Here is a 57499-nt window from a genome sequence, read left to right as displayed (position 1 = left end):
GCCCTGCCGCACGCTGTACGGCGAAGCGCTGGGGCCCGACGGCGGGGCGGGCGACCGCGGCGGCGCGACCGGGCGCGGCATCGACGGCGGCATCGGGGGCGGCGCGGCGGTCGGGGTGGACGCCGCGGCGGCGGAGGACGGCGGCGGGCCGCGCCTGCTGAACGGCACCGAGTTGGGGGGCGCCGAGGCGGCGCTGGTCGAGGAGGGCACCGGCGAGACCATCGGCGGCCGGTACGCGGGCCGGCCGGCGTCGCCGCTGCTGTACGGGCCGACGGAGCTCGGGCGCGGGGTGCTCCACGGCTCGAGCTGGTCGGGCAGGCTGAGCGGCCCGCCCGGGCTCACGCGCCGGACCGAGACCGGCGAGTAGGAGCGCGCGGCGCGGGAGGGCGGCGCGCTCGCCTCGGGGGCGGGCGGCGACGGCAGCGACGCCTGCGCCGGCGGGCGCTCGCTCGGGCGGGTCGGCGCGACGAGGCGCGCGGCGATCGCGACCGCGGCGCGGGCGGCGGCGTCGCGCACCGGCGGGGTGTTCCACCAGCGCGGCTTGGTGGCCTCCTTGACCGCGCGGAGCGCCTCGTAGCTCCGCGCCTGGCAGAGGAAGTGCGCGGCCAGCTCGCGGGTCTGCTCGATCGCCTCGGACGGGATGAGCTGGCGCTTCTCGAGCAGCTCGATCGCGAGCTTCTCGGCCCGCGCGGGGTTCAGCTGCGCGACGGTCTCGAGCCACTGCCGCCGCTCCGAGCCCGGCAGGTCGTGGAACGACGGCGCGACGATCCGCCGCACGAGCGTCGGGCCCGCGGCGAGGACGCCGAGCTTGCCGATGAGGCGCAGCGCCTCGCGGCGCACCGGCGGCGCGGGATCGTCGAGCAGCTTCTGGAGCTCCTCCCGGACGCGCTCGGCGGCGGAGCCCGGGCCGTTCGCGCCGTCGCTGCCCGCGGCGTCGGGGAGCTCGGCGAGCGCGCTGATGCGCACCTCGACGTGCGGGCTCGCGAAGCCGGCCTCCAGCGCGGCGAGCGCCTCGGGGGTCTTGAGCTGCGCGAGCAGCTGGATGGTCGTGAGGGCGAGGGGGGCCGGCGCGCGCGAGAGCAGGTCGCCGAGCTCGGCCTCTCGGCCCGGCGCCCACCGCCGCATGTACGCGAACAGGACCTCGCGCAGGCGCTCGGACTGCGCGGCGCCGTGGCACTGGCACGCCGCGCTGAAGAGCGCGCCGTCGTCGAGCGCGTCGAGCGCGTGGGCCAGCCCCTCGACGATCGCCGGGTCGAGGGGCACGAGGCTCCGGCCCGCGCCGGGCTGCGCCGCGCCCCGCCCCGCGCCCGGCTGCGCCGCGCCTCGCCCCGCGCCCGGCTGCGCCGGGACGCTGGCGCCGCCGTGGACCGCGCCGGCGCCCGCGGCCGCGCCGTAGACCGCGCCGACGCCCGCGGCCGCGCCGTAGACCGCGCCGGCGCCCGCGCCGCCGTGGCTGGCGCCGGCGCGGAGGGCCGCCGGCGCCAGCGTCGCGGGGCCGATCGCCGCCGGCTCCTCCGGGTGGGTCGTCGCGAGGTCGTCGAGGATCGCCTTCAGCGCCTCGACCGGGAACATCGACTGCGCGAGCGCCCGGTCGATCGCGCGCGGCGAGAGCTGCGGCATGGCGGCGAGCTGCCGGCTGCTCGCCGCGCCGGCCGCGCCGCGCTGGACGCCCTCGAGCCGCGTGGAGAACGCGCGCCGGAGCATCGTCTGCACCTCGAAGGCGAGCTCGTAGCTGTGCAGGACGATCTGGTCGGCGGTCCACGCGGTGAGCGCCCCGGTCATGCGATCGGCGTCGCCGTGCCTCACCGCGTCGACGTAGCCGTCGACGAACGCCTCCATGTACCGCTCGGTCCACTGCTCCGACGGCAGCGCGATCTGGGCGCCGAGCGTGCTCCGGGTGAGCGGGTCGACGGCGAGCGCCGAGGCCGCCGCGCCCGTCTCGGCGAGCGCGGCCTCGACGTTCCGCTGGAGCGCCCTGCCCGCGAGCGAGCTCTCGTCCCAGAGGCTCTCGATCTGCGCGAGCGCGCGCGCCCCGATCGCGATCTCGCGGCACTGGTCCTCGAAATCCTCGGGGTCGACGTCGCCCTCGGCGAACTGATCGATCGCCATGTAGGCGATGTGCTCGAAGCGGCGGTCCCAGAGCGCCGTCACCGCGTCGTCGTCCTCGCCGATGCCGAAGCTCTGGTCGCGGAGCAGGATGGCGGCGAAGTCGCGGAGCTCGGCCTCGGTGATGCCGGCCTTGATCTGGATCTTCCGGACGCCGTCGGCGAAGAGCTGGTAAGGGATGCGATCGAACGGCGGCCTGTCGGGCTGCCAGATCGGCTGGCCGCCCGAGGTGAACGCGTTCGGCGTGACCTCCCAGCGGACGCCGAGCGGGTTCTGCGACAGCGTGCGCGTGATCTCGTCGAACGCGAAGTGGAGCCCCTTGTTCACATGCGGGTGGTTCCACCCGTACTGGCGGATGTTGCTGAGCACCAGCGCGAGCTGCTTCCAGACGCCGACGAGCCGCTGGCAGGTCTGCTCGACGAGGGACGAAGGCTGCGGATCCGAGTCCTCGTCGATGGTGTCGTTGCCGCGGACGAGCACGCGCGGCGCCTTCTTCTCGCGCGAGGGGGTCAGCTGGCCGGCGGCGTTCGCGGCGGTCAGCCGGCGGAGCTCGGCGCGCATCGCGCCGGCGCTCTGGAAGCGGCTCCCGCGCTCGAACGCGAGCGCCTTGTCGACGAACGCCACGATCTCGACCGGCAGGTCGGGGACCTCGGTCGCGATCGACGGCGCGGTCTGCGTCGCCGCGAGGAAATACGACTCGGACTCGCTCCGGCCGCGGTTGAGCCGCTTGCCCGACAGCAGGGTGAACAGGCACGCGCCGACCGACCAGAGATCCGACCGGCCGTCGATGCCGGACACCCCCATCGCCTGCTCGGGCGACATGAACGCCGGCGTGCCGAACGTGAGCCCCGCGCGCGTCGCCTGCCGCTCGGGGTCGCGCATGCGGGCGATGCCGAAGTCGAGGACCTTCACGTGGCCGGCGCTCGTGACGAAGATGTTCGCCGGCTTGATGTCGCGGTGGACGATGCCGATCGAGTGGCACTTGTCGAGCAGGTCGAGCACGACGTCGAACACGGGCAGCACCTGCGCGAGGGCCAGGGTGCCGCCGTGGTTGCTCGCGAGCCGCTGGAGGGTGGTGCCCGCGAGCAGCTCCATGACGAGGAACGGCTCCCCGCGATCGCTGAGGTCGTCCTCGATCACGGCCACGCGCGCGGGGTGGTCGACCCGGTTCGCGATCTTGCCCTCGCGCAGGAAGCGGTCGCGCAGCTCTGCGTTGCGGGCGAACTCGATGTGAAGGACCTTCACCGCGGCGCGCGAGCCCCGGCGGTGGGTCGCCGCGAACACCGCGCCCATGCCGCCGACCCCGAGCAGGTCGTCGAGCCGCCACTTGGCGTTCAGGGCCGTCCCGATCCGCGCAGCGGCGGTATCTACGAGGTTCGGCTCCTCGGCGTGCGGGTCGAGCGGGGCCATAGACCGGGCGGCGGACAGAGGCCGCGCCGTGCGCGGCAGAGGGCGAGTAAACCAGGGCGAGCATACATGGTTCCCGGTGAAGCGCGAACCAGGACAAGCTCGTCCGCCCCCACCGAACAAAGGTGGGAGAGGCGTTCGTAAGGTGGCAGCGAGGCTGCGTGTGACGCACGCGCGCGACCCACGACGGACGATATCGGCCGACGCCGGACAGCGCCGGACAGCGCCGGACAGCGCCGGACAGCCACTGACGGTCGCGCGCTTCAGCGCACCGTCTCTCTCGGTCGCGGCGCGGCGCTGCGCCGGCGTCCGGCGCGGGCGATCGCCGCTTCAGCGCACTGGCTATCGGTCGCGGCGCGGCGCTGCGCCGGCGTCCGGCTCGGGCGCGCCCGGCCACTCGGGGCAGGTGACGCGGTAGGCGATGTCGGGCATGAGCAGCGCCCACTCCTCGCGCGTGAAATTGCGCCCGGCGTAGGCGCACGCGCGCGTCATCAGCGGCTCGGCCGCGATCGTGAAGACGCGCGCCGCGCCGTCGTTGGCGGCGGTCACCACGCGGGTCGCGTCGGGGCTGAACACCGCGTCCGTCAGCGTGACCCCCTCGGCCCGGAGCGTGATCGGCTCGCCCTGCCCGTCGACGGGGAGCACCCGCGCGATGCCGTCGCTCGACACGGCCACCACGCGCGCGCTGTCGCTGCTGAACGACACGGTCCGGACGGAGGTGCCAAGGCCGCTCAGGACGAGCGGCTGGCCCTGGCCGTCGGCGCGGAGCAGCCGCACGGCGTCGTCGAGGGCCGCGATCGCGATGTGGCTGCCGTCCGGGCTCACCGCCAGCGCCGCGATCGCGCGGTCCTCGTACCCCGAGGCGAGGACGCGCGGGGCCCCGCGGCCGTCCGCGGGCCACACCTTCACGTTGGGCCCCGACGTCGCCACGATGCTCTTGCCGTCCGGGCTGAACGCCGCCTTGAGCAGCCCCGCGCGCTCGTCGCGCAGCACCACCGGCTCGCCCGGGACCCCGGCCTCGAACACGCGCAGGATGCCGTTCCACGAGGTCGTCACGATCCTCGTGCCGTCCGGGCTGAACGCGACGCCCACCACCCGATCGTCGTGGGCGCCGAGCACGACCGGCTCGCCTTTGCCGTCGGTGCGCCACACCCGCGCCGTCCGATCGGCCGAGCCGGTGACCAGGCGGCTGCCGTCGGGGCTGAAGTCGACGCTGAGCAGGTGCTCCTCGTGCCCGCGCAGCACGACGGGCTCGCCAGAGCCGTCGGCGCGGAAGATGCGAACCGTCTTGTCCGTCCCGGCGGTAGCGATCTTGCTGCCGTCGTGGCTTACCGCGATGCTGGTCAGCGGCCCTGTGTGGCCGTGGAGGAGCAGCGGCTCGCCCGGCGCCTCGAGGCGCCAAACCCGCGCGGTGCCGTCCTCCGAGGCGGTGACGACGCTCCTGCCGTCGCGGCTGAAGGCGGCGCTGTTCACCGCCCCCTCGTGGCCCACGAGGACCGTCGACGTGCCCTTGCCGTCGCAGCGGAAGATGCGGGCCGTCCCGTCCGCGGAGGCGGTGACGACCGACGTGCCGTCGGCGCTGAAGGCGGCGCTGCGCACGGAGCCCTGGTGCCCGCGGAGGACGACGGGCTCGCGGCGGCCGGGCTCGAGGATGCGCGCCGTCCCGTCGCCCGCGGCGAGGGCGACGCGGGCGTCCACGGGGCTGTAGCTCGCGCCCTCGACGCCCTGCCCGAGCCCCTTCAGCGCCTCGGGGGCGCCGTGCCCGTCGGCGCGGACGACGTAGACCGTCCCGCTGATGGCCGTGGCCAGGATCCAGGTGCCGTCGTGGTTGAACACCGCGCGCCGGATGAGCCGCTCGCCCAGCGGGACGACGAGCGGCGGCTCGTCCCCCATGCCGGGGCGCCACACGTAGATCGCGCCGTTCGTGGTCCCCGCGACGACGCGGCTGCCGTCCGGGCTGAACGCCACGCTGGACGGCGCGGCGTCCCGCGTGGGGAGCGCCCCGTCCTCGCGGCCGTCGGGGCGCCACAGGCGCACCGTGCCGTCGGTCGATGCGGTCGCCAGGCGGCTGCCGTCGTGGTTGAAGGCGACGGCGACCACCCCGCCGGGATCGTGGGCGCGCAGCAGGACCGGCGCGTCGCGCCCGCCGAGGCGGAACAGCCGCGCGGCCCCGTCGGCCGAGGCGGTGGCCACGAAGCGGCCGTCGGGGCTGAAGGCCGCGTCGTGGACGGCGCCGCCGTGGCCGGTGAGCACCTCCTGGCCGACGGCGGGGCCCCGGACGGCGTCGCCGAGCGCCTGCACCACGGTGGCGGCCGCGGGGCGGCCGCTCGCCCTGGCGGCGAGGCCCGCCTCCACGGCGAGGAGGCGCGCGCGCGGCAGCAGGCCGTCGGACAGCTCCTTCGCCGACTGGGCCGCGAGCCGCCGGGCGTCCTTCTCGCGCGCCTCCTGCTGCGCCCGGACGAGCGCCTGCTCCTCCTTGCCCATCTGCCAGAGGAGCACGAGGACCATGCCGCCGAGCAGCGTGACGGCGACGGCGAGCACGGTGAGGAGCCGCCGCATCGACCGCTTCTGGCCCTCGGCCCGCGCGCAGGCGGTCAGAAACGCCCGCTCCTCGGCCGAGAGGTCGCCCCGCCCGTCGCACCACGACGTGAGCTCCGCGAGCGCCGCGCCGACCACGAGGAAGTCGTCCTTCCGCCCGTTCGAGAGCCACCGCAGGAGCGGCTCCGTGACGGCGCGCTCCACCTCGCGCGACCCGGCCCACGCCCGGTCGAAGGCGCGGCGGAAGATGCGGTTTCGCACGTCGAGGCACGGCGCGCCCGCGGCCGTCGCCCGCTCGGCGCAGAGCCCCGAGAGCCGCAGCAAGAGCTGGATCGGATCGCCGCTGTCGACCGACACCGGGTGGCCGTCGAGCAGGCGCGCGTACAGCCGGAGCAGCTTCGGCGCGTGGGCGCGGTGGGGCCCGTGCGGCTCCAGGCACCGCTCGGCGTAGCGCAGGTTCGGGTCCTCGGCCCGCCCCTGGCCCAGGAAGCGCCGCTCCACGGCCTCGTCGACGCTGAGGCCGCGCCGCTCTCCGACGAGATCCGCGCAGAGCCGCTGGGTCATGTAGGGGTGCCCCGAGGTCCACGCGAAGATCGCGTCGAGCGCCGCGTCGGGGTCGGCCACGAGCCCCTCCAGGCCCTCGCGGAACCCCCGCACCTCGGCGCGGGTGAAGTCGTCGAGCCGGATCGCGCGGCCGATGTTGAACGGCGTCCGCGTCGGATCGGAGACGAGCTCCGACGGCGCCGCCACCCCGAGCAGGCAGAAGGTCAGCCGGGCGTTGGCCGGGCGCTCGGCGCGCCGGTTCACGAAGGCGCGGATGGCCGCGAAGAAGTCGTCCCGCGAGAACGGCAGAGACAGGGTGGCGTCGACCTCGTCGATGAACAGGACGATCCCGGAGGAGATCTCCACGAGCACGACGTCCTCGAGCCAGCGCAGCCAGCAGTGCACCGGCCCGAGGTGCCAGTGCGCGTCCCAGAACTCGTCCGGCGGCTCCAGGCCGAGCTGCTCGGCGATCTCGGACGCGATCCCGAGGTACCAGCCCACGGGCGTGGCGGTGTCGGTGCCGAGCGCCCCGAGATCGACGCTCGCGCACTCGATCTGCTCGGCGCGGAGCCGCATCGAGACCCGGAGTCGCAGGCTGGACTTGCCGATCTGCCGGGTCGACAGCACATAGCAGAGCTCACCGCCGAGCAGCGCCTCGAAGAGCTCCGTGTCCGCGGAGCGCTCGATATAGATGGCGCCGTCGCCCACGGTCCCGCCCGCCTGGAACCGGCGCCTGTGATCACCGGCGCTGGCCTTCGCCTGATCGAGGTCGGGAGGCGCCGAGAAGGTCACGAATCAGACGGTGCCATGCAGCGCCGGGACCGTCAACGGAACGACATCCCGCGTCGCTAGCGTCCGCGGTGGAACAACAGGTCTCGCGACGGGGCGTGAACTTCACGAGAGCGTCACGCGGGGAGGGGCGGGGGGAGGGGCGGAGCGGGGCAGGAGCGGGGTTGGAGCGGCGCTGGAGCAGGGCAGGAGCGCACCCTCGCGCGCGGCCGCCGGCTTCTGTCGGCGCCGCGTCGCGCGGCTCGGCCGCGGCCGCGCGCCTCCGCTCCTCCCTTCCTTCGCCGTGCGGCGATCACGGTTGCGCCCGTTGCGCTGCGCCCCAAAACCCACTTGCCACGTCCAGAAATCGTGGACCGGGCCACTCTGGCTGGTGTAGCGTTCGCGCCGTGCGAGGGGCGTTGAAGGCGATGGGGCATGGCGTCGTGGCCGCGCTGGCGGCCCTGTCGCCGCTCGGCTTCGCTTGGCGCTCTGCGGCTCAGCAGATTCCTGCGGATACTACGGCTTTGCCCGATACTCCTGAAGCACCTTCCGGAGAGATGCAGAGTCCGCCGTCGACTGCAGGGGCGGCCCTCCTGCCGGCGGCCGCCCGGCCCGAGCTGCGCGGCGGGGCCGCGGCCGCCTCGTCGCGCGGGGCGGCGCGCTGCCGGGCGGCCGGGGCGGCCCTCCTCGCGCTCTCCGCGGCGGGGTGCATGCAGCTCGACGACGGGCTCGCGCAGCGGGCCGCGCTCGCGGCGCACGCGAGCGACTGGCGGGAGGAGATCGTCTATCAGGTGCTGATAGACCGCTTCGCCGACGGCGACGCGAGCAACAACTACCGGGTCTCCTCGGCGCTCGGCAGCTGGCACGGCGGCGATTGGAAGGGGCTCGAGGGCCGGCTGCCCTACCTCGAGGAGCTCGGCGTCACCGCGCTCTGGATCTCGCCGATCGTCAAGAACGTCGAGACCGACGCCGGCTTCGACGGATACCACGGCTACTGGACGCAGGACTTCACCGCGCTGAACCCCCATTTCGGCGATCTCGCGTCGCTGCGCCGGCTCGTCGCGTCGGCCCACGGCCGCGGGATGAAGGTGATCCTCGACATCGTGACGAACCACGTCGGCCAGCTGTTCTTTTACGATATCAACCAGAACGGGCGGCCCGACGACGCCGTTTACGGCGGCGGCAAGGGCGCGCACCCTCAGAGCGAATACGACCCCGATTTCGACCCCCGCGGCGTCCAGGCGCGGACGTCGCTCGGCGCGTCGGGCCCGGCGCCGATCGTCTTCCGTCACGAGCCCGCGACCAACCACCTCCCGCCGCGGCCCGAGCTCTTCCAGCGCCCCGAGGTTTACAATCGCAAGGGCCGCGCCTTCGATTTCGACGATATCGACCAGCTCGTGCACGGCGATTTCCCGGGCGGGCTCAAGGACATCGACACCGCCCGCTGCGACGTGAAGCGGGCGATGGTCGACGTGTTCGTGCGCTGGGTCGAGCTCACCGACGTCGACGGGCTCCGCATCGACACGGTGAAGCACGTCGAGCACGAGTTCTGGCGCTATTTCACGCAGAACGTCCGGCTGCGGCTGAAGGAGAAGGGCAAGACCAACTTCTTCATGTTCGGCGAGGTCCTCGACGGCAGGGACGATCTCGTCGGCAGCTTCACGAGGCACGACGTCCCGGCCCACCCGCACGACGCGGCGCTCGGCGGCGATCTGGAGCGCGAGAACTCGAGCGAGGCGGAGGGCGGCTGTCCGGGCGCCGCGCCGATCACGGGGGATACGCTCGACGGCGTCTTCTATTTCTCCCAGTACTACCAGGCTTTCCGCGACGTCTTCCGCGACGCGCGGGGCACGCGGCGCATCGAGGAGCTCTGGGCGGCGCGCGAGGCCAACTACGGCACGGAGCCGAACGCGAACGGCACGGGCCTGCCGCCGGTGAAGACGCTGGTCAACTTCATCGACAACCACGATGTCCCGCGCTTCCTCTACGACGGCCCGGGCGTCTCGCCGTTCAAGGCCGATCCCGAGGCGGCGCTCAGGAACGCGCTCCTGTTCCTCTTCGCGGAGGACGGCATCCCCTGCCTCTACTACGGCACCGAGCAGGGCTTCAGCGGCGGCCACGACCCGGCGAACCGCGAGGACCTCTGGGCGAGCGGCTACGACACCCAGCATCCGCTCTTCCAGTGGGTCAAGCGGCTCACGGCGCTGCGCCGGGGCTACCGGGCGCTCACGGTCGGCGAGCAGCGGGTGCGCTGGTCGACGGAGCGGACCGGCGACGGGGACGAGGACGCGGGCATCTTCGCCTTCGAGCGGGGCGAGCCGGGCGGCGATTACGCGCTCGTCGTGCTCAACACGCACCCCACGAAGCGGAGCGCCACGCGCTTCGGCGGGTCGGTCATGACGACGGAGCTCCGGCCGGGGACCGTGCTCGTCGACGTGCTCTCCCCCGGGAAAACGACGTATAGGGTGGGCGCGAACGGCGCCGTCGCCGTCGAGCTGCCCCCCGTGAGCGGGGCGCTGCTCATCCCGGAAGACCAGGTCATCCAGGGTCTTTGATCCCCACGAGCCCTCCTCCCCTTCGACTTCCCTCCGAGAACCTTGATTATGGCCTCTGTCAAAGTGCGCGGACTCAACAAGCGATTCGGCCAGACGCACGTGCTGCGCGGCGTGTCCGTCGACGTGCCCGACGGCTCGTTCGCCGTCCTCGTCGGCCCGAGCGGCTGCGGCAAATCGACCCTGCTCCGGCTGCTCGCCGGCCTCGAGGAGGCCGACGAGGGCTCGATCGCGCTCGGCGGGCGCGACGTCACGCGGCTGGAGCCGCGCGATCGCGACATCGCCATGGTGTTCCAGTCGTACGCCCTCTACCCGCACCTCACGGTGCGCGAGAACCTCGCGTTCGGCCTGAAGCTCCGGAAGACGCCGCCGGCCGAGATCGAGGCGCGCGTGAAGGAGGCGTCGGAGATGCTCGGGCTCGGCCCGCTCCTCGACCGGCACCCCCGGGCGCTGTCCGGCGGCCAGCGGCAGCGCGTCGCCATGGGCAGGGCCATCGTGCGGCGGGCGCAGCTCTTCCTGTTCGACGAGCCGCTCTCGAACCTCGACGCCGCCCTGCGCGCGCAGGTGCGGGTCGACATCCGCAAGCTCCACGACCGGCTCGGCGCGACGAGCGTCTACGTCACCCACGACCAGGTCGAGGCCATGACGCTCGCCGACGAGATCTTCGTGCTCAACAAGGGCGTCGTCGAGCAGTCGGGGCCGCCGCTCGAGGTGTTCGCCCGGCCGCGCACCCAGTTCGTGGCGAGCTTCCTCGGCAGCCCGGCCATGAACTTCGTCGAGGCGCGCATGGAGAACCGCGGCGGCCGGTGGGTCGCGGCCCAGGGCGAGCTCTCGGTCGAGGTCGACGCGGCCGAGTTCCCGGGCGCGCTCGCGTCCGGCCGGCGGGTGATGGTCGGCGTGCGCCCGCACGAGGTGGAGCTCGCCGCGGGCGAGGGCGGCGCCCCGTTCCACGTGGCGATCGTCGAGGCGCTCGGGGCCGAGTCGTACGCCCACGGCACGGTCGCGGGGGCGCCGTTCGTGGCGCGCCTCGACCCCTCGGCGCCCGTGGCGAAGGGGGACACCGTGACGCTCGCGCTCCGCAACGTGCACCTGTTCGACGCGGACTCGGGGCTGACCCTGCGGGAGGCGTGAGGCGCGCCATGCCGAGCCGCCGCCCCGCGCCCGCGCTCGCCGCGCTCGCCCTGGTCCTGCTCCTGCCCGGGCTCGCGGTCGCGGCGCCGCTCCGGCTCTGGCACGCCTACCGCGACGACGAGGCCAGGGCGCTCGGCGCCATCGTGGCGGCCTTCCAGGGGGCGGAGGTCGAGCTCCTCGCCGTCCCGTTCGACGCCTACGCCCCGAAGCTCCAGGCGGCGGTCCCGATGGGCGAGGGGCCCGACCTGTTCATCGACGCCCACGAGCGGCTCGGCGACTACCGCGCGCGCAAGATCGTCGCGCCCGTGGGCGACGCGCTCGAGCCGGGCGGCGAGGCGGTGTTCCAGGGGCCGGCGCTCGCGGCCGTCCGGCTGGGCGGCGAGATCTTCGGGCTGCCGATCAGCCAGAAGTGCATGGCGCTCTACATGAACACCGCGCTCGTCCAGGAGGCCCCGGCCTACCTCGAGGACATCGCGGCGCTCGCCGGCGCGCTGCCGCAGGGCGCGTATCCGCTCGCGTACGAGGCGTCGAACGCCTACGCGCACATGCCGATCCTCGCCGCGTTCGGCGGCGCGATGCTCGACGAGCGCGACCAGTTCGGCTTCTTCGGCCCGGGGCCCGAGCGCTCGCTCGAGCTCGTCCGCTCGCTGATCGCGCGGCGGATCGTGCCGGAGGACGCGAACGGCGCGCTGGTGACCGACCTGTTCAACGCGGGCCGCGCGGCGTTCGTGATCAGCGGGCCGTGGTTCGTGGGCGGCCTCAAGGACGAGGCGAAGCGGCGCGCGCGCGTCGTGCCGCTCCCGAAGGTGCGCGAGACCGGCCAGCCGATGCGGCCGTTCATGACCGTCGAGGCGGTCATGCTCTCGCCCCAGGGCGCGCAGCGGGCCGAGGCGCGGGCGCTCGCGCGCCACATCGCCGGGGCCGCGGCCGCGGCCGCGCGGATCGAGATCGCGCGCACGCCGCCGGTGCGGACCGACGTGGCCGTCCCGGCCGACGACGCCTTCATCGCGGCCTTCACCGAGCAGGCCAAGGTGGCCATCCCGATGCCGACGTCGCCGGCGATGCGCTCGACCTGGGAGCCGGCCGCGCGCGCGATCCGCAAGGTGCTGCGGGGCGACGCGCCGCCGGACGTCGCCCTCGCCGAGGCGAAGCACCGCTTCGACGACGTGCGCCGGCCGCTGCCCCCGCCCGCCTCGCCGGCGCCGCTCCTCGTCGGGCTCGGCGCGCTCGCGCTCGTCCTCGTCCTCCGGTGGGTCTCCGCCGCGAAGGGCGCGGTCCAGGGCCCCGCGCTCCGGCGATCCCTTCGACGCTCGCTCCCGGCCTATAAGTACGTCGCGCACGCCGTCGTCGCGATCGGCGTGCTCGTGATCGTGCCGCTCGTCATCGGCGCGGCGACGTCGCTCTTCGCCGGCAGCGGCGAGAGCCTCCGGTACGTCGGCCTCGCCAACTTCATCAGCATCCTCACGGCGCGCGGCGAGCCGCTCTTCTCGAGCGGCTCGTTCTACCTGGTGCTCGCGGTGACCGTGCTCTGGACGGCGGTGAACGTCGTCTCCCACCTCGTCCTCGGCGTCTCGCTGGCGCTGCTCCTGCACCGCCCGACGCTGCGCCTCCGCGCGCTCTACCGGGTGCTCCTCATCGTGCCCTGGGCGGTGCCGAGCTACGTGACCGCGCTGTCCTGGAAGGGCATGTTCCACCGGCAGTACGGGGCCGTGACCGGCCTCATCGAGGCGGTGAACGCCGCCTTCGGGACGAGCATCGAGCCGATCGCCTGGTTCTCGAGCTTCACCACCGCGTTCACGGCCAACGTGACGACCAACGTCTGGCTCGGCTTCCCGTTCATGATGGTGGTCACCCTCGGCGCGCTCACCGCCGTGCCCGGCGAGGTGCTCGAGGCGGCCGAGGTCGACGGCGCCTCGCGCTGGCAGCGCCTCCGGATGATCACGCTGCCGCTGATTCGACCGGTGCTCGCGCCGGCGGTGACGCTGGGCGCGATCTGGACGTTCAACATGTTCAACGTGGTGTTCCTCGTGTCCGGCGGCGATCCGGACGGCACCACGGACATCCTCGTCTCCGAGGCGTACCGGTGGGCGTTCACCCGCGAGGCGCAGTACGGCTACGCCGCGGCGTACTCGGTGCTGATCTTCCTGCTGCTCACGCTGGCGACGCGGGATTGGCGGTGGCGGCGGCGGACGCCCGGGTCGTTCATCCCGCAGGGCGGCGGGGCGGCGGACGGGTCGGCGCCCGCGCCGGTGGCGGCGACGGAGGGCGTATGACGCGGCGGCCTTCTCCGGCCGAGTCGATCGCGGTGCACGTCGCGCTGCTCGCGGCGGTCGCGTTCGCGCTGTACCCGGTGCTCTGGGTCGTCTCGATCGCCTTCTCGGGGGCGCGCCCGCCGGTGCCGGAGGTGCTGCCGATCCCGAACCAGCCGACGCTCGAGCACCTCGAGGCGGTGGTCACCACGTCGCAGAAGGTCGGGGGCGAGACGATCTGGCTGTTCCCCCGTCAGCTCGCCAACTCGGTCGCCGTGGCGCTCGCGACCGCGGCCGTCGGGGTCACGATCGCGATCCCGGCGGCGTACGCGCTCGCGCGCTTCGAGTTCGTCGGCAAGCGCCGCGGCCTGCGGGCGCTGCTCGCGACGCAGATGTTCCCGACGGTGGCGAGCGCGATCCCGCTGTATCTCCTGCTCGACGCGCTGGGCCTGCTCAACTCGCGGACGGGGCTCGTGCTCTGCTACGCGTCGACCGCGGTGCCGTTCTCGATCTTCCAGCTCCGCGCGGCGTTCGAGGCGATCCCGGTCGACCTGGAGGAGGCGGCGATGGTCGACGGGGCGACGCGCTTCGAGGCCTTCGTCCGGGTGGTGCTCCCGGCGGCGCGGCCGGCGATCGCGGTGACGGCGCTGTTCGCGATCATGACGGCCTACAACGAGTTCATCCTCGCGGCGACGCTGCTCTCCAAGGAGGAGATGTTCACGCTGCCGGTGGTGCTGCAGCGGTACATCGGCGAGCACGACGCGCAGTGGGAGCGGTTCGCGGCGGGGGCGCTGCTCGTGTCGCTGCCGGTCATGGCGGCGTTCTACCTGGTGCAGCGGCACCTCGTGGCGGGGTTGACGACGGGCGGCGTGAAGGGGTGAGCGGACCTGCGCGCGACCCGGCCCAAGAGGTGCAGCGCGGGCTGCCGGCGCGGCCGCGCTGCTCGGTGGCGCGACGCGCGGCGCGGCGCGCGGGGGCGTACGGCACCCCCGGCCCGCCCCCCCGGCCGCCCCGGCGGCAACCGTCCGCCTGACCCCACCTCGCGGCCATGGACGCCCGATCGCGACCCCGCTATCTCCATAAAGCCATGCCGAAGGCCGAGGATCCCCCGCCTGCCGCCGCGCCGGGGACCGCCCACCCGGAGCCCCGTCCGCCGCTGGGCGGCGACGGCCGGCCTTCGCTCGGCGGCGACGGCCGTCCCTCGCTGAGCGGCGAGGCCCGCCCGTCGCTCGGCGGCGAGGCCCGCCCGTCGCTCGGCGGCGAGGCGCGGCTGTCCCTGGTCGGCGAGGCCCGGCCGTCGCTCGGCGGCGAGCCGCGCCCCTCCCTGGCCGGCGACCCCCGCCTCTCGCTCGTCGGCGACCCCGACGGCCGCGGCACCTTCCTGCCGGCCGGGGCCGTGCCGCAGCGGCGCCACAGCCGGACCTCGTGGGAGAAGCTCTGGCTCCTGCCGCTGCTCGGGCCCCTGCTCGCGCTGCTCGTCATCGGCGCGGTCGCCACGCTCGAGGCCGCCTTCGACTGGACCATCCCGAACCCGCCGGCGATCCTCTCGATGATCATCGTCTTCGCGGCGTTCAGCGGCGGCCTGTGGAGCGGCATCGTCACCGCGCTCATCTCGTGCGTCTACTTCGCGCTCTACTTCTCCGAGGACGGCGTGCCGTTCTCGTACAAGGAAGACAACCTGCTCCGCGTCGTCGTCTTCGCCGTCACCACGCCCGCCATGGCGGTGATGGCGAGCATCGCGAAGCGGCGCGCGGACGCCATGGGCGCGGCCTCGCTCGAGAACGAGCGCGAGCACTCGGCGAGCCTGCGCGCCCTGCTCATGCAGCGCCAGGCGGTCGAGGCCGAGCTCCAGCAGGCCAAGGAGGCCGCCGAGGCGGCGAGCCGCGCCAAGAGCGAGTTCCTCGCCAGCGTGAGCCACGAGATCCGCACCCCGATGAACGGCATCATCGGCATGACATCGCTCGCGCTCCAGACCGAGCTCACCCAGGAGCAGCGCGAGTACCTCGAGATGGTCAAGATCTCGGCCGACGCGCTCCTCGCCATCATCAACGACGTCCTCGACTTCTCGAAGATCGAGGCCGGCAAGCTCGAGATGGAGCCCGTCGTCTTCGACCCGAGCGAGATCATCGGCGACGCCGTGAAGACGCTGGCGCTCCGCGCGCACGAGAAGCGGCTCGAGCTCGCCTACGACGTGGGCCCCGACGTGCCGGAGGCGCTCGTCGGCGACCCGCTGCGCCTGCGCCAGGTCCTCGTGAACCTCGTCAGCAACGCGGTGAAGTTCACCGACGCCGGCGAGATCGTCGTTCGCGCCGGGGTCGACGCGCGCGCGCCCCTCACGCCCGAGGAGGAGGCCAGCGCGGACCGCCAGAGCGCGCCCAGCCTCTACGCGGGCGAGGCGCTCGGCGACCTCGTGGTGCTCCACGTGCGCGTGATCGACACCGGCATCGGGATCGCCCCCGACAAGCAGCAGCTCGTCTTCGACGCGTTCGCGCAGGCGGACGGCTCGACCACCCGCAAGTACGGCGGCACGGGGCTCGGCCTCACCATCTGCGCCCGCCTCGTCGAGATGATGGGCGGCAAGATCTGGATCGAGAGCGAGCTCGGCAAGGGCAGCACGTTCCACTTCACCCTCCAGCTCCGGGCGCTCGAGGGCGCCGCCCGGTCGCGCCGCCTGGAGATGCCGCGGGACCTGCTCGGCACGCGGGTGCTCATCGCCGACGACAACGCGACCGCGCGGCGCATCCTCGCCGAGACCATCGAGGGCTGGGGGATGAAGGCGGTCCCGGTCGACTCGGGGGCGGCGGCGATCGCGGCGCTCTCGGAGGACTCGGGCACGTGGGCGCTGCCCTGGGGCAAGCCGGGGGGCAACGCGGTCGGGCCGACCTCCTCGTTCGGCCTCGCCATCGTCGACGCCCGCATGCCGAAGGTCGACGGCTTCGCCGTGGTCGAGCACTGCCGGCGGCGCGAGATCCTGAAGGGGCGCACCATCATGATGCTCAGCTCCACCTCGGCGCAGGCGGACGCCGCGCGCTGCCGCGATCTCGGCGTCTTCGCGATGGTCACGAAGCCCGTGAAGACATCGCACCTCCAGGAGGCCGTGTTCCACGCCTTCGGCATCCCGACGCGGAGCGCGCTCCGGTCGGCCGACGTGCGCCGCGCCGTGCCCGGGCCGCGCGCCCGCGGCCTGCGGGTCCTCGTGGCCGAGGACAACGCGATCAACCAGAAGCTGATGCGCCGCTGGCTGGAGCGGCAGGGCCACCACGTGCACATCGTCGAGAACGGCCGGCTCGCCGTCGAGAAGATCGCGACCGGCCAGTACGACGTGGCCCTGCTCGACGTGGAGATGCCCGAGATGGACGGCCTCCAGGCCGCGCGGGCGGTCCGCGCGCGCGAGCGGCGCGAGGGCGGGCACATGCCGCTCATCGTCGTGACCGCGTACGCGATGAAGGGCGACCGCGAGCGCTGCCTCCGGGCGGGCTTCGACGGCTACGTGTCGAAGCCGGTCCAGGTCGAGGAGCTCTACGACATGATCGACCGGCTCGCCGCCGGGCCCTCCTCGCTGGAGATCGAGGACCCGGCGCGCCTGTCGCTCGGCGCGCCGAACTCGTACCCGTCGGTGCCCTCGTCGCCGCTCGACAACGGGCCGCCGAGCACCCGATCGTCGGACGAGCGGCCGCAGGGCACGCCCTCGTCGATCGCGAGCCGGCCGATGTTCGACCGCACCAGGGCGCTTGAGCGGACGGGCGGCGACGCCGACCTCCTGCGCGAGCTCGCCGAGGTCTTCCTGGAGGAGTGCCCGCGGTGGATGGCCGACATCGACGAGGCGGTGACCGCCGGCGACGCCCGCAAGCTGCAGCGGGCCGCGCACAGCCTGAAGGGCGGGGTCGACAGCTTCGGCGCCCGGGGCGCGTTCGAGGCGGCCTTCGCGCTGGAGAAGATGGCGCGGTCGAACGAGCTCGGCAGCCTGCCCGAGGCGCAGTTCGCGCTGCGGGCGCAGATCGATCGCCTGATCCCCGAGCTCGCCGCGTTCGTGCGCGAGGGCTCGCCGGCGGACGCCGCGCCGCTTGTGGACGCCGCGCCGCCGGTGCAGGGCGAGCGGCGCTCTGATAACGAGGTGACGCGATGGTGAGGGTGCTCGTGGTGGACGACTCCCCGTTGGATCGGCGCCTCTCCGGGAGCCTGCTCAAGAAGCGCGCCGGCATGGAGCCGATGTACGCCGAGAACGGCGTCGAGGCGCTCCAGACGATCGCGAAGGCGATGCCCGAGATCGTGCTGACCGATCTCCAGATGCCGGAGATGGACGGCCTGGAGCTGGTCGAGGCGATCCGCCGCGAGCACCCGTACCTGCCGGTGATCCTGATGACGGCGCACGGCAGCGAGGAGATCGCGGTGCAGGCGCTCCGGCGCGGCGCCGCGAGCTACGTCGCGAAGCGGAGCCTCGCGGCGGAGCTCGTGAGCACGGTCGAGAACGTCCTCGCGGTGGCGCGGCTCGATCGGCGGGAGCAGCAGCTGCTCGCGTGCCTGACGGCGACCGAGTCCCATTTCGAGCTCGACAACGACGTGGCGAAGGTGCCCGCGCTGGTGGGTCACATCGAGCAGAGCCTGGGCCGGATGCGGCTGTGCGACGAGACGGGCCGGATCCAGGTCGCGGTGGCGCTGCGCGAGGCGCTGGTGAACGCGATCGTGCACGGCAACCTCGAGGTGAGCTCGTCGCTGCTCGACGAGGATCCGAGCGCGTTCTCGGCGCTCGTCGAGCGGCGCCGGACCGAGAGCCCCTACCGGGACCGCCGGGTGGTCGTGGTGGCGCGGGAGACGCGGACCGAGGCGACCTACGTGGTGCGCGACGAGGGCCCCGGCTTCGACCCGCGCGACCTGCCCGACCCGACCGACCTCGCCAACCTGGACAAGCCGAGCGGCCGCGGACTGATGCTGATCCGCACCTTCATGGACGAGGTGTGGCACAACGAGAAGGGCAACGAGATCCACATGATCATGCGGTGTCGCTCGCCGGAGTCCGATCACGAGCCGAGCGACCCTGGCGGCTGAGGCGGCCTCGGTCGGGTGGGCTTCGAGCGCCGACGCAATCTGTCCAGCCATTGCCCCATCGCCTCGGCTCTGCTCGGGGCCCGTCGCGGAACGTGAATATCCCGGCCACGCCGGGCAACGAAGCCGCCATGACCAGAGACGACGAGTCGATGGCTCGAGCGCGCACTCGGGCAAGCCGGGGTGGAACGGCCGCCTTGGCCATTGCAGCTGTCCTCGTCTCCACGGCGTGCGATCTCGTCGTGCGCGGGGGCACGGATGGTGATGGCGGCGGCGGAGCGGACAGCGGTGCCACGACCAGCGCTCACGGCGGCGGCAGCGGCGGCGACGGGGGCGGCGGGCTGGCCAGCAGCAGCGGCGGCGAGGGCGGCCGCGGCGAGGGCGGCCGCGGCGAGGGCGGCAGCGGCGCCGGGGGCAGCGGCGGCGGCGGGGGCAGCGGCGGCGCCGGGGGCAGCGGCGGCGAGGGCAGCGGCGCCGGGGGCAGCGGCAGCGGCGGCGGCGAGGGCGGCCGCGGCGCGGCCAGCAGCGGCGCCGGGGGCAGCGGCGGCACGCCAGGCACGTGCGTGCCGGGCACGGTGCTCACCTGCTACACGGGCGCCACCGGGACCGTCGGCATCGGGCCGTGCACCACCGGGACGCAGACGTGTCGCTCCGATGGGCTCGGCTACGGCCCGTGTGACGGTGCGGTGGCGCCGGCCGCAGAGATCTGCGCCACGCCGGTGGACGAGAATTGCGACGGCGAGCCTCGGTGCCCCCGCCAGCCGCCGTGGGCGCGAGGATACGGCGGCCCCGGCGACGACAGCGGCGTGTCCATCGTGAGCGACGCGTCGGGCAACTACTACGTCTCCGGCGCCTTCGAGGGGACGGTGGACTTCGGCGCCGGCCCTCTCACCAGCGCAGGGGGATCCGACGTCTTCGTCCTCAAGCTCGACCCCTCCGGCTCGGTGATCTGGAGCAGGCGCTTCGGTGCCGAGTACGACGATGAGAGCGCCACCGTGGCCCTCGACGAGGGCGGAAACATCTTCCTTGTCGGAACCTATAATGATGGTCCAGCCCACGCTTCCGTGCCGGGCCCCGATTTTGGCGGGGGTCCGCTCCTGCCCACCGAACGGGCCGCGCTCTTCGCGGCCAAGCTCGACCCCGAGGGCAATCACATCCGGAGCAGAGGAATTCAGGATCCGGCGAGCGGCCGGAAGATCAAGCGAGCTGCCGTCGATGGCGACGGAAATGGGTACGTGCTTTTTGCGGCCGGTGACGTGTTTCTCTCGAGGTTGATCGCCGGAACCCCCACGTGGACAACTTGGGCTGCGCCGCGCAGCATCGATATCGCGGGAGCAGATCTCGCGATCGATAGCGCAGGAAACGCGGTTGTGGTGTGTGCGATAGACTCGACCAGTCTTCCTCCTCCGTATCACCTCAGCGTCTTCAAGGTTGATCCTGATGGTTTTGAGTTGTGGCAGCGATCGCTCGTGCAAAACTCGCCCGACGAGTCCGCCGAGAAATCGGTCTCCTCGGTGGCGGTCAACGCGGCGGACGAGATCTTCGTGACGGGCTTCACGGACGGAACCCTCGATTTCGGCGGCGGCGTGCTCCCTCGTGGGCCCATGCTCGTGAAGCTGGATCCTGAAGGCCAGCATCTCTTCAGCCGCCCGGTCCGCTCCGGCGGCAAGATCGCCCTGGACCCAGCCGGCGGCATGGTCATCGCCGGGGGGGACCTGGCCGGGCTTGACGCGAGCGGGACGGAGACGTGGTCGATCGACGTCGATGCGATCTTCGAGGACATCGCCGTTGCTCCGAATGGCACGATTGCAGCCACCGGGCGCGTGCTCGCGCCGGTGGACTTCGGGACGGGTCCGATCGCGTACGCGGCGGGCAGCGACATCTTCGTCGCCACGTTCAATCCCGTGGACGACGGCGGCGAGGGCGGCGGGGGGAGCGGGGGCGAGGGCGGCGGAGGGAGCGGCGGCAGCGGCGGCGAGGGCGGCGGCACGCCAGGCACATGCGTGCCGGGCACGGTGCTCACCTGCTACACGGGCCCCGCCGGGACCGTGGGCATCGGGCCGTGCACCACCGGGACGCAGACGTGTCGCCCCGATGGGCTCGGCTATGGCCCGTGTACAGGTGCGGTGGCGCCGGCCGCAGAGATCTGCGCCAGCCCGGTGGACGAGGACTGCGACGGCGATCCCCAGTGCCCCCGCCTCCCGCCGTGGGCGCGGGCATACGGCGGCCCCGGCGAGCAGGGCGCCACGTCCATCGTGAGCGACGCGTGGGGCAACTACTACGTCTCCGGCGTCTTCAACGGGACGGTGGACTTCGGCGCCGGCCCTCTCACCAGCGCAGGAGAACTCGACGTCTTCCTCCTCAAAATCGACCCCTCCGGCTCGCCCATCTGGAGCAGGCGCTTCGGGTCCGAGCACGACGAGTGGGCCCCCAGCCTGGCCGTCGACGGAAGCGGAAACATCTACTTTGCCGGAACCTATGATGGGGAGGGGCCGTTTTTTTATGAAAGCCCAGATTTTGGTGGGGGTCCCATCCCGCCCGCCGATTATTCTGCCAACGCGCTCTTTTTGGTCAAATTCGACCCCGAGGGCAACCACATCTGGAGCAATGGCTTCCCGCGTCCTGCGATCGACTTCGGGGGCGTGATGGAGATGGCCGTCGATGGCGTCGGCAATGTGTTCGTCCTCCACGTGACTGGTGGCTTGGATTCTGTGTCCTACTATGTGGCAAAGGTGAGCGCCGGAGGTGAGGGCGTCCTCTGGGATGAGTCTCTGCCAGGATCCGAGAGTCCAGGATCCTCGAGCGGGTTTGGAGGTATCGCGGTCGACAGCGACGGCAACGTGCTCGTGGCGAGCCCGGACCAGGATTATATCTACTCCCCCGGTGCGGATTTCAACGTCATCAAGCTGTCGACGACAGGTGCTCTGCTCTGGCAACGGCAGTTCCGCTCCGAGGCGCACGTGGACCCCAGGGCGTCGGCCACCTCGGTGGCCGTCAACGCCGCGGGCGAGGTCCTGGTGACGGGCTACACGGACGGCACCGTCGACTTCGGCGGTGGCGCGCCAGGAGCTGGCGACGAGTCGTTCGCCGTGCTGGTCAAGCTGGACGCCGCAGGGGAGGTCATCACCTCCAGCACGATTCCCTACCCCGGGGGTATCATCCTGGATCCTGCTGGTGGAATGTTCCTCACCGGGGGCTTGGCGGTTACCAAGCTCGACGACAGCGGGACCACGCTCTGGTCCGCCTACGTCGACGTCCCCACGGGGTATCGAGGCGGCGGGGCGGACATGACCATCGCTCCGAATGGCACGTTTGCATTCGCCGGTTACATCTACCCGTCGATGGACACCGGCCCGGGCCCCTCCACGGCGCGTTTCGAGACCTTCGTCGCCACGTTGAATCCCTGAGGAGGCTCGCCGCGGCTCCGGGCTCCCGTGACCGCGCCGCGCGTGGCGCCGCCGGACCTCGCCGACCTCTCCCTGCGTCGCGGCCAAGGAGTTTTTTTGCGCCTCGAGGTGTGAGCGGAGGTCGTCGAAAGCGACTCGGAGCGGGTGCCCCCCGGACATGGCGCTGCGGGCGAGGTAGCGCGTCGGCGGGGCGCTGCCGGCAGCCAGTTCCGGCTTTGGCCGCCGCGGAAATGCGGCTAGGCTCGCCGCCATGAGGGATGTCGTTCGGCTGGTGGTCGGCGCCACGGCCGGGGCCGCGGCGGGGGCGCCCCTGGGGCTGCTCCTGGGGGCGCTCTTCGGGGGCAACTTCGCGAGCGGGTTCGAGTTCCAGCGGCTTCGGGGCTACGAGGCGACAGGCCGGCTAGGCTTGCTGCTCGGTGCGGCGATCGGCGCGGCGATCGGCGCAGCCGTGGCCCGGGCACGACGAGCGAACGCGCGACCCTAGGTCGCCGATCAGCGCGAAACGCTCGAGACTGAGCCACAAAGGCACAGAGGGCACAGAGATATTTTGTTGTTCCTCTGTGCCGCTGTGGTTCATCTTCTCGGGGCTTCAACCCGTTCGGGGACCTACTCGGCGGGCTGCCCGTCCAGCAGCCCGCCGAGAGGGGTCACTTGTCCGCGGGATCCGTGCACACGCTCTCGGCGCTGCACTCGTCCAGCGCGGCGATCGCGTCGAAGACGCCCTGGGAGCACGCGACCGCCTTGGCGCGCTCCTCGCAGACGTCGTAGCGGCTATCGTTGATCTGTCCCGAGCCGCACTCGCTTGCGGGCCAGAGCTCGGCCGCGCGGTCCTCGAAGTCGCGCTGGCAGTCCTCTTCCGTTTCATAGGTCTGGTCGTCCCCGGTACCGTAACCAGGGCAGCCCGCCTCGGTGTCGGCGTACCGGTCGCACGCCGCCTCGGCGATCTGGGTGATGCGCGCCTCGCGCGACTCCTCGCCGGGCAGCACGTCGTTCACCGTGTCCGCGGCGTCGTCACAGCCTGCGGCTCCGACCAGGACTATCGTCGTCGCCAAAGAAACCCAGAGACACTTTTGCATCGTTGTTTCCTCTCTCGCAGCTCGCCAGAATGTCGGATGGCGGCCTCACGCGTAGCCCGCTTCGCGGTTATGCGCCGCGGGCTCGCTATCATGTACAACCCGCTCAAGCACCGTCCGTGCCAGTCGCCCTCCGTCGCGTCCGCGGGCGCTCGGAGGCGCTCTGCGCCGAGGATCGCGCGTGTCCGCTGCGGCGCGCGGCCCTGCGCCAGGCGCACGCGTGTGGCAGATTGCGACGCCGCGTGCGCGCTCGCAGCAGGCGGCCGGCACTTGCCGGGGCTTCCTGCATTTTCCGCGCTTGCCAACCTGGCCGCTCGCTGTGCTCGCGCTGCGCTCAGCGCTCGGCCTGATCATCGAGCATATGGCGCTCGCCCGTAGCGCCGAGGCTGCCGTTTCATCGCCGAGCACGCCGTGACGCGCTCGAGCTCGCCAGCGCCGCTGCTGCGGCGGCCACGCTCCGGCCGGCCTGCGCGACGCGTGGGAGCTACCGGCCGTGCATTCGCGCGAACGCGTGAGACCTGGCTGGTGGCAGCGTCGATCTGGCAGTAACGTCGAAGGTCCCTTCTCTCCGCCGGGGTGTCGTGGGAATGAGCATCACGCCGCCCGCCGGGGCGACCGGAGAGGGGCCATTGACAGGAGCGGAGACATGCTGAAGGTGGCGATCATCCTCGGGAGCACGCGGCCGGGCCGGAACGGCGAGGCCGTCGCGAAGTGGGTGCACGGCGTGGCGACGAAGAAGGGCGGCGCCGATTACGAGCTCGTCGATATCAAGGATTTCGATCTACCGCTGCTCGACGAGCCAGCGCCGCCGTCGATGGGACAGTACACAAAGCCGCACACCAAGGCGTGGGCGGCGAAGATCGACGCGTTCGACGCCTTCGTGTTCGTCACGCCGGAGTACAACCACGGCACCTCGGGCGCGCTCAAGAACGCGATCGATTACCTGTACAAGGAGTGGAACAACAAGGCGGCCGGCTTCGTGAGCTACGGCAGCGCGGGGGGCGTCCGCGCCGTCGAGCACCTCCGGCTGGTGATGGCCGAGCTCCAGGTCGCGGACGTGCGCGCGCAGGTCACGCTGTCCCTGTACGACGACTTCGAAAATTTCAGCGTGTTCAAGCCCCGCTCCCGCCACGAGGCGTCCGTCGGAACCCTGCTCGACCAGCTGCTCGCGTGGGCCGGCGCGCTGAAGACCCTCCGCAACAAGTGAGCGACACGCGCTCGCGGAGCGCCAGCCGGCGGGTGAGCCTCCTCGGCGACGAGCGGGCGTGGAGCCGATGTGGCGGAGCCGTGGCGCTCGAGGAATTCTCGTGGAGCCTGCTCGCCTCGGATTGCCCGCGCGCGCTCCACCGTTACGCCGTGCACATGACCGCCGCACGGATCAGCCAGTTTCGTCTCCTGCTCTGCGCCCAGCTCGCGCTGGTCGCCGCTGCCTCCGCGGGCGCCTACCTGGGCCTGCTCCCCACCTCGCACCCCTCGTTCCCGCACGCCGACCTCGTCGGACACGCGCTGGGCTTCGGCCTGCTCGCGGTCTGCGTCGACGGGGCGCTCGGCCAGCGCCCGATCCATCGCGGGGTTTCGTTCCCGCGCCTCGGCCCGGCGCTCGTGCTCGCCGGCGCCGGCCTGGAGGAGCTCGCGCAGGGATTGTCGCCGCGCCGGACCTCGTCCGTCGCCGACTTCGCGGCCGACGCCGCGGGCGTGCTGCTGCTCTCGTGGATGGCACGACGGCTGACGGGCGGCGGGCGCCCGTCGGAGTCGAGGTGAGCGGCGCGCTCTCCGCCCGGGTGGTGCGTCACGCCAGCTCGGCGACCAGCACGCGATGACCCAGGTCGAGCGACTCCACCCGTCGCAGCTCTCCATGCTTGCGGTCCCATTCCCCGGACGCGAGGTCCGCCCTCAAGCGCGCGAGCCCTTCCTCCACGGTAGTCTCCTCCGCGAGCGCGAAATTCGAGATGTTCCGCCGGACCTCGCCGTCCAGGTACATCTCGGGCCGCCCCCAGTACGCGACGAACAAACCGTCGGCGCAATCGCGAGGCAAGGCGAAGGGCAGCGCCTTGACGGACGGGAGCTGCTCTCGGATCGCGTCGGCGATGGCGGAGTACTTGCGTGACGGGTCGAGCGCGGGGAGATACTCCTCGGTCAGCCAGAAAGGTCGACCGCTCCTCGGGTCGCGCATGAAGATGACGATTCGCTTGCGCGCGACCCTGCGGAGCTCGCGCAGGCCTGCCCGCAGGTCGGTCCAGTGATGTAGCGTGTTGACGGCCAGGGCGGCGTCGAAGCTCTGGTCGGGCAGGGGCAGGCTCTCGGCCCTGGCCTGGAGGGCTGGCGCCGAGCCGCGCCGCCGCTGCGCGATCATGGTCGCCGAGGGCTCGACGGCGAGCACCTCTCGATCGGTCGGCTCGTACGCGCCAGTGCCCGCGCCGACGTTGACCACCGAGCGGGCGTCGCCAAGGGCGTCCTTGATCAGCGCCTCGATACGGGGATCCGTCCTTCGCGTGGCGGAATAGCACGTGCCGATGCGATCGTAGAGCGCGCTCATGGCCTTCGGTCCTCTCGCTGGCGTTGTATCACGAACGCTGCGCGGAGGGGGCCAGGCGCCCTCGTGAGCAGAAGGGGAGCAGGAGAGCTACCCGAGCGACACGCCCCCTTCGACGTCCAGCGCGGTCCCGGTGACGAACGACGCGTCCGCGCTCGCCAGGAACACGGCCGCGCTGGCGATCTCGTCGGGGGACGCGACGCGCTTCATGGCATGGAGCTGGGCCGCGAAGGCGCGCTTCTCGTCGGTGTCGTTCCAGAGCCGGAACATGGGTGTGTCGGCGCCGCCCGAGATGAGCACGTTGGCGCGGATGCCCTGCGTCGCGTACTCGGCGGCGACCGTGCGCGTGAGGCCGATGAGGCCGGTCTTCGCCGCGGCGTACCCCGCCGTGCCGGGGAGCGCCTTCGTGCGGCCGACGAAGGTGCCCACGTTGATCACGCTGCCTCCGCCCGACTGCAGCATCGCGGCGACCTCGTGCTTGGTCGACAGGAACGCGCTCACCAGGTAGCTATCGAGCCAGGCGCGGAAGTCGCCGACGTCGAGCTGGTGGGTCGGCGCGCCGTTGAAGGTCCCTCCCGCGGCGTTGAACCCGATATCGAGGCGACCGAACCTTTCCATGGCGAAGCCGACGAGCGCCCGGACGTCATCCTCCTTGGTGACGTCCGCGGCGCGCGCGACCGCCTGCCCGCCTGCCCTGGCAGCGGCCTGCACCGTCGCCTCGAGCTCGGCGGGGCGGCGGCCGGCGACGACGACCTTCGCGCCCTCCCGCGCGAACGCCACTGCGGTCGCCCGCCCGATCCCCGAGCTCGCGCCCGTCACGATGCAAACCTTGCCCTCGAGTCGCATGGTCATGGAATTGCTCCTTTGGCGAGGCGGTCCGCTCACAGGCGCTCCCTCTGGATCGCGCCGCGCGTGACCGCGTCACGAGGGAAGCTAGCGACCGCCGGGGCGGTACGCGCTCCGGATCTTGCCATCGAATCCACGCGCCGCCGTCGCGGCCTGCTCAGTAGGTCTCCGCGCACACGCCGTGGCCGCACGGATAGACCATGAAGGCGCCGGCGGGGGCGCTCCGCCAGGCCGGGAAGGTCGCGAGCGCCGCCCCTGTGTCGATGTCGTAGAGGACGCCGTCGCCGCGCGAGTAGAACAACGTCGCCGAGACCGGCTGGATCCCGTAGTCGTTGTACGAGGACGAAAAGTTGAGGTCGGTGCGGATGGGGATCCTCGGCAGCGGCGGCGCGGTGACGGGATTGCCGAGCTCGTCGTAGATCGTCGAGGCTTGGTACTCCCAGCGGATGCGGTCGCTGTTGAAAACGTAGGTCTGGACGAGCACGCGGGTGTCGTCGATCCAGCCGATCGCGCAGCCGGGCACCGCGTTGACGAGCGCGCCGTCCTCGTAGAGCTGCGTGAACCCGCAGCCCTCCGTGGGGACGGCGTCGGTGACGACGAAGTGGTGACCGTCGGGGGAGACGAGCGGCGCCGGCCGAAGGATCCCGGTGTCCTGGAAGAGCGGCGCGCCGCCCGACCAGTCGCTCACGACGCGCTCCGTCATGCGGCCGTCGATGAGGTAGGTGCGACCGACCGTGCTGCCGTCGAAGGACATCGAGAAGTCTTGAACCACCTCGTCGCGCGAGAGCGAGGCGAGCTCCGCGCCGTCCGGCAGCGAGAAGAGCCGGAGCGATCGGTCCTCCGTATACGAATCGATGTCAGCGCGCGCCGCGAGCAGGCTGCCGTCCGACGAGAGCAGCACCTTCGAGCTGTGGAACGGGGCGATCGCCGAGGGGCGGGCGTCGAGCGCGGCCGTATCATAGATCAACGTCTTCCCCGAAGCCGTCGCGAGGGCCACGTGCCCTGAGGGAGAGCCCGCGACCGCGCTGAGCGCGCCGCAACCGAGCAGCCCCGAGCCCTCCGGATCGGTGAGGGCGCCCTTATGCGCGATCGCGCCGAGCCCATTCGAGACCGCCCAGCGGAGGTCCTGGTCGATGGTGACGCTGCGGTTGTTGGCCAGCGGCAGCGGGTGTTCGCTCAGGCTCACCTCGGCGCCGTCGAGATCGATGATGTCGAGCCTCGGCTCTCCCTGGCGAAGCAAGGCGAGCGCGCGCTCGGTCGGCACGAACGTGTAGCGGTAGTCGGCCCTTTCAGGGTACTCGGCGACGGGGACGGCTCCGCCTCCGACGCGATAGATCACGAGCGGGTCGTCCGGTCTGCCGTCCGCGAGCGACCAGAAATAGTCGCGCGTCCCCGCGAGGTGCTTGATCGACGGCATGTTGACGATGCTCTCCTGGATGGCCGCCTTCGAGTACACGCGCACCGTGGTGCCGGCGGTGGTGAGGAAGCGCTCGCCGTCCTGGAACCAGGCGTGGAATGTGCCCGAGAATGCGGGGGTGACCGTGGGAGGCGAGCCGTCGGCGGGGAGCACCGCGATGCTGTTTTGCAGGGGGGCGATCCCCGGGCCGATGCGCAGCGCGTCCGGCTCCGCGTGGACGTCGCCATAGTGGCTCACCGCCGCGGACCAGCGCTCGACCCCCGCGGTGCTCCAGAGGGTGATCGTCCTGGCGGACAGGTTGCGCGTCCAGGCGTAGCTTCCGTCGGTCGCGAGCCCCGCGTCGTCGTACTCCGCGGTCACGGAGGCCAGGAGGGAGCCGTCGACCGCGCTGCGCAGCTCGAAGGCGTGCTGTGGGTTCGTCTGGACCAGCACGACGTCTCCGCGGAGGGCCACGCCGCCCGGCAGCTCGGACTCCGGTTCTCCGGCCAGCGGGTCGCCGGGGTCGATGCCGCCCGGCGCGCGGCCGCCGGCGATCGCGGCGCCGCTGTCCGTATCCCAGAGGATCCAGCGTTCGTAATCCCAGCTCAGGACGCGGCCTCCGGAGACGAAGAGCCGGGCCAGGCGGCGCTCGTGACCGAGATCGAGAAAGGCCTCCGGAGCGCCGAGCGAAAGAGATGACGTGCCGCACGGCCCGAAGGAGGCGACGCCGCCACCTTCGCCGCCTTCGCCGCCGAGGCCGCCGTTGCCGCCTTCGCCGCCGAGGCCGCCGTCGCCGCCGTCGCCGCCCGAGCCGCCGTCGCCGCCCGAGCCGCCGAGGCCGCCCCCGGCTCCTCCGCCCTCGCCCCCGGAGCCGCCCTGGTTACCACCGCTGCCCTCCGCGCCCGTCGTTGCTCCAGGAGCAGCTCCGCCTCCACCGAGGTTATCGCCCCCCGCGTCGGAGCAGCCGAGGAGCGCCACGAACGATACCGCGACAAGCGTGTTGGCTCTCATGTGCATGGTCTCATGGATGCCCCCGGTTCCCGGGCCATTCATCGCCGAGGCAGCGCCCAGGGACGTGCCCTCGACCCCGGGGCTGCCTCATCGTTCCGGAGCGCGGCGGGGCTCAGAGGCAGGCGTACACCGCGTCGATCAGCGCCGGCCACCGCGGGTCGCCGCCCTCGCCGCTCGCGATCGTCTGGTTCGGGGTGTAGCCGAAGCCGAGCCCCGCGTCGGGATCGGCGAAGCCGAGCGCGCCGCCCGCGCCAGGGTGGCCGAACGTCCGCGGGCCGCGGCCGAAGGGGCGCAGCGCGCTCGGGAGCATGAAGCCGAGCGAGAACCGGCTCTCCGCGAGGAGCACGGCGTCGGGGCCGCGCGACCGCTCCGCGAGCGCGGCCTCGACGCCCTCCGGCGAGAGCACGCGCGCCGCGCCCGCGAGGGCCCCGCCGTTCGCGAGCGCGCCGTACATCCGCGCGAGGGCGCGCGCGTTCGCGTGGCCGTTCAGCGCCGGGATCTCCGCGCGCCTGGCGCGCGCGGTGTTGACCAGGCCCGGCGACACGAGATCGCGCGGCCGGGTGAAGGCCATCGAGGTGAGCGACGCCGGGTCGCGGAAGCTCGCGGCGAACGCGCCGCCCAGGCCCGAAGGGCCCGCGATCGTCGGCGGCACCTCGGCGATCCGCCCGTCGTGCTCGGCGCCGGTGCCGATGTGCAAGTCGAGGTCGAGCGGCCCCGCGACCGCCTCCCGGAGGAACGCGCCCACCCGCTTGCCGCTGGCGCGCCGGATCACCTCGCCCACGAGGAAGCCGAAGGTGACGGCGTGATAGCCGTGCCGGGCGCCCGGCTCCCAGAACGGCGCCTCCGCGGCGAGGGCCGCGGTCATGGCCTCCCAGTCGTAGAGCGCGCCCTCCTTCGGCTCGGCGCGGAACGCGGGCAGGCCGGCGCTGTGGTCGAGCAGCTGGCCCACGAGGACGCGCTCCTTGCCGGCCGCGGCGAACTCCGGCCAGGCGGCGGCGACCGGCGCGTCCACGTCGAGCGCGCGCCGCTCCGCGAGCGCGTGGGCGCACAGCGCGACCGCGCCCTTCGTCGCCGAGAAGACGTTCACGATCGTGTCGCCGCCCCACGGCGCGGTCCTCGCCGCGTCCCTGAAGCCCGCCCAGAGGTCGACCACCACGCGGCCGCGCACGGCGACGCTCACGGCGGCCCCGAGCTCGGGGAACCGCTCGAAATTCGAGGCGAACGCCGCGCGCACGGGCGCGAACGCGGGGTCGCAGGAGCCTTCGATCGCCAGGTGCATCGCTCGTCCCCTCTTCCTTTCCTCGGAGCCGCACGGACCGGACGCGCGCGGACGATCCCGCCCGGCGCTCGATCCCGAACACCGACCCCGGAGATGCGCAACTTGAATTGCGCAACCGTGGTTGATGAATAGGGCCGCCGCCCGAGACCGTCAACTCCATTTGCGCAACCTTGGTTGCGGGGTACAGGCTCCCGCCGTGAAGCCCGCGCCGCCGGACGAGGACCTCGTGCTGCTCTTCGCCGCCGTCGCGGCCGCGACAAGCGACGAGGTGATGCGCCGCGTGGAGAGGGCCGGCCACGGCGATCTCCGGCCGAGCCACGGGTACGTGTTCCAGCACCTCATCCCGGGCCCGGTGAAGGTGAGGGAGCTCGCGGAGAGGCTCGGCATCACCGCGCAGGGGGCGTCCAAGGCGGTGGCGGAGCTGGAGGAGCTCGGCTACGTGCGCCGGCGCGTCGCCGAGGACGATCAGCGCAACCGGCTCGTCGAGCTCACCGACCGCGGGTGGGCCGCGGTCGAGGCGGGGCGCGCCGCGCGGGCCGCGGTGAACCGGCGGCTCCGGGGGCTGCTCGGCGAGGAGCAGGCCGCCGCGCTGCGCGCGTCGCTCCAGCGCATCGCGGAGCGCACCGGGGGCCTCGCGCTCCTGTCCTCGCGGCGGCTCCGCCAGCCGTAGGCTGCGCGCGCTATCCTCTCCGGATGCCTTCCTACCACCTCGCTCAGGTCAACATCGCCTTGCCGCTCGAGCCGCTCGACTCGGCGCGGCTGGCCGACTTCGTGTCGGCGCTCGCCCCGGTCAACGCGCTGGCCGACGCCGCGCCAGGGTTCGTGTGGCGGCTGCAGGGCTACGGCGGCGACGCCACCGCGGTGCGGGCGTTCGGCGACGACCGGATCCTCGTGAACATGTCGGTGTGGGAATCGGCGGAGGCGCTGTCCGACTTCGTCTTCCGCAATCCCGAGCACGCCGCCGTGCTGCGCCGTCGCCGGGAATGGTTCGTCCCGATGAAGGAGGCGATCGCGGTGCTGTGGTGGATCCCGGCCGGGCACATCCCGACCGTCGCCGAGGCCGAGGAGCGGCTCGACCACCTGCGCCGGCACGGCCCGACGCCCCACGCGTTCACCTTCCGCCGCCCGTTCCCCGCGCCGGACGCGGCCGTCCCCGCGCCCGCGGACGACTCGCCGCGCTGCCCGGCCGGCTGAGCCGCCGGCGCCGGGCGACGACGCCGGCGCCGCCGCGCCACGGGGGCTCACGCCGGCTCACCGCGGACGTGCCCGCGCGCGTCGCGCGCTGTTCAGGAACTGGAGCTGCTCTTCGAGCGCGTCCCACACGGCGGCGATGCGCGGCACGTGGCGCAGGCTGCGCGGCGTGACGAGCCAGAGCTCGAGCACGGGACCTGCGGGGAGACCGAGATCGAGCTCCACCAGGCCGTCGTCCAGGTCGAGCACGCTGCGCGGCAAGACGGCGGCGCCGAGGCCCGCGCGCACGGCCTCGAGCTGAGCGATGTAGCTGCTCACGACGACCTTGGGGGCCTTCCGCACGTGCCGCTTCTGGTAGTCCTCCTCGACCGCGGGGATGCGGCCCAGGTCGACGCCGATCCAGTCGAGCTCGTCGCGGCTCTTCTTCGCGTGCTTGCGGTGGGCGACAGGCACCGTGGGCAACGTGACGATGCGCGCGGCCACAAGATCGCCGCTCCTCGGTCGGAAGAAGCGCACCGCGATCTCGGCCTCGCGATGGCCCAGATCCGCCGCCTCGTAGCTGGTCAGCAGGTGGAGCGACACGCGCGGGTGCCGCTCGGCGAGCACCGGGAGCACGCGCGGAATGACGCCGTGCACCGCGATCGACTCGGTGAGCGCCAGGCGAACCAGGCCCTCGACCTCCCTCTCGTGGCCATTGGCCTCGCGCACGAGCCGGTCGGCGCCGGCCTCCATCGACTCGACGTGGCGGCGGAGCTGCTCGCCGAGCGGGGTGAGCATGGAGCCTCCCGGGAGCCGATCGAACACGGCCGCCCGGAGCGTTCGCTCGAAGGTCGCCATGCGCCGGCTCACCGTCGATTGCTCGATCCCGCGCTTGCGGGCGGCGGCCGAGAAGCTGCCCGCGCGCGCCACCTCGAGGAAGAGGCGCAGATCGTCCCAATCCACGTCGGCGGGCGGACTGCCAGCCGGCGCGGAAGCGCGAGAGCGTGCCATGCATCCACGCATGGCACGCCTGCCCAGGTCCGTCTACCCAGCGGCTGCTGCATGTCCAAGATCGACGCATGCACCTCATCATCCACGGTCACCCAGCGCCCGACAGCTTGAGCGACGCGCTCGCCCAGGCCTACGCCAGCGGCCTCCAGAGGGGCGGCGCCAGCGTCGAGCACCTGGCCCTACGCTCGCTCGCCTTCGATCCGCACTTGCGCGCCGGCTTCAGCGGTCGACAAGACCTCGAGCCCGATCTCCTCGAGGCCCGGACCGCCATCGAGCGCTCGAGCCACGTGGCCTGGTTCTTTCCCACGTGGTGGGCGGGCCCGCCCGCGCTCGTCAAGGGCTTCGTCGATCGCACCTTCTTGCCTGGCTGGTCGTTCGCCTATCGAAAGCGCAGCCCGCTGCCCGAGGGGCTGCTCGCCGGTCGCAGCGCGCGCGTCGTGACCACGATGGACAGCCCGAGCTGGTGGTACCGCTTCTGGCACCGGCGCTCGGTCCATGCCTCGTTCGTCAACGCGACGTTGCGCTTCGTGGGCTTCGGGCCCGTCCGCGAGACCACCTTGTTCAACCAGAACACCCGGAACCCCGAGCAACGCGCGGCCTGGCTCCGGGACATGGAGCGCATCGGCGAACGGGACGCGCGGCGGTTCAGCGCCGGGCGATGACGCCGGCGCCGCCCGCGCCGCGGGGGCTCACGCGACGCGCCCCGGCGCGATCCGGAGCAGGTCGAACTCGGCGGCGAAGCCCTCGCCCACCGGGCTGCAGGCGTAGAGGCCGCACTCGACCTCGCGCGCGCCGTCGTCCTCGTGCAGGTGGGCCATGCGGATCTGCGTCCAGGCCCCGCCGTCGTCCGAGCTCTCGACGAGGTAATCCGACCCTTCCCGCCGCACGCGCAGCCAGACCTCGCGGCGATCCGAGGGGAACGGCTGGGTCGACCAGTCGCTGTAGCCCGCGTTCGTCACCACGGCGCCGAGGCGGCTCGGGCCGTCCGGCTCGAACTCCACCGACGTCTTCAGCCAGCACGACTCCGCGATCCGCACCATGAGCCCCGCCTGATCGTACTGGTGCGCCGGCCGGAACCGCACATGGCACGTCATCACGAAGTCGCCGCCGGCGCGGGTGAAGAGGAAAGGCCCGTTGTCGGTGCGGAAGCCGTAGTGCGTCCGCTGCCAGTAGTCCGTCTTCGCGCCGGGCTCGACCACGAGCGCGCCCCGCTCCGGCTCCACCACCCAGCGCGAGGGCGGGTTGCGCCACGTGAGCCGCGGGTCGATTTCGATCCTGGTAAAGCCCTCTTCCAGAAGCTGCCCTGTCATGACGCCGGCCTCCACACGTCGCGCCCCGTGAGATCCGCCCCTGCGCGGGCGCGGGCCGGGAGCCTACCACGGAGCGCGCCGCCGCCGGGCGCGCTCCTGCGCGGCCCGGCGCCGCCGCTCACGCCGAGGGCGCGCGCGGGCCGAGCACCGCGTCGTGGAGCTCGTCGAGATCGAAGGGCTTGGCGAGGAACCGCGCGAGCCCGAGCTTCGCGGAGAGCTCCGCGACGTCCACCGCCGCGCTCACGAGCACCACGCGCACCACGGGGTCGATCCGCTCGCGGATCGCCTTGGCGCACTGGCAAGGAGGGAGCCCGGGCATGAAGTAGTCGCACAGCACCGCCCGCAGCCGGTCGCGCTCGCGCTCGAGCAGCGGGAGCGCCTGAGCACAGTCGGCGACCTGGAGGCAGTGGAGCCCCCACTCGCCGAGGCTGAGGGCGACGAGCTCCCGGAAATCGGGGTCGTCGTCGATGACCAGCACGCGGTTTCGCAGCATGTTCCCTCGGCTCGCTAACGTCGGAGTTCCAGTGAAAAGACCATGAGATCCCCGGGCCTCCGCTCGATCCGGAAGCTCGCGCCGTGCAGCCGGGCGATCCCCTGGACGAGGTGGAGGCCGATGCCCGTGCTGCGCGGCTCGTCGCGCCGCCCCTCGAACGTGACGATGGCGAAGGGCTCCAGCAGCTTCTCGAGGTCCTCCGGGAGATCCTTCCCGCCCCGGACCTCGATCGTGATGAGCACGCGCGAGGCCGAGGCGGCGTCGATCGTGACCAGCACCGGATCGCGCTCCATCGCGACCGCCACGGCCTGGACGAGCAGGCTCCAGAGGGCCTCCTCGAGGAGCTCGGGATCGCCCAGGAGGTGCGCGTCCCCGCGGGGCACCAGGCGGATGACGTGATCCTTGGCCACGAGCTCGAACTCTCCGATCACGCGGCGCGCGAGGTCCTCGACGTCGATCGCTCGGGGCTTGAAGGGGAGCTCGCCCCCGGACATGCGCGCCGACCACAGGAGATCCTGGACGAGGCGGGCGAGGCGCGTCGCCTGGCGATCGATGATCGCGAGGGCGCGCTCGCGGACGGCCGCGTCGTTCCGCTGGGCCAGCGCGACCTGCGAGAACCCCTTCATGATGGTGAGCGGCGTCTTCAGCTCGTGCGCGGCGACGGCGAGGAACCGGTCGCGCTCCTTGTCGCGCTCGGCGATGGTCTTGAAGCTCGTGTTCAGCGTGTGCGCGAGCACGGCGAGCTCGTCGTCGCCCAGGCTCCCGAGCGGCTCGTAGACGCCGAGCTCGCGAAAGCGCTGGACGGCGGACACCATCCCGCGGATGCGCGGAACGATCGCGCGGCGCACGGCGAGGCCGAAGAGCGATGCCGCCGTGACCCCCCCGAGGCCGACGGCCAGGAAGACGAGGAAGATGATCTGCCGGTTGTGCTCGTAGGCGACGTAAGCGACTTCCATGTAGCGCAGGTTGATCTTGTTCAGCCGGACGAGCGCGGCGCTGAGGTCCTCCACGTCGGTGCGGTGCACAGAGGGTGCGGCCGGCGCCGGGCCGACGAGCCCGGTCGTGCGCTCGAGGCTCGCCACGACGGAGGCGACGATGTTCGCCGCGTCGCGCTCCTCCTCCAGCAGCTTGAGCTTCCCGGCCCGCTCGAGCGCGACGCGGAGGTGGATGGCCTCCGGCAGGGTCGACGTCGCCGTCAGCCAGTCGCGCTGGTACCGATCGATGAAGAACCGGAGCTCCATGATCGGCCGCCGGGCCTGCTCCGGGACGTTCGCCGAGGGCCGAGCGAGCAGGGCGAAGAGCGCGTTCGACGACTCGATGCCGCTGTTGATGACGACGAACGGCTCGAAGATGTAGTGACGCAGGTAGGCGGTCTCGGCAGAGAGCCGCCTGAACGCGACGATGGATACGACGATGCCCAGGGCTGCGAGGAGCAGCTCGCTCAGCACGAGCAGAGAGAGGCGCCTGCCGATGGACATTCCCATCGGATACGCGTCACCCCCGCCGCTCGGCGGCGAGCCCGCGTGCTGAGCACGTTGAGACCACCGAGACATCGGCCAGCTCCTCGGTGTCGCCTGGGAAGCAAGGTGGGCACCACGACGACGTCGACGCGGTCCTCGCGAGCGCCCGGCCGCCCGCCGCGCCGGGCCCCGTCGCGCTATTGCGGCCGCCCCTGCGCGATCCAGCTCTCGACGAGCTGGATCTCCTCCGGGCCGAGCGCGGGCAGTCCGAGCGGCATCCCGCGCACCGCCGGATCCGCGCGGCCGGCCTCCTCCGCTTGCCGCGCCGCGAGCGCGGCGACGAGGCGCGGCACGCCGTCCGGCCCGCGGGCGAAGACGCTCCGCCGCTCGCCCTGATCGTCGACGTAGCCCGCCGCGATCCCCTCGTACGTCGCGAGGTTCAGCCCGCGCGGCTTGAACCCGAAGCCGCCCGTGTTCCCGGGCCCGCCGTCGCCGAGCGCGTAATCGGGCTCGGAGTGGCAGTGCCTGCACGTGACGCGAAACACCCTGCGGTCCACCTCGGCGTAGGTCACCCGGCGCGAGAGCAGCGGCAGCCGCTCGGGCGCGCTCGCCGGCGCCGGCGGCGAGAGCGCCGTGGTCGCGACGAAGGCCGCGATGTCCCGCGCCTCGGCGGGCGACATCGGCACCTGGGGCATCGGCGTGCCTGGCTTGATCGCCCCGGGATCGAGCACCCACGCGGCGAGATCCGCGGGCTCCATCCGGTCGCGCGCGTGCCGCAGATCCGGCGCCAGGGCGACCGCGGCGCGCGTCTCCTTCTCCATCGCCCTCACCGGCGCGACCGCCGTCAGCCCGGCCGCCCCGGTGAAGGCGTGGCAGGTGCCGCACCCCTTGGCCTCGTAGAGCTCGCGCCCCCGGGCCGCGCTCGCGCCGCCGAGCGCCTCGCGCGGCCGCTCGCGGCGATCGCGCGTGAGGTAGGCCGCGATGTCGCTCGCCTGCTCGGGCCCGATCGCGAGCCGCGGCATGGTCGCGTGCAGGCGCGGGCGCAGGTCGTGCGGCGCGAGCAAAAACCCGCGGATCCAGTCGCGCCGGAGCCGGTCGCCGGCGGCGGCGAGCGACGGGACGTCGCGCAGCTGCACCAGGTTCTCGTTCCACCGCTTCATCGCCGCGGCAGGCGCCTGGAACCGCCCCGCCGCGATGTCCTGGTGGCACTGGACGCAGTGCGCGTCGCGCGGCGCGGGCGCCAGCCCGGTCCCGTCGTGGCAGCGGTTGCACTGGAGCTCGGCGACGAGCCGCTGCCCGCGCGCCGGATCGCCGGCCGCCGCCGCGACGACGGCGGGCTGCGCGGCGGCGGCGGCCGGGGCGGAGGCGGCGGCCTCCGCGGCGCCGCCGCCCGCGGAGAGGGGCGCGGCGGGCTCGGGCCCCCGCGCGTCCTCGGAGGTGCACGCGGCGGCGCTCGAGGCGAGCGCGGCCAGCGCGGCGAGCAGCGGACGGGCGCGCATCGGCGTCAGCTCTGCGGGCGCGGGTCGATCGCGCGGCTCGTCCGGCACAGGGCCGCGTCCTTCGCCATCGCCTCGCAGCGGCTCGCCGCGGCGTCGTGCCCCGCGGCGTCCCCCGACAGCGCGCGCAGCCGCGCCAGCGCCGCGTACGCCTCGGGGCTCGCCAGGAGGTCCTTCTCCGCCAGGCCGCCGAGCAGCTGCAGCGCCTCGCCGCGGTGCTCCGGCGACCGGGCGAGCGCCTCGCCGAGGTCGGTCTGCAGCGCGGGATCGCCCTTTCGGTGCTCGTTCAGCCGGCGCAGCGCGCGGATCGACCAGTCGACGTTCGCCTTGCGCTCCTCGGCCGACGCCCCGCCCCACGTCTCGAGCAGCTCGCGCGGCACCTCCGGCCGGACGTCGAGCGCGCCGCCCGCGCGCGCGGTGGCCACCGCGAGGACGCGGAAAGCCCGGTTGAGCAGCGGATCCTTGTCGTGGGAGATCCGCCGGATCTCGGGGAACATGCGGATCACGCTCCCGGCGGCCGCGGTGATCCGGCCGTCGCGCAGGGCCTGCTCGGCCTGAGCGACCCCCATCACGCGGTGATCGATCGCGGGCAGGATCTCCACACCACCGCAGGCGGCCGCGTCCCCCGAAGGAACCAGGGCGGACGCGACGAGAGCACAAACAAGCGTGAGTCGAACGGCGGGACCATTCATGGGAAGGACCTCCTCGGGCAGGCTGCGCCGGCGCGCCCCGTCGCTCATCGGGCGCTGCCGATCGACTGTGACAACGCCTCAGAAAAAAAAGTTGCTCCGCGATCGCGACACCTTCGCCGCGCGAACGCTCAGCCCGGCTGCCCGATGTAAGCAAAGGTGGGCGGATGCGAACGCTGGGTTGCCTTGGTGCGCTGCCCGGTGTCCAATGCGGGCCTTCCAAGGAGATCCGGCATGTTGAAGAAGCGGCGCCTCGCGATCGCGGTCCTGCTGGCCCTCGCCAGCGCGCTCCCGGCGTGCACCCGCAACAAGAAGGCGGACTGCGCGAGCCCCGAGGTGTTCTGCGTGGGCCTCGTGACGGACATGGGCAAGATCGACGACAAGTCGTTCAACCAGTCGGCCTGGGAGGCGATCCAGCGGGCGCAGAAGGAGCTCGGCGCCACGACGCAGTACATCGAGACGACGGATCCCAAGGATTACCCCAAGAACATCGCGACCTTCGCCGAGGAGCAGTACGACGTGGTCGTCACGTCGGGCTTCGGGCTCACCGAGGCGACGCACGCCGCGGCCGATCGGTTCAAGGGCGTCAAGTTCATCGGCATCGACCAGTTTCAGGCCGCGACCAAGCCGAACGTGGTGGGGCTGGTCTTCCCCGAGGATCACGGCGGCTTCCTCGTCGGCGCGCTGGCCGCGATGATGACCAAGACCGGCAAGATCGGCGCCGTGCTCGCCACCGACGCCGTCCCGCCCGTCTACCGCTTCGGCGAGGGCTTCCGCGCCGGGGCGCGCCACGTCAAGCCGGATATCGAGCTCAGCGTCGTTTACCACAACGACGTTGGCTTCGATAAGACGTTCACCGATCCCGAGTGGGGGAAGACGACCGCCGTCTCGATGATCGACAAGGGCGTCGACATCGTCTTCGGCGGCGGCGGCAAGACGGGCAACGGCGCGCTGCTCGGCGCGGCCACGAAGGGCGTCTACGCGATCGGCGTCGACACCGACCAGTACTACACGGTGCCCGAGGCCCAGAAGGTGCTGCTCTCCAGCGCCGTCAAGCTCATCACCGAGGGCGCCTTCGACCTCATCAAGATGGCCAAGGAAGGCAACCTGCCGTCCGGGAACTTCCAGGGCAAATCGGGGTATGCGCCGTATCACGATCTCGACGGCAAGGTCCCGGCCGAGGTGAAGGCGAAGATGGAGGAGCTCCGCAAAGGGCTCCTCGACGGGACGCTCAAGACGACGGTGCCGCCCGCCAAGGACGCCAAGTAAAGCCGTGATCGCCCCAGGCTCCCGCGGATGCGACAGAAGCTGATCCGGCTCTTCGAGCCGCTGCTCCTGCCGGCCCTCTCGGTGTTCACCGCGATGGTCCTGGGCGGCGTCCTCATCGCCCTGGCCGGGGGCAACCCGCTCGAGGCGTACGCGGGCCTGCTCGAGGGCGCGTTCGGGTCGCCGCGGGCGGTCAGCGAGACGCTCGTGTGGGCGACGCCGTACATCCTGGCCGGCCTGTCGGTCTCGCTGGCCTTCAAGGGGGGGCTGTTCAACATCGGGGCCGAGGGGCAGCTCGCGCTCGGCGCGCTGTCCGCGGCGTGGGCCGGCCACTGGCTGCCGCGGCTCGTGGGCGGCGGCCTGCCCGCGGCGCTGCACGTGCCCCTGACGCTGCTCCTCGGCGCGCTCGCCGGCGGGCTGTGGGCCGCGGTGCCCGGGTGGATCAAGGCGCGCGCCGGCGGACACGAGGTGATCAGCACGATCATGCTCAACTACGTCGCCCTCAACGCGGTGAGCTTCCTCTTGAACGGCCCCATGAAGGATCCCGCGGCGTCCAACGTGCTGTCCCGCACGCCCCTCATCGACGAGAGCGCGCGCCTCCCCGAGCTCGTGGAGGGCTACCGGCTGCACTGGGGCTTCCCGCTCGCCCTGCTCGCGGCGGCGCTCGTGGGCTGGGTGCTGCGGCGGACGGCGTTCGGCTTCGAGATCCGCACCGCGGGGCAGAGCCCCGACGCCGCGCGCTACGCCGGCGTGCGCGTGGGCCGCACCGTGATCGTGACCATGGCGCTCTCGGGCGCCCTCGCCGGCGTGGCCGGCGCCATCGAGGTGAGCGCGCTCCACCACCGGCACGAGCTCGGGTTCTCGCAGGGCTACGGCTTCGACGCGATCGCCATCGCCCTCCTCGGCAAGGCGCACCCCGGCGGCACGGTGCTCGCCGCCCTGCTGTTCAGCGCGATGCGCAGCGGCGCGACCCGGATGCAGTACCTCACGCAGATCCCCATCGACGTGATCTCCGTCATCCAGGCGCTGATCCTGCTGTTCGTCGCGGCGGACACCCTGGTCCGCCGCATCTACCGGGTCCGCGGCGAGCGCGAGCGGCTCGTGCTCACGCGCGGGTGGGGCGGCTAGGGGGCGGCGATGGGCCATCGACGCTACGCCTTCATCGCGGTGGTCGTGAGCGTGCTGGTCGGCGTCGTGGCGCTCGTCGGCGCCTCGCAGGTGCCGCCGCTGACGATCGTGGCCAGCATGGCGGCCACGACCCTCGCCGTGGCCACCCCGCTCACCCTGGGGGCGCTCTCCGGCGTCTTCTGCGAGCGGAGCGGGGTCGTGAACCTCGGCATCGAGGGGATGATGCTCGCGGCCGCGTTCTCGGGCTGGTTCGGGTCGATCTACGCGAGCGCGGTCCTCGGCGTCCCGCCGCTGCCGAGCCTGCTGCTCGGCGTCGCGATCGCGGTCGCGACCGGCGCGCTCCTCGGCCTCCTGCTCGCCGTGCTGGCGGTGACCTTCTCCGTGGACCAGATCCTCGCGGGGACGGTGATCAACTTGCTGGCCGTGGGGCTCACCGGCTTCTTCAACCGGCAGCTCTTCTTCGGGCCCGGGAGCTCGTTCGGCGGCCAGGTGCCGCACGCGCCCGGCGTCCTGCCGCGCCTGCACGTCCCGCTCCTCGCGGACGCCCCGATCGTGGGCCCCGTGTTCGAGCAGCAGCCGATCGCCGTCGCCGCCGTCGCGCTGGTCGGGGTGACGCACCTCGTGCTGTTCCGCACGCGGTGGGGCCTGCGCGCGCGCGCCGTGGGCGAGCACCCGCGCGCCGCCGCCACGGTCGGGATCGACGTGGCCCGCGTGCGCTACGTCAACGTCGTGATCGGCGGCGCGATCGCGGGGCTCGGCGGGGCGTACTTCACCCTGGAGTCGGTGCCGTCCTTCGAGCCGATGATGACGAACGGGCGCGGCTTCATCGCCCTCGCGGCGATGATCTTCGGCGACTGGACGCCCTTCGGCGCGTGGGCCGCGGCGCTCGTCTTCGGCGCGGCGCAGGCGTTCCAGATCAACCTCCAGCTCTTCCGCGACCAGATCCCGCCGTCGTGGTCGTTCCTGCAGCAATCGTCGGTCGTCGGGCTCGTGCCGTACCTCCTGACGCTGCTCATCCTCACCGGCGTCATCGGCAAGACCACGCCCCCGGCCGCCGACGGCCAGCCCTACGATCCGGAGGGCCGGCGGTGACGGCCGTCCTGGAGGCCCGGGGGATCACCAAGCGGTTCTCCGGCGTCGTGGCGAACGACGGGGTCGATCTCGACCTCCGCGAGGGCGAGATCCACGCCCTGCTCGGGGAGAACGGGGCCGGCAAATCGACCCTGATGAACATCCTTTACGGGCTGTTGCGCCCCGACGAGGGCGAGCTCCGCCGCGGCGGGCGCCCCGTCTCGCTGCGGTCGCCGAGCGACGCGATCGCGCTCGGGATCGGCATGGTGCACCAGCACTTCATGCTCATCCCGGTGTTCACGGTCGCCGAGAACGTCGTGCTCGGCGCCGAGCTCGTGCGCGGCGGCCTGCTCGACCGCCGGCGCGCGAGCGCCGAGGTCCGCGCGCTCTCGGCGCGCCACGGGCTCGACGTCGACCCCGACGCCCGCGTCGAGGACCTCCCGGTCGGCGTGCAGCAGCGCGTGGAGATCCTCAAGGCGCTCTACCGCAAGGCGGAGATCCTGATCCTCGACGAGCCCACGGCCGTGCTCACGCCGCAGGAGGCGGACGAGCTGTTCCGCGTGCTGCGGGGGCTGACGGCGCGGGGGGTCTCGGTCCTGTTCATCACGCACAAGCTCCGGGAGGTGCTCGCGGTCGCGGACCGGGTGACGGTGATGCGCGCCGGCAAGGTGGTGGGCGCCGCGATCCCGGCCGAGACCGACGAGCGCGGCCTGGCGGCGACGATGGTCGGCCGCGAGGTGGCGCTCCAGGTGAGCAAGGCCCCGGCGAGCCCCGGGGCGGTCGTGCTCGAGGTCGAGCGCCTCGGCGTCGCGGGCCGGCGCGGGGCGGGCGCCGACGTGGTCCGCGAGGTGAGCTTCTCGGTGCGCGCCGGCGAGATCCTCGGGATCGCCGGCGTGCAGGGCAACGGCCAGACCGAGCTCGTCGAGGCGGTCACCGGCCTCACGCCGCCGCGCGCCGGGCGCGTGCTCCTCCGGGGCCGCGACGTCACCGGCGCGTCGCCGCGCGACCTCATCGAGCGCGGCGTCTCGCACGTGCCCGAGGACCGCCAGCGCCACGGGCTCGTGCTCTCGTACGCGATCGCGGACAACCTCGTGCTCTGCACGTACCACAAGCCCCCGTTCGCCGCGCGCGGCGTGCTCCGCGACGACGCCCGCGAGGAGAACGCGCGGCGATTGATAAAGACCTTTGACATACGCGCGCCCGGCCCGGGGACGCCGGTCTCGGCGCTCTCGGGCGGCAACCAGCAGAAGGTGATCCTCGCCCGCGAGATGAGCCGCCCCGTGGAGCTGCTCGTGGCGAGCCAGCCGACGCGCGGCGTGGACGTGGGCTCGATCGAGCACATCCACCGCGAGATCGTGGCGGCGCGCGACGCGGGGGCGGCGGTGCTGCTCGTGTCGGCGGAGCTCGACGAGATCCTCGCGCTGTCGGACCGGATCGCGGTGATGTACCGGGGCGGGATCGTGGCGACGCGGGACGCGGGCGCGGTCTCGCGGACGGAGCTCGGGATGCTGATGGCCGGGGCGCTCCCCGGCGAGGCGGCGCCGGCGCGCGATGGCGAGGCGGCGCCGGCGCGGGACGTCGGCGAGGCGGGCGAGGCGGGGGCATGAGGGGGCTCGGCGCAGTGGCCGCGGCTGCGGTCCTCGCGGCGGCGGCCGCGGCCCTGTTCGCGCCGCCGTCCGCGGCCGCCCCGACGCTGGAGCAGTACCGGTATTTCCGCGCGCTCTCCCTCGATCTGAAGGGTCGGCTCCCGACGCGCGAGGAGCTCGCGGAGATGGAGTCGCCGGGCTTCGACCGCGACGCCTGGATCGAGCGCCACCTCGACGGCCCGGGGTACGTCGAGCGGCTGACGCGCATTTACATGGATGTCCTGCGGCTGGAGCTCGGCCCGGTGGGGCTGTTCGCGCCGCCGGAGACGACGCTCCGGAGGGCCGAGGTGCTCGGCCCGGACGGCAAGCCGCTCTACGTCTACTTCCGCTACAACCAGCGCCGCCTGAACCCGGTGATCGACGGCGAGTTCTGCTTCTCCGAGGCCGAGAGCGGGCTCCGCGGGAGCTTTCATGCGCTGACGGGGACGCCCAAAGCGATCTCCCAGAAGCTCCTCGACGAGCGGACCACGGTGGTGCGCCCGTTCTGGCTTTACCGCGATTACCTCTCGATCTCGCCGACGCAGCGCTACGGCGCCGGGTGGAAGGACCCGGACAGCGCCTATGTCCCGCTGCCGCAGCTCCTGGTCGAGCCCGACGGCAAGACGCCGGCGGTCGAGGTCCGGGTCTGCAAGGAAGAGGCGCAGACCGCCGAGGTCGGCCGCATCCATGCGAGCGGCATTCCCCCGTTGCCCAAGGGGGCTCCGCTGCCCGCGGGGCGCGTTCGCCCGCCGATGCCCGAGGATCGCTATGCCATGGAGCACCGGGGTGAGCCGATCTCGTGCCGGAGCGCGCTCGCCTTCGCGATGAGCGTCGATTGCGGCTGCGGCATCGGCCTCGAGCATTGCTTGCCGGGCGACAACTCCGGCAGGGATCCTCGCGCGTTCGCGCTGCCCGCCCACGTCCCGCTCGGCATCGAGAGCCCGATCGGCTCGGCGCCGCGCACGATCTCCGGCTGGAACAAGTTCTGGTGGTCGCAGGAGGCGATTCACCTGATGCAGCACGTCTTCCGGGCCGACCGCGATTTCCGGGAGATCCTCACCGGGCGTTACACGTTCATCAACGGTCCGCTCGCGCAGTTTTATCGATCGAGCGCGCCCGCGGCGTGCTGCTCGCTGCACAAGTCCTTCGGGATGCGCGAGGACGAGGCGCCGCTGTTCTTGCCGGGCGCGGTGCCGCCGGTCGTCGCGCCGCACGACGTCTCGGAGTGGACGTACATCCCCGATCGCGGGCCGCGCGCGGCGGGGATCGTCACGACGCCGGTGTTCCTGACGAAGTACTCCTCGCGCCGCGCGCGCGCGGCGGCGCTCTACAGCGCGTTCTTGTGCAAGAGCTTCGCGGCCGAGCACGCGGAGCTCCCGCCGTCGGACGAGCCCGATCTCATGGTCCGGCCGGGCTGCTCCAGCTGTCATGCGACGCTGGAGCCGCTCGCCGCGTATTTCACGCGGGTCGAGGAGACGACGTGGACCTATCTGCCCGCCTCGCGATTTCCGATCGAGAACCCGGTGTGCAAGCTGGACGCGGAGGGCAAGACGGGCGGATCGTGCCGGCGCTTCTACGATCCTGATTTCTCGAGCAAGGAGCGCGGCGTGCTCCGGGGCGCGTATGCCTCGCCGGATCACGCCGACCGCGGCCCGGCCGGCGCCGCGGCCGAGCTCACGCGCATGCCGGAGTTCGCGTCGTGCGCGGTCGCGCGCGTCACCGAGTCGTTCCTCGGGCGGCCGCTGCGCGACGAGGACGAGGCCCTGCTCCGCGCGCTGCGGGAGCGGTTCGTGTCGCGCGGCTACCGGATGCGGCCCTTGGTCGAGGCGATCGTGCGGTCGCCGGCCTACGCGCGCGCGAGCAACGTGCGGCCAGCGCTGGAGCGCGGCGGCGGGGGCGCGCGGTGATGCGCGGCGGGGTGAGGGCCTTCGCCCTTGCCGGGATGGCCGCGGTGGCGGGCGCGTGCGCCCCGCCGGAGGCGGTGGCGCCGCGGCCCGCGGCGCAGCTCCGGGAGACGGGGCGGGTCGCGCAGAGCCGGACGCCGAAGCAGGATCTGCGGCTCATCCCGGCCGAGGCGTACCTGAGGACGTATCTCCGGCTCTTCGGCGGCCTCTCGCCGGCCGAGGTCGAGCGGCGCGCGCGGGGGGACGACAAGGCGGCGCTCTTCGACGCCTGGGAGGACTACCTCACGGCGCTCGGGCTCCCCGATCACGGCCTGGATCTCCCGCGCGGCACGCAGACCAACGCGCTCATGATGGCGGCGTTCGAGCGGCTCGGGATCGCGCTGTGCGACCGCGCCCTGGAGCACGACCTCAAGGCGAGCGCGCCGGTGCCGATCGAGCGCCGGCTGATCTTCGCCTTCGATCTCCCGGCGGAGGACCTCGACGCGGCGGCGTTCGCGCCGCGGTTCGACGTGCTGCACCGGACGTTCCTGAGCTACCCGGCGCGCCTCGCGCCGCCGGACCGGGAGGCGAAGTTCTTCGCGCTCTACCGGGGCACGGTCGCGCGGCACCGCGCGAAGGGCGCGCCGAAGTCGCGGTTCTCGCCGGGCGAGGCGGGGTGGGCGGCGGTGTGCTACGGGCTGGTGAGGCACCCGGAGTTTCACCTGTATTAGAGCGGTTTCGGCTGGGATTGGTACACCGGCTCTCGCCTTCATCCCCCGTCTTCCGTCTTCGTCCCCCGTCTTCCGTGCTCGTCCTTCGTGCGCGTGCGCGTGCGCGTGCGCGATTCCCCGGAGTCAGCGCGCACGCGCACGTGCACGAGAGACGGAAGAGGGAGGATGGAAGACGGAGGACGAGCACGGAAGACGAAGAACGTCTGCATGGAACCCGCGCAAAAACCGCTCTGGAGGGCTGCTGGCGTGACCACCTTGTTCTTCACGAAGCCGTTGCGCGTGGTCACCCTGATGAAGCAGCCGTCAATGATGTCCCAGCGCACCTTCGGGCTCGCCAGCCGTCCAGTACCGGCAGGCAGCGTATCCAGCAGCTCCGGGAAGGTGTCCAGCAGCGCCGACGAGCGCGTTCAGCAGTCCCGAGGAGCGTACCCAGCAACTCCGGGACGGTGCCCAGCAGCTCCGAGGAGCGCACCCAGCAGCCCCGGGAAGGTGCCCAGCAGCTCCGAGGAGCGCAACCCAGCGTCACCGCCGCAGGCCGCTGGGCTTCCCCTGGGCGATTGCGCTCATCGGGATGCGCGACGTCCGGGACTACAAGGTCACCGCGGGCGACGAGGGCCAGCTCGGCGGCGCCTCGCCGTTCAACGTGAAGGAGGAATCCGTGCTCCTGCGCGACTTCACCCGCGACGAGGTGGCGGGGCTTTACGCGCAGCACACGGCCGCCACCGGGCAGGTCTTCGCGCCCGACGCGGTCGACCTCGCGTTCCAGCTCACCTGCGGGCAGCCCTGGCTGGTGAACGCGCTGGCCCGCGAGATGGTGGACGAGCACGTGCCCGACCGCAGCGTGACGCTCGTGCCCGCGCACGTGCGCGCCGCCCGCGATGCCATCGTCCTCCGGCAGGACACACACCTCGACAGCCTCGCAAAGCGCCTGCGGGACGACCAGGTGCGCGCGGTAATTGAGTCCATCACCACCGGCTCGTCGCTGGGCGCGGTTCCGGACGGTGACCAGCGGTACGCGATGGACCTAGGGCTCGTACACCAAGCGGAGGGCGGTGTGCTGGAGATCGCCAACCCTATCTATCGAGAGATCTTCCAGGGCCGTCTGTCCGCAACCGCGGTTGCCTGTCGCGCTATCGACAGATGGCGCGAGGAGAACGCCAGTCGCCTATTTTTGGGGGACGAGCTCGATGCCGCGCTGAGCGCGGAGCGCGGAGCGCGACAGCTGGGAAGAGCCGTGAGCCGAAGCAGGATCGCTGTCAGGATCATCGGCTGATCCCCGCCGCCTCGCGCACGGCCACCTGCTTGCCGTTGAACGCCACCGCGAGCGCGTGCACCGGAGATGCGCCAGCGGCCCGGAGCTCGGCCGTGTAATCCCTGCGGGCGATCTGCGCTATTCCCTCGTCGAGCGCCTGCTCCAGCGTCTGGCCGCCCCGCGCCACCTTCATCTCCAGCACGACCCCGGGCTTGCCCGGCTGCCGGGGCCGCACCAGCACATCGGGCCTCCCCTCGCCAGACTCGCGGTTCGACCGCACCTCGTAGTCTGGTTCGAGCGTGGCGAGCAGGCCCGCGACGAACCCGTGATAGACCTCTTCCGGACCGAGGCGGCGCGCCTCGTGGTACGAGAGCACGTTCGTCACGAACGCCCGGAGCTGCTCCTCGAACGTGGCCGCATCGCCGCCCAGCAGCGCCCGTACCAGCCGGCGCGAGCTCGCGCCTTGCCCGGACAGCCGCTCCGCCATCCAGTCGCGGAAGGTGCTGGTATACACCTCGCGCACCTCCTCGTTCGGGATCGACAATCGATAGGACGGCACATGGGTCGTTCCGGCTTCGGTCGCCTCTGCGCGAAGGTACCCCGAGAATACGAGCAGGGCAAAGAGCGCTCGCGGGCTGCCCGGCAGCTGGTCCAGGGCCACGTTCTCATCGAGCCGCTGCTCGATCGCGCCCCCCTCGAGCAAGACAGCGATGTCGTCCTCGACGTCCAGCGCGTGAAACACCAAGAGATCCCGGATGAGCTCGTTCGCGCTGGTGGACACCCAGTAGCTGCGCGTGCGCCTGTCGTCGCTGGCGAGGAAGCTCAGCACGGACCACGGATTGTAAACCACGGTCTCGCCGAACACATACCCGTTGTAGGCCCGGCGCACGCTCTCGAGCCGATCGAGCGCATCCCCGTCCGTGAGGAGCGCGAGCACCTCGGGCTCGGTGAAGCCGAAGCAGGTGGAGAACTCCGTGCGGAGGAGCGAGTAGACCCCGATGTTGTTGAGGCCAGAGAAGATGCTCTCCCTCGCCACGCGCAGGATGCCCGTGAGGACCGCCCTGGCGAGGTGGGGATTGTCCTTGATCCCGCCGGTCAGGAAGGCACGGAAGAAGTCGAGGACCTCGCGGGCGTAGCCCCCGACGAACCCAGCGTGGATGGGCTCGTCGTACTCATCGATGAGGATGACGACCTTCTCGCCGTAGGCGCGGTGCAGGTACGCGGACAGGTCGCAGAGCGCTCCCGGTAGAGCACCTCGTCCGCCGTGCCGTCGAGGATCGCACGGTAGTCGCGCGCCTCCCGCTCGCTGAGCGCGCCCGCGTCGAGCAGCGCCCGGTGCTCGTCGAACAGCGCCTCGATCTTCTTCTGGATGGCCTTCCAGCACGCCTCGAAGATCGGCGCCGTGACGTCCCGGAAGGTCATGAACACGACCGGATAGCGCTGGAAGTGCGCCCGGTACGCCTCGCCCGCGCGCCAGATCGAAAGGCCCTCGAAGAGGTGCGACAGGTCCTCGTCGCGGCGCTCGAAGAAGTACCGGAGCATCGACAGGTTCAGGGTCTTGCCGAACCGGCGCGGCCGCGGGAGCAGGAGCCCGAGGAGCCCCGGGCGATCGAGCAGCTCCTGGATGAGGTGCGTCTTGTCGACATAGACGAGCCCGCGCTCGCGCAGAGCGCGGAAATCGGAGACGCCGATGGGGATGTGCTGGATCATGGGAACGCTCGACGCGCCGGCATCCGGAGCATGGAGAAGCGCGCGCAGGGGAGCAAGCGACCAGCTCGGACCGGAGACCGCCGCGCAGCGCGCGCGGCGATCGCGCGCTGGCGTCCCGACGCTCCCCGGCGGCCCCGAGCGGCCCCGCGCTCGCTTGCACGCCGCCATCCCCGAGCGCAAACTGCGCTCGCGATGGCCCATGGTCTCCCGCGCCGCGCGCTGCTCCAGGCCGCCGCGGGCGCGGCGCTCTCCGGCCTCCTCGGCCTGCCGGCGCGCGCGCTCGCCGCGCAAGGCAAGGCGGCGGAGGGCGAGTTCTTCCTCTTCATCCACGCGTCCGGCGGCTGGGACGTGACGCTCTGGGCCGACCCGCGGAACGAGAGCAGGGGGCTCGTGACCCCGGCGACGACCGACAACACCGACACGGCGCCGCTCCGCCTCTGGGTCGACGCGCCCGCGGCCGGCGGCGCGAAGAGCTTCGCACCCGTCACGCCGAAGGGCTCGAGCCTCGCGTTCGGCCCGGGCATCGGCGCCCTCGCGGACCTCCACGACCGGCTGTGCATCGTCAACGGCCTGGCGATGAACACCGTGAGCCACCCCGACGGCACCGCCTTCGCGACCACCGGGCGACACCTGAGCGGCGGCCGCGTCATGGCCTCCAGCCTCGACGCCATCTGCGCCAGCGAGCTCGGCGCCAGCCAGACCTTCCCCGCCGTCTCCGTGCAGTTCCCCTCGGCGTTCGTGGGCGACCGCCTCGATCGGCGCGCCGTCCCGCTCACGGTCGGCGACATCGGCACGATCAGCCGCTCCCTCGCCCGCGCGCGGCACTACGACACCGACGAGGACCGCGCCGCGGTGACCGCGCTCCTCTCCGAGGAGGCCAGGTCCCTCGCCGCGCGATCGCGCTACACCGAGGCCCTGAACGGGTTCGCGATCCAGTCGGAAGCGCTGGGCAGGATGCTGAACGCCGGGCTCCAGGACGTGTTCTCCAGGGGCAAGCTCATCCAGGCGCACCCGGAGCTCGACCACAAGGCCCGCTTCGCCAGGCAGGCGGCCGTCAACGCGGCGTTCGCGATCGAGGCCATGCGGCGGAACGTGGTCCGCTGCGTGAGCTTCGCGAGCGACGGGTTCGACACGCACACGAGCAACTACCGCCAGCACGCGGCCACGCAGCAGGAGCTCTTCGACCTGATCGCCGCCCTCCTCGGCTCGCTCGACAAGACCCCGCACCCGACCCGGGCCGGCAAGAAGCTCTCGGATCACACGCACATCCTCGTGACGAGCGACTTCTGCCGCACGCCGCAGCTCAACACGGCGATGGGCCGCGACCACTACCCCAACAACTCGGCGATGGTGATCTCCCCCCGCTTCCGCGGGGGCATCTCGTTCGGCAAGACCGACCCGGAGCAGCTCCTGCCGGCCCCGGCCAAGACGTTCCAGGGCGGGCCTCGGCCGATCGCCCCGCCGGATCTGCTCGCCACCTTCCTGTTCGCCTTCGGCATCCCCCCGCTCGAGCACCTGCGCGACGGCGAGGTGGTGCCGGAGCTGCTCCGGCGGTCGTGACGCCCCTGCGCCGAGCGGCGCCCCTCGCCGCGCTCGCGCCCGCCCGCCTCGCCGCGCCCGCCCGCCTCGCCGCGCGCGCCTGCCTCGCCGCGCTCGCGCGCCTCACCGCGCTCGCGCTCGCCTGCCTTGCCGTGCTCGCGCTCGCCGGCTGCGCCTCGCGGGCCGCGCCCCCGCGCCCGCCGCTCGCCGTGCGCCCGGTCGCCTGGCCCGCGCCGGGGGAGCTCGGTCCGGTCCGCGCGGTCGCCGACGATGGCGACCGCGTCGTCCTGTTCCACGACGGCGCCGCGGCGGTCTTCGTGAACGGCGCGCTCGCCCGGGTGGAGCGCGCCCCCCATCGCTGGGTGAGCGCCGCGGTGGTGCCCGCGCCCGACGGCTACGGCACGTGGATCGTCGGCGCCGACGCCGAGGGCCGGCTGCTCAGGCTGCCGAGCCGGGGGTCGTTCGAGCCTGTCGCCGACCACTACGGCCTCGAGCGCGCCGCGGTCCGCGCCGCGGCCGGCCTCGGCCTCGGCCTCGGCGGAGGCGCCGCCTTCGCGCTGGACGGCGAGATCGCGGTGGCGGACGGCGAGCGCGTCACGCGCTACGCGACCGGGCCGCTCGCGGCGTTCGCGGCGGGCGGAGGGCGCGTGGCGTTCGCGCTCGGCGGCGACGAGGTCCTCGCCCTCGACGTGACCCCGAGGGCGCTGCGATCGTACCCGCTCGAGGCCGACGGCCCCGCGCCGCTCCTCGCCGTGACGGGCGCGGGCGCGCTGCTCGCGGCGACGCCGGCGGCGCTCTACGCCGAGGATGGCGCCGGCGTGCTGCGCCTCCGGCTGCGGGCGAGCGCGGCGCTCCACGGGCTCGCCGTCTCCGGCGAGCGCGTGTGGTTCGCCGACGGCGGCGAGCTCGGCGTGCTCGACGCGTCGGGCGCGCGCGCGACCCGCGGCGCGCGCCTCCCGGAGGCCGGCCGGCTCATCGGATCGCCGAGCGGCGACGTCTGGCTGCTCGCGGCGGGCGCCCTCCGGCGCTTCGCCGCGGACGACGCCGGCGCCGGGCCCGCCTGGGACGACATCGCGCCGGTGTTCGACCGGGCGTGCGCGCGCTGCCACCGCCCGCGCGGCGAGGGCGGCGTCGACCTCTCGACGCGCGCGGCGTGGGCGTCGCTCCGGGAGGCCATCGCGCGCCGGGTCGTCGAGGAGCGGACCATGCCGCCCCCGGGGCACGCGCTGTCCGAGGCCGATCGCGCGCGGATCCGCGGTTTCGTCGAGCGCCTCGCGCCGCCCGCGCGCCCGTCGGCGCGGCCGTGACGCGCCCGCCCGCGTCGCCGTAGCGCGCGGCTGCAGGCGCGGCGCGCCCGTCTTGCGCTACCCTGGGGCCCCACCGCCAGAGGAGAGCTGCCTGATGATGACGTTCAGCCCTGATCCGCGCCTCGCTGAGCAGCAGATGCACGCCATCATCTATTACCTCACGGGGTTCGGGTACATCGACGGCGAGCTCGATCCGACCGAGAAATCGTTCATCCGCGGCCACATCCAGGAGCTCGTCCAGCAGCGCGCGCGCGACGCCCTCGGCGACGAGGCCCAGGCGAACCAGGACGTCATCGCGCGGTGGACCAAGCACTTCCACGAGGTGTTCTCCGAGATCGACCACCAGATCCAGGGCCTCTTCACCGAGAGCGTCTCCGACGGCGAGGACCCCAAGGACTTCGTCCTCGCGAAGATCAAGCTCCGCTGCTTCGAGCTCCTCGACGGCTTCGACGACGACAACCGCGAGGCGCTGCTCGCCACCGTCGACGGGCTCATGCTCGCCGACGGCGTCATCCACCCGAGCGAGCAGAAGTTCCGCGACGAGCTCTCCGCGCTGCTCGCGCTCGCGGTCGAGATCGACGACCTGGAGATCGAGCCCATCGAGCAGGGCGCGGTGGTGATCGATCCGGCCACGCGCAAGCAGGCGCGCGAGCTCGATCACCCGTTCTTCAAGGCGTTCGAGTGGGACTACGCGACCGATCCGGCCACGTTCGCGGAGCAGGCCAAGGTCGATCTCGACCTGATGCGCCGGTTCGAGGAGAAGCTCGCCGAGCAGCGCGCGCGCGGCGCGGGCCGGCTCGACGGCGCGGCGGACCTCGCGAGCTTCGCCGGGCAGGCGCCGTTCCTCGACGGTCACGTCTACGTCGCCTCGCCCGATCCCGCGCACGAGGTCGAGCTCCTCGTCGTCGGGGATCTGCACGGCTGCTACTCGTGCCTCAAGGCGGCGCTGATGCAGGCGGATTTCTTCGCCAAGCTGCAGGCGTACCGCGAGGACCCGGCGCACAACCCGCGGATCATGCTGGTGTTCCTGGGCGACTACATCGATCGCGGCAGGTTCAGCTACAACGGCATCCTGCGCACGGTGATGCAGCTCTTCCTCGCCGCGCCCGACAACGTCTTCGTCCTGCGCGGCAACCACGAGTACTACGTCGAGCTGAACGGCCGCGTGCTCGCGCCGGTGCGGCCCTCCGAGGCGATGAGCTCGCTCGCGGCCATCGCCCCGAACGAGGTGTTCGCGGCGTACATGCGCCTCTTCGAGGCGCTCCCCAACATGCTGGTCTTCGACCGCATCCTCTTCGTCCACGCGGGCATCCCCCGCGACGACACCCTCGCCGCCCGGTGGCAGTCGGTGTCCTCGCTCAACGACCCCGAGATCCGGTTCCAGATGCTCTGGAGCGACCCGAGCGAGGTCGACGCCATCCCCGCGGAGCTCCAGAAGTCCAACGCCCGCTTCCCCTTCGGCAAGCGGCAGTTCAAGAGCTTCATGCAGAAGCTCGGCTGCACCACGCTGATCCGCGGCCACGAGCGCATCCCGGAGGGCTTCCGCGTGGTCTACGACGACCCTGACGGCGTGCTCCTCACGCTGTTCTCCGCGGGCGGGAGGACGAACGACGACCTGCCGCTGACCAGCAATTACCGCGAGGTCACCCCGATGGCCCTCACCATCCGTTACAAGGGGGGAGTCAGTCAGCTCACGCCCTTCGTGATCGAATACGAGCGGTACAACGACCCGAAGTACAACGCGTTCTTCCGGGAGCAGCTCCCGTCGCTCGAGATCAGCGTCTGACGAGCGAGGCGGCCGCCCGTGACCGGCGCGCCGCGCCTGGCACACCGTGGCCAGGCGCCCCCCTTCGCCCCGGGGCGCGTCAGCCGCGGTCCGAGCGGCCGGCAGCCCACGGCACATCGGTTGCAGCTCCGCCGGCATGCTCCGAACCTCCTCCATCGCGGTCGCTCTTGGCTTGCTCCCCTCCCTGCTGCTCGCGGCAGGTTGCTTCGTCACGGTGAACCAAGGCGACCCGGGCGACGGGGGATTGCCCGCCCTGTGCTCGCTGCCCCAGGAGGTCGGTCCGTGTGAGGCGGCGATCCCGATGTACTGGCACGACCCGGACACGGGCGTGTGCAAGCTGTTCTCGTATGGCGGCTGCGATGGCAACGCGAACCGCTTCGGCTCCTTCGAGGCGTGCCAGGAGGCCTGTCACGGCGGGAGCCCGGACATGGACGCGTGCGAGGCGCCGGGCGACTGCGTCCTCGCGGCCGCGGGCAATTGCCCTCCCTGCGACACCACCGGGGCCGGCTCGCTCGTGGCGGTCAACCGCGCGATGAAGGACGAGTACGACAGGGTGAACCCCGTCTCGAGCGTCGTGTGCGAAGCTTGCCCGGACGTCAGCGAGCCCGAGCGCAGGTTGCAGTACGCCGCCGCCACGTGCGAGAGCGGGCGCTGCGTCGTGCGCGACGTGCGCGAGTCGCCGCTGACGGAGTGCACGGAAGACGCGGAGTGCGCGCTGCGCGACGGCGTCGGCTGCTGCGAGGGGTGCGACGGGACTGGCATCGTCGCGCTGAACCAGAGCGCGGACCTCCGGAGCCTGGTTTGCCCCGCCGACGCGGGCGCGTGCCCTCCGTGCGCGCCCGTCTATCCGGACGGGATGACGGCGGTGTGCTCGGCGGGCCGGTGCCAGCCGCGGCTCCCCGCGGCGCCGTGAGCGACGAGCGCGCCGGCGAGGGGCGCGCCGCGCCTCGATGATGTCGTCGATGATGTCGTCGCGGCGTGCCGCGCCGCCTGGCACGCCGCGGCCTGGCATGCCATCGCATGCGTATGAATACCCTACGATCGATCGCCTTCTCGGGCGGTCGAGGGCGCGCCGGTTGCAATGTCTCTGGATTGCGGCGGCGCTTCTCCCTCGGCCTTGGCTTGCTTACCTCTCTCCTGCTCGCCGCGGGCTGCAGCGGCGCGGACGCGGGCGGCGACGGCGGCGCGGGCGGCGTGGGCGGCGCGGGCGGCGGCGGCCCGGTCGCCGGCAGCGGCAGCGGCAGCGGCGGCGGCGGCCCGGCCACGAGCAGCGGCGCCGGCGGCGAATTGCCGAACCGCTGTTCGCTGCCGCAGGACCCCGGGCCCTGCGACGCGGCGATGCCGCGCTACTGGCACGACCCCAGCTCCGGCGTGTGCGTTCCGTTCACCTATGGCGGTTGCGAGGGCAACGAGAACCGCTTCGAGTCGCTCGAGGCGTGCCAGGAGGCCTGTCAGGGCAACGTCCCGGACATGGCCGCCTGCGCCGCGCCGGGCGATTGCGTCCTCGCCTCGCCGCGCTGCTGCGCCGCCTGCAACCCGAACGACGTCCATGAGTTCGTCGCCGTCCACCGCGACCTGGCGACGGATTTCTGGAACACCCTCGGGTGCGGCGGGGGCGTGGCGTGCGCGCCGTGCCAGGACGTCAGCGAGGCCGAGAGCACCGGCCAGTACTTCGCCGCCGCGTGCGAGGCCGGGCGCTGCGTCGTCGTCGACGTACGCGAATCCCCGCTGACGGAGTGCACGCAAGAGGCGGACTGCGCGCTGCGCGACGGCGTCGGGTGCTGCGAGGAGTGCAGCGGGAAAGGCATCGTCGCCCTCAACCAGAGCGCGGACATCGAGTCCATCGTCTGCCCCGAGGGCTTCGGCGCGTGCCCCCCCTGCGCGCCCGTGTACCCGGAGGGCATGACCGCGGTGTGCCTGGAGGGCAGGTGTCAGCCGAAGCTGTCCTCGCCGTGAACGCCGGCGTCCCCGCCCTGCGCCATCAGGCGCAGCTTCATGCATTGTAGATACGGCTCTCCCCGGTACCCACCACGGCGCCTCCCGCGCGCAGCGCGTCATCAGCGCGCCGGGCATTCGCGCTGAACGAAGTCCAGAAACTGCGCGGGAAATGCCGTTCGCGCGGTCGCCGCGCGTTGACGCTGGACGGCTGCGCCCGATAGCCTGGGGCTTGAAGCTCTTGTAGATTCTTACATCTTCGACCTCTTCACGAAGGGAGCTGCCCGTGAATCGACGCACCCCGAGGATGCTGCTCGTGGCCCTCGCGCTCTCCAGCGCGGCCGCGTGCTCGGGACCGAATGGAGACGGCGGGATCGGCGCGGGAGGTGGCGGGACCGGCGCCGGCGATGGCGGATCCGGCGCCGGCGTCCAGTGCGCGCCGGGCGTCACCGCGCCCGGACCGACCCCGCGCCTGACGCGGTTGACGCACGCGCAATACGACAACTCGATCCGGGATCTCTTCGGCAAGGACATGAAGGCCTCGGCGTCGTTCCTCGCGGATCCGGCGTTCGAGGGGTTCGACAACAACGCGAAGGGGCTCGTCGTGTCCGACCGGCTCGCCCGCGATTACCGGCGCGCCGCCGAGGCCATCGCGGCGGACGTCGTGGTCGACCAGGCCGTGCTCGGCGACATCCTGCCGTGCGCCCCGGAGGGCGACGGCGCCGCGTGCGCCCGGCAGCTCATCCGGGAGCTCGGCAAGCGCGTCTACCGGAGGCCGCTCTCGGCCGAGCAGGAGGCGGCGTACGCCGCGGCCTACGCGCGCGGCGATGGCCTGTTCGAGTCGGGCACGCCGTTCGAGCAGGGCGTCCGCCACGTCATCGAGGCGATGCTCCAGTCGCCGCATTTCCTCTACCGCGTCGAGCTCAGCGAGGAGCTCGACGGTGAGCAGATCATCCCGCTCGACGGCTACGAGGTCGCGACCCGGCTCTCGTACCTGCTCTGGAACAGCCTGCCCGACGACGCGCTCCTCGCGGCGGCGGAGCGCGGCGCGCTGGGCTCGCCCGAGGGGATCGAGGCCGAGGCGCGGCGCATGGTCGACGACCCCAAGGCGGTGAGCGCGCTCGACGACTTCCACCGCCAGTGGCTGCACATGAGCCGTTACGCGGATCTCTCGAAGGATCCGGCGCTCTACGAGGGCTTCGACGCCAGCGTGTCCTCGGCGATGCTGGCCGAGACGCAGGCGTTCATCCGGCACGTCATCCTGGAGATGGAGGGCGACTACCGGACGCTGATGACCGCGCCCGTCGGGTTCGTGAACGACAAGCTCGCCCCGATCTACGGCGTGGAGGGGTCGTTCACGAGCGAGCTCGTCGAGACGCCGCTCGACCCGGCGGCGCGCGCGGGGCTCCTCACGCAGGCCGGCTTCCTCGCCTCGCACGCGTTCGCGCGCGAGACCTCGCCGATCCACCGCGGCGTGTTCATCCAGCGCCAGATCCTCTGCGCGGACCTGCCGGACCCGCCGGCGAACATCAACACGGAGCTGCCGCCCAAGCAGGGCGAGATCCGGACGACGCGGGATCAGGTGGAGGCGCACACGTCGGCGAAGGCGTGCAGCTCGTGCCACGGCGTGATCAACCCGCCGGGCTTCGCGTTCGAGCACTACGACGCGGTCGGGCGGTACCGCGAGGACGAGGGCGGCGAGCCGATCGACGCGACCGGCACGATGACGGTCGGGGAGGCCGAGATCCGCTTCGACGGCGCCGTCGACCTCGTGAAGCAGCTCGCGGAGAGCCCCGTCGCAGAGCGTTGCTATCTGACGAACTGGTACCGTTACGGCAACGCCCGCCAGCTCTCGCGCGAGGACGCGTGCACGATCGACGACCTCGACGCGAAGCTCGGCGCGTCCGGCTACAACATCAAGGAGCTGCTCGTCGCGCTCACCCAGACGAAGACGTTCAGGTATCGCGCTGTGGAAGAGGTGGACCAATGAATCGCAGAACGTTCTTGCGGGGCGCGTGCGGGGTGATGCTCGGCCTGCCGTTCCTCGAGTCGCTGCGCGCTCGCGACGCCAAGGCCGGTCCGGAGGCCGCGCCGCGCCGGTTCATCGCGTTCTTCATGTGCAACGGCGTGAACATGGGCCGGTTCTTCCCGAGCACGCGGTACGGCGCCCTGACGGACGCCTCGTTCGGCGCGGATCGCGCGATAGCGCCGCTCGCCTCGTACCGGGACAAGCTCCTGATCCCGCGGGGCATTCACATGGCGCCGCGCGGCTTCGGGTGGGATCCGAGCGCGGGCGACGATCACGCGAAGGGGATCGGCTGCAAGCTCACGGCGCAGCCGCTCGTCCAGGGCAGCCAGTACGCCGCGGGGATCTCGCTCGATCAGTTCATCGCGAACAAGCTCAACCCGCCGGGCACGCCCGCGCTCACGCTGATGGTCGGGGCGCGGGTCCCCAACGTGCGCGGGCACATCTCGTACACCGGCAGCGAGCAGCCCGTCTCCGGCGAGAACAACCCGTGGCTCGCGTACCAGGACCTGATCGGCGTGACGAACGTCGAGGAGGAGGCGCTCGAGCGGCTGACCAAGCGGCGCCAGAGCGTGCTCGACCTGGTCGGGGCCGAGTACGAGGGCCTGCTCAAGAAGAAGCTCAGCAAGGCGGACCGCGACAAGCTCGAGATGCACTTCCAGACGGTGCGCGACCTCGAGGTGGGCATGGGCAACGCCGGGCTCATCCCGCGCGAGCTCCCGCCGGCGC

At 72.6% G+C, this 57499-nt stretch carries 44 protein-coding genes (2 of these 44 cut by a window edge); 28 read left to right on the top strand and 16 right to left on the bottom strand.

Features of this window, described 5'->3' with window-relative positions; translation table 11 throughout:
* Together WMF33_RS43145 and WMF33_RS43140 are read right to left on the bottom strand one after the other, a co-directional pair.
* On the bottom strand, nucleotides 1-3516 hold the 5' portion of the coding sequence (locus WMF33_RS43145; RefSeq protein ID WP_437334046.1) for a protein kinase domain-containing protein. 129 nt of this gene lie to the left of the window's left edge; 3516 of the gene's 3645 nt are visible here — the first part of the coding sequence; it begins with the start codon at nucleotides 3514-3516; the stop codon falls past the left edge of the window.
* 339 nt (nucleotides 3517-3855) lie between these two features.
* Complete coding sequence (locus tag WMF33_RS43140) at nucleotides 3856-7386, bottom strand: AAA-like domain-containing protein (RefSeq protein ID WP_437334045.1); 3531 nt, start codon at nucleotides 7384-7386, stop codon at nucleotides 3856-3858.
* Between the two features lie 533 nt (nucleotides 7387-7919).
* On the opposite strand from WMF33_RS43140, the gene WMF33_RS43135 reads away from it, so the two are divergent.
* The 6 genes from WMF33_RS43135 to WMF33_RS43110 all read left to right on the top strand — a co-directional run bounded on the left by WMF33_RS43135 (nucleotide 7920) and on the right by WMF33_RS43110 (nucleotide 18340).
* A complete protein-coding gene (locus WMF33_RS43135; protein WP_437334044.1) occupies nucleotides 7920-9917 on the top strand; it encodes an alpha-amylase family glycosyl hydrolase in 1998 nt (665 codons plus the stop codon).
* A gap of 48 nt (nucleotides 9918-9965) precedes the next feature.
* Entirely contained in the window at nucleotides 9966-11045 is a 1080-nt protein-coding gene (locus tag WMF33_RS43130) for an ABC transporter ATP-binding protein (RefSeq protein ID WP_437334043.1), read from the top strand.
* Between the two features lie 8 nt (nucleotides 11046-11053).
* Entirely contained in the window at nucleotides 11054-13318 is a 2265-nt protein-coding gene (locus tag WMF33_RS43125) for an extracellular solute-binding protein (protein WP_437334042.1), read from the top strand.
* On the top strand, nucleotides 13315-14175 hold the full coding sequence (locus WMF33_RS43120) for a sugar ABC transporter permease (protein ID WP_437334041.1): 861 nt from the start codon (nucleotides 13315-13317) through the stop codon (nucleotides 14173-14175). Before WMF33_RS43125 ends, WMF33_RS43120 begins: the two co-directional genes overlap by 4 nt.
* Nucleotides 14176-14381: 206 nt before the next feature.
* On the top strand, nucleotides 14382-17423 hold the full coding sequence (locus tag WMF33_RS43115; RefSeq protein WP_437334040.1) for a response regulator: 3042 nt from the start codon (nucleotides 14382-14384) through the stop codon (nucleotides 17421-17423).
* Nucleotides 17417-18340 (top strand): response regulator, encoded by a 924-nt coding sequence (locus WMF33_RS43110; protein ID WP_437334039.1) that lies wholly within the window; start codon nucleotides 17417-17419, stop codon nucleotides 18338-18340. The genes WMF33_RS43115 and WMF33_RS43110 overlap by 7 nt, the downstream gene beginning before the upstream one ends.
* Nucleotides 18341-18641: 301 nt before the next feature.
* On the opposite strand, the gene WMF33_RS43105 is transcribed toward WMF33_RS43110, so the two are convergent.
* Entirely contained in the window at nucleotides 18642-18911 is a 270-nt protein-coding gene (locus tag WMF33_RS43105; RefSeq protein ID WP_437334038.1) for a hypothetical protein, read from the bottom strand.
* A 232-nt stretch (nucleotides 18912-19143) separates the two neighbouring features.
* Between WMF33_RS43105 and WMF33_RS43100 the strand changes: the two genes are divergently transcribed.
* On the top strand, nucleotides 19144-21744 hold the full coding sequence (locus tag WMF33_RS43100) for an outer membrane protein assembly factor BamB family protein (RefSeq protein ID WP_437334037.1): 2601 nt from the start codon (nucleotides 19144-19146) through the stop codon (nucleotides 21742-21744).
* A gap of 250 nt (nucleotides 21745-21994) precedes the next feature.
* Nucleotides 21995-22228, top strand: a complete 234-nt coding sequence (locus tag WMF33_RS43095; protein WP_437334036.1) for a hypothetical protein — start codon at nucleotides 21995-21997, stop codon at nucleotides 22226-22228.
* Between the two features lie 163 nt (nucleotides 22229-22391).
* Here WMF33_RS43095 and WMF33_RS43090 read toward each other — a convergent pair whose 3' ends face one another.
* Nucleotides 22392-22820 (bottom strand): DUF6184 family natural product biosynthesis lipoprotein, encoded by a 429-nt coding sequence (locus tag WMF33_RS43090; RefSeq protein WP_129579747.1) that lies wholly within the window; start codon nucleotides 22818-22820, stop codon nucleotides 22392-22394.
* Between the two features lie 217 nt (nucleotides 22821-23037).
* On the opposite strand from WMF33_RS43090, the gene WMF33_RS43085 reads away from it, so the two are divergent.
* The 3 genes from WMF33_RS43085 (at nucleotide 23038) to WMF33_RS43075 (ending at nucleotide 24578) form a co-directional block, all read left to right on the top strand.
* Nucleotides 23038-23232 (top strand): hypothetical protein, encoded by a 195-nt coding sequence (locus WMF33_RS43085; protein ID WP_437334035.1) that lies wholly within the window; start codon nucleotides 23038-23040, stop codon nucleotides 23230-23232.
* A 231-nt stretch (nucleotides 23233-23463) separates the two neighbouring features.
* Entirely contained in the window at nucleotides 23464-24024 is a 561-nt protein-coding gene (locus WMF33_RS43080; RefSeq protein WP_129579746.1) for an NADPH-dependent FMN reductase, read from the top strand.
* 80 nt (nucleotides 24025-24104) lie between these two features.
* Nucleotides 24105-24578, top strand: a complete 474-nt coding sequence (locus WMF33_RS43075) for a hypothetical protein (RefSeq protein WP_437334034.1) — start codon at nucleotides 24105-24107, stop codon at nucleotides 24576-24578.
* A 28-nt stretch (nucleotides 24579-24606) separates the two neighbouring features.
* On the opposite strand, the gene WMF33_RS43070 is transcribed toward WMF33_RS43075, so the two are convergent.
* The 4 genes from WMF33_RS43070 to WMF33_RS43055 all read right to left on the bottom strand — a co-directional run bounded on the left by WMF33_RS43070 (nucleotide 24607) and on the right by WMF33_RS43055 (nucleotide 29882).
* On the bottom strand, nucleotides 24607-25353 hold the full coding sequence (locus tag WMF33_RS43070) for a class I SAM-dependent methyltransferase (protein ID WP_437334033.1): 747 nt from the start codon (nucleotides 25351-25353) through the stop codon (nucleotides 24607-24609).
* A gap of 87 nt (nucleotides 25354-25440) precedes the next feature.
* A complete protein-coding gene (locus tag WMF33_RS43065; RefSeq protein WP_437334032.1) occupies nucleotides 25441-26202 on the bottom strand; it encodes an SDR family oxidoreductase in 762 nt (253 codons plus the stop codon).
* Nucleotides 26203-26353: 151 nt separating this feature from the next.
* Entirely contained in the window at nucleotides 26354-28603 is a 2250-nt protein-coding gene (locus WMF33_RS43060; protein ID WP_437334031.1) for a hypothetical protein, read from the bottom strand.
* Nucleotides 28604-28715: 112 nt separating this feature from the next.
* Nucleotides 28716-29882, bottom strand: a complete 1167-nt coding sequence (locus WMF33_RS43055; protein ID WP_437334030.1) for a serine hydrolase domain-containing protein — start codon at nucleotides 29880-29882, stop codon at nucleotides 28716-28718.
* Nucleotides 29883-30078: 196 nt separating this feature from the next.
* Between WMF33_RS43055 and WMF33_RS43050 the strand changes: the two genes are divergently transcribed.
* Nucleotides 30079-30552 carry a MarR family winged helix-turn-helix transcriptional regulator gene (locus WMF33_RS43050; protein ID WP_437334029.1) on the top strand — a complete coding sequence of 158 codons (474 nt, stop codon included), beginning with the start codon at nucleotides 30079-30081 and terminating at the stop codon, nucleotides 30550-30552.
* Nucleotides 30553-30575: 23 nt separating this feature from the next.
* The gene (locus WMF33_RS43045; protein ID WP_437334028.1) at nucleotides 30576-31076 is read left to right on the top strand and encodes a DUF3291 domain-containing protein; all 501 of its coding nucleotides are present in this window, start codon (nucleotides 30576-30578) and stop codon (nucleotides 31074-31076) included.
* A 57-nt stretch (nucleotides 31077-31133) separates the two neighbouring features.
* Here the strand turns inward: WMF33_RS43045 and WMF33_RS43040 are convergent, their stop codons facing one another.
* Nucleotides 31134-32015 (bottom strand): LysR family transcriptional regulator, encoded by an 882-nt coding sequence (locus WMF33_RS43040; protein WP_437334027.1) that lies wholly within the window; start codon nucleotides 32013-32015, stop codon nucleotides 31134-31136.
* Nucleotides 32016-32131: 116 nt separating this feature from the next.
* On the opposite strand from WMF33_RS43040, the gene WMF33_RS43035 reads away from it, so the two are divergent.
* A complete protein-coding gene (locus tag WMF33_RS43035; protein WP_437334026.1) occupies nucleotides 32132-32725 on the top strand; it encodes an NAD(P)H-dependent oxidoreductase in 594 nt (197 codons plus the stop codon).
* A gap of 27 nt (nucleotides 32726-32752) precedes the next feature.
* Here WMF33_RS43035 and WMF33_RS43030 read toward each other — a convergent pair whose 3' ends face one another.
* From WMF33_RS43030 to WMF33_RS43010, 5 genes are all read right to left on the bottom strand, one after another.
* Nucleotides 32753-33373: a DUF1349 domain-containing protein gene (locus WMF33_RS43030; protein WP_437334025.1), complete on the bottom strand. Its 621-nt coding sequence runs from the start codon at nucleotides 33371-33373 to the stop codon at nucleotides 32753-32755.
* A 118-nt stretch (nucleotides 33374-33491) separates the two neighbouring features.
* Complete coding sequence (locus WMF33_RS43025; protein ID WP_437334024.1) at nucleotides 33492-33866, bottom strand: response regulator; 375 nt, start codon at nucleotides 33864-33866, stop codon at nucleotides 33492-33494.
* A gap of 14 nt (nucleotides 33867-33880) precedes the next feature.
* On the bottom strand, nucleotides 33881-35350 hold the full coding sequence (locus WMF33_RS43020; RefSeq protein WP_437334023.1) for a sensor histidine kinase: 1470 nt from the start codon (nucleotides 35348-35350) through the stop codon (nucleotides 33881-33883).
* Nucleotides 35351-35523: 173 nt separating this feature from the next.
* Nucleotides 35524-36825, bottom strand: coding sequence for a c-type cytochrome (locus tag WMF33_RS43015; RefSeq protein WP_437334022.1), 1302 nt, complete (start codon nucleotides 36823-36825; stop codon nucleotides 35524-35526).
* 5 nt (nucleotides 36826-36830) lie between these two features.
* On the bottom strand, nucleotides 36831-37514 hold the full coding sequence (locus tag WMF33_RS43010; RefSeq protein WP_437334021.1) for a hypothetical protein: 684 nt from the start codon (nucleotides 37512-37514) through the stop codon (nucleotides 36831-36833).
* A 231-nt stretch (nucleotides 37515-37745) separates the two neighbouring features.
* Between WMF33_RS43010 and WMF33_RS43005 the strand changes: the two genes are divergently transcribed.
* The 7 genes from WMF33_RS43005 (at nucleotide 37746) to WMF33_RS42975 (ending at nucleotide 46488) form a co-directional block, all read left to right on the top strand.
* Complete coding sequence (locus WMF33_RS43005; RefSeq protein WP_437334020.1) at nucleotides 37746-38780, top strand: BMP family lipoprotein; 1035 nt, start codon at nucleotides 37746-37748, stop codon at nucleotides 38778-38780.
* A 27-nt stretch (nucleotides 38781-38807) separates the two neighbouring features.
* The gene (locus tag WMF33_RS43000) at nucleotides 38808-39905 is read left to right on the top strand and encodes an ABC transporter permease (protein WP_437334019.1); all 1098 of its coding nucleotides are present in this window, start codon (nucleotides 38808-38810) and stop codon (nucleotides 39903-39905) included.
* Between the two features lie 9 nt (nucleotides 39906-39914).
* Complete coding sequence (locus WMF33_RS42995) at nucleotides 39915-40997, top strand: ABC transporter permease (protein WP_061621958.1); 1083 nt, start codon at nucleotides 39915-39917, stop codon at nucleotides 40995-40997.
* Nucleotides 40994-42583 carry an ABC transporter ATP-binding protein gene (locus tag WMF33_RS42990; protein WP_437334018.1) on the top strand — a complete coding sequence of 530 codons (1590 nt, stop codon included), beginning with the start codon at nucleotides 40994-40996 and terminating at the stop codon, nucleotides 42581-42583. Before WMF33_RS42995 ends, WMF33_RS42990 begins: the two co-directional genes overlap by 4 nt.
* On the top strand, nucleotides 42580-44508 hold the full coding sequence (locus WMF33_RS42985; protein WP_437334017.1) for a DUF1585 domain-containing protein: 1929 nt from the start codon (nucleotides 42580-42582) through the stop codon (nucleotides 44506-44508). The genes WMF33_RS42990 and WMF33_RS42985 overlap by 4 nt, the downstream gene beginning before the upstream one ends.
* 11 nt (nucleotides 44509-44519) lie before the next feature.
* Nucleotides 44520-45215 (top strand): hypothetical protein, encoded by a 696-nt coding sequence (locus tag WMF33_RS42980; RefSeq protein ID WP_437334016.1) that lies wholly within the window; start codon nucleotides 44520-44522, stop codon nucleotides 45213-45215.
* A 571-nt stretch (nucleotides 45216-45786) separates the two neighbouring features.
* The gene (locus WMF33_RS42975) at nucleotides 45787-46488 is read left to right on the top strand and encodes a hypothetical protein (protein WP_437334015.1); all 702 of its coding nucleotides are present in this window, start codon (nucleotides 45787-45789) and stop codon (nucleotides 46486-46488) included.
* Here WMF33_RS42975 and WMF33_RS42970 read toward each other — a convergent pair.
* On the bottom strand, nucleotides 46478-47647 hold the full coding sequence (locus tag WMF33_RS42970) for a PD-(D/E)XK nuclease domain-containing protein (protein WP_437339572.1): 1170 nt from the start codon (nucleotides 47645-47647) through the stop codon (nucleotides 46478-46480). The two genes, WMF33_RS42975 and WMF33_RS42970, sit on opposite strands and share 11 nt — an antisense overlap.
* Entirely contained in the window at nucleotides 47563-48177 is a 615-nt protein-coding gene (locus tag WMF33_RS42965; RefSeq protein WP_437334014.1) for an AAA family ATPase, read from the bottom strand. Before WMF33_RS42965 ends, WMF33_RS42970 begins: the two co-directional genes overlap by 85 nt.
* A gap of 192 nt (nucleotides 48178-48369) precedes the next feature.
* On the opposite strand from WMF33_RS42965, the gene WMF33_RS42960 reads away from it, so the two are divergent.
* From WMF33_RS42960 to WMF33_RS42930, 7 genes are all read left to right on the top strand, one after another.
* The gene (locus WMF33_RS42960) at nucleotides 48370-49737 is read left to right on the top strand and encodes a DUF1501 domain-containing protein (RefSeq protein WP_437334013.1); all 1368 of its coding nucleotides are present in this window, start codon (nucleotides 48370-48372) and stop codon (nucleotides 49735-49737) included.
* Nucleotides 49734-51023 (top strand): c-type cytochrome, encoded by a 1290-nt coding sequence (locus WMF33_RS42955; protein WP_437334012.1) that lies wholly within the window; start codon nucleotides 49734-49736, stop codon nucleotides 51021-51023. The genes WMF33_RS42960 and WMF33_RS42955 overlap by 4 nt, the downstream gene beginning before the upstream one ends.
* A 94-nt stretch (nucleotides 51024-51117) precedes the next feature.
* Complete coding sequence (locus tag WMF33_RS42950) at nucleotides 51118-52809, top strand: metallophosphoesterase family protein (protein WP_437334011.1); 1692 nt, start codon at nucleotides 51118-51120, stop codon at nucleotides 52807-52809.
* Between the two features lie 136 nt (nucleotides 52810-52945).
* The gene (locus tag WMF33_RS42945) at nucleotides 52946-53722 is read left to right on the top strand and encodes a BPTI/Kunitz domain-containing protein (RefSeq protein WP_437334010.1); all 777 of its coding nucleotides are present in this window, start codon (nucleotides 52946-52948) and stop codon (nucleotides 53720-53722) included.
* Nucleotides 53723-53931: 209 nt separating this feature from the next.
* A complete protein-coding gene (locus WMF33_RS42940) occupies nucleotides 53932-54765 on the top strand; it encodes a BPTI/Kunitz domain-containing protein (protein ID WP_437334009.1) in 834 nt (277 codons plus the stop codon).
* A gap of 265 nt (nucleotides 54766-55030) precedes the next feature.
* On the top strand, nucleotides 55031-56734 hold the full coding sequence (locus WMF33_RS42935) for a DUF1592 domain-containing protein (protein WP_437334008.1): 1704 nt from the start codon (nucleotides 55031-55033) through the stop codon (nucleotides 56732-56734).
* Nucleotides 56731-57499, top strand: the 5' portion of a protein-coding gene (locus WMF33_RS42930; RefSeq protein ID WP_437334007.1) for a DUF1552 domain-containing protein. It continues 641 nt past the right edge of the window; only the first 769 of its 1410 coding nucleotides appear in the window; the start codon lies at nucleotides 56731-56733; its stop codon lies off the right edge, out of view. Before WMF33_RS42935 ends, WMF33_RS42930 begins: the two co-directional genes overlap by 4 nt.

Source organism: Sorangium sp. So ce394 (assembly GCF_051474665.1).
Lineage (GTDB): Bacteria > Myxococcota_A > Polyangia > Polyangiales > Polyangiaceae > Sorangium > Sorangium cellulosum_D.
Note: the sequence above shows the minus strand (reverse complement) of the source record. Positions and strands in the feature narration are given on the sequence as shown.

Bases quoted from the DNA above. Each gene is read 5' to 3' on its own strand.
- WMF33_RS43135 (WP_437334044.1), top strand. From the start codon at position 7,920: ATGCAGAGTCCGCCGTCGACTGCAGGGGCGGCCCTCCTGCCGGCGGCC.
- WMF33_RS43130 (WP_437334043.1), top strand. From the start codon at position 9,966: ATGGCCTCTGTCAAAGTGCGCGGACTCAACAAGCGATTCGGCCAGACG.
- WMF33_RS43125 (WP_437334042.1), top strand. From the start codon at position 11,054: ATGCCGAGCCGCCGCCCCGCGCCCGCGCTCGCCGCGCTCGCCCTGGTC.
- WMF33_RS43120 (WP_437334041.1), top strand. From the start codon at position 13,315: ATGACGCGGCGGCCTTCTCCGGCCGAGTCGATCGCGGTGCACGTCGCG.
- WMF33_RS43115 (WP_437334040.1), top strand. From the start codon at position 14,382: ATGCCGAAGGCCGAGGATCCCCCGCCTGCCGCCGCGCCGGGGACCGCC.
- WMF33_RS43110 (WP_437334039.1), top strand. From the start codon at position 17,417: ATGGTGAGGGTGCTCGTGGTGGACGACTCCCCGTTGGATCGGCGCCTC.
- WMF33_RS43095 (WP_437334036.1), top strand. From the start codon at position 21,995: ATGAGGGATGTCGTTCGGCTGGTGGTCGGCGCCACGGCCGGGGCCGCG.
- WMF33_RS43090 (WP_129579747.1), bottom strand. From the start codon at position 22,820: ATGCAAAAGTGTCTCTGGGTTTCTTTGGCGACGACGATAGTCCTGGTC.
- WMF33_RS43080 (WP_129579746.1), top strand. From the start codon at position 23,464: ATGCTGAAGGTGGCGATCATCCTCGGGAGCACGCGGCCGGGCCGGAAC.
- WMF33_RS43070 (WP_437334033.1), bottom strand. From the start codon at position 25,353: ATGAGCGCGCTCTACGATCGCATCGGCACGTGCTATTCCGCCACGCGA.
- WMF33_RS43065 (WP_437334032.1), bottom strand. From the start codon at position 26,202: ATGACCATGCGACTCGAGGGCAAGGTTTGCATCGTGACGGGCGCGAGC.
- WMF33_RS43060 (WP_437334031.1), bottom strand. From the start codon at position 28,603: ATGAGAGCCAACACGCTTGTCGCGGTATCGTTCGTGGCGCTCCTCGGC.
- WMF33_RS43055 (WP_437334030.1), bottom strand. From the start codon at position 29,882: ATGCACCTGGCGATCGAAGGCTCCTGCGACCCCGCGTTCGCGCCCGTG.
- WMF33_RS43045 (WP_437334028.1), top strand. From the start codon at position 30,576: ATGCCTTCCTACCACCTCGCTCAGGTCAACATCGCCTTGCCGCTCGAG.
- WMF33_RS43035 (WP_437334026.1), top strand. From the start codon at position 32,132: ATGCACCTCATCATCCACGGTCACCCAGCGCCCGACAGCTTGAGCGAC.
- WMF33_RS43030 (WP_437334025.1), bottom strand. From the start codon at position 33,373: ATGACAGGGCAGCTTCTGGAAGAGGGCTTTACCAGGATCGAAATCGAC.
- WMF33_RS43025 (WP_437334024.1), bottom strand. From the start codon at position 33,866: ATGCTGCGAAACCGCGTGCTGGTCATCGACGACGACCCCGATTTCCGG.
- WMF33_RS43020 (WP_437334023.1), bottom strand. From the start codon at position 35,350: ATGGGAATGTCCATCGGCAGGCGCCTCTCTCTGCTCGTGCTGAGCGAG.
- WMF33_RS43015 (WP_437334022.1), bottom strand. From the start codon at position 36,825: ATGCGCGCCCGTCCGCTGCTCGCCGCGCTGGCCGCGCTCGCCTCGAGC.
- WMF33_RS43010 (WP_437334021.1), bottom strand. From the start codon at position 37,514: ATGAATGGTCCCGCCGTTCGACTCACGCTTGTTTGTGCTCTCGTCGCG.
- WMF33_RS43005 (WP_437334020.1), top strand. From the start codon at position 37,746: ATGTTGAAGAAGCGGCGCCTCGCGATCGCGGTCCTGCTGGCCCTCGCC.
- WMF33_RS43000 (WP_437334019.1), top strand. From the start codon at position 38,808: ATGCGACAGAAGCTGATCCGGCTCTTCGAGCCGCTGCTCCTGCCGGCC.
- WMF33_RS42995 (WP_061621958.1), top strand. From the start codon at position 39,915: ATGGGCCATCGACGCTACGCCTTCATCGCGGTGGTCGTGAGCGTGCTG.
- WMF33_RS42985 (WP_437334017.1), top strand. From the start codon at position 42,580: ATGAGGGGGCTCGGCGCAGTGGCCGCGGCTGCGGTCCTCGCGGCGGCG.
- WMF33_RS42975 (WP_437334015.1), top strand. From the start codon at position 45,787: ATGCGCGACGTCCGGGACTACAAGGTCACCGCGGGCGACGAGGGCCAG.
- WMF33_RS42965 (WP_437334014.1), bottom strand. From the start codon at position 48,177: ATGATCCAGCACATCCCCATCGGCGTCTCCGATTTCCGCGCTCTGCGC.
- WMF33_RS42960 (WP_437334013.1), top strand. From the start codon at position 48,370: ATGGCCCATGGTCTCCCGCGCCGCGCGCTGCTCCAGGCCGCCGCGGGC.
- WMF33_RS42950 (WP_437334011.1), top strand. From the start codon at position 51,118: ATGATGACGTTCAGCCCTGATCCGCGCCTCGCTGAGCAGCAGATGCAC.
- WMF33_RS42945 (WP_437334010.1), top strand. From the start codon at position 52,946: ATGCTCCGAACCTCCTCCATCGCGGTCGCTCTTGGCTTGCTCCCCTCC.